Annotated in this window: 40 protein-coding genes and 2 pseudogenes (1 of these 42 running past the window's edge); 31 read left to right on the forward strand and 11 right to left on the reverse strand. The window is 69.3% G+C overall.

The window, feature by feature from the left end; translation table 11 throughout:
* From LBC97_11460 to LBC97_11470, 3 genes and pseudogenes are all read left to right on the forward strand, one after another.
* Positions 1–788 carry the 3' portion of an SPFH/Band 7/PHB domain protein gene (locus LBC97_11460; protein MDR2566645.1) on the forward strand. Its footprint begins 415 nt before the window's first position, so the window shows 788 of its 1,203 coding nt (coding positions 416–1,203); the start codon falls outside the window, past its left edge; it ends in the stop codon at positions 786–788.
* 141 nt (positions 789–929) lie between these two features.
* Positions 930–2,426: pseudogene (locus LBC97_11465) on the forward strand (ABC transporter ATP-binding protein/permease).
* Positions 2,427–3,037: 611 nt separating this feature from the next.
* Positions 3,038–4,798 (forward strand): ABC transporter ATP-binding protein/permease, encoded by a 1,761-nt coding sequence (locus tag LBC97_11470; protein MDR2566646.1) that lies wholly within the window; start codon positions 3,038–3,040, stop codon positions 4,796–4,798.
* Here LBC97_11470 and LBC97_11475 read toward each other — a convergent pair.
* From LBC97_11475 to LBC97_11485, 3 genes are all read right to left on the reverse strand, one after another.
* Positions 4,771–6,795: a response regulator gene (locus tag LBC97_11475; protein ID MDR2566647.1), complete on the reverse strand. Its 2,025-nt coding sequence runs from the start codon at positions 6,793–6,795 to the stop codon at positions 4,771–4,773. The two genes, LBC97_11470 and LBC97_11475, sit on opposite strands and share 28 nt — an antisense overlap.
* Positions 6,796–7,048: 253 nt before the next feature.
* Positions 7,049–8,677, reverse strand: coding sequence for a hypothetical protein (locus tag LBC97_11480; protein ID MDR2566648.1), 1,629 nt, complete (start codon positions 8,675–8,677; stop codon positions 7,049–7,051).
* 44 nt (positions 8,678–8,721) lie between these two features.
* Positions 8,722–12,330 carry a hypothetical protein gene (locus LBC97_11485; GenBank protein MDR2566649.1) on the reverse strand — a complete coding sequence of 1,203 codons (3,609 nt, stop codon included), beginning with the start codon at positions 12,328–12,330 and terminating at the stop codon, positions 8,722–8,724.
* 126 nt (positions 12,331–12,456) lie between these two features.
* Here LBC97_11485 and LBC97_11490 point away from each other — a divergent pair, with 126 nt between their 5' ends.
* Positions 12,457–13,275: an SDR family NAD(P)-dependent oxidoreductase gene (locus LBC97_11490; GenBank protein ID MDR2566650.1), complete on the forward strand. Its 819-nt coding sequence runs from the start codon at positions 12,457–12,459 to the stop codon at positions 13,273–13,275.
* 16 nt (positions 13,276–13,291) lie between these two features.
* Here LBC97_11490 and LBC97_11495 read toward each other — a convergent pair whose 3' ends face one another.
* Positions 13,292–14,383: a hypothetical protein gene (locus LBC97_11495; GenBank protein MDR2566651.1), complete on the reverse strand. Its 1,092-nt coding sequence runs from the start codon at positions 14,381–14,383 to the stop codon at positions 13,292–13,294.
* 157 nt (positions 14,384–14,540) lie between these two features.
* On the opposite strand from LBC97_11495, the gene LBC97_11500 reads away from it, so the two are divergent.
* From LBC97_11500 to coaBC, 8 genes are all read left to right on the forward strand, one after another.
* Positions 14,541–14,789 (forward strand): type II toxin-antitoxin system Phd/YefM family antitoxin, encoded by a 249-nt coding sequence (locus LBC97_11500; GenBank protein ID MDR2566652.1) that lies wholly within the window; start codon positions 14,541–14,543, stop codon positions 14,787–14,789.
* On the forward strand, positions 14,786–15,223 hold the full coding sequence (locus LBC97_11505) for a PIN domain-containing protein (protein MDR2566653.1): 438 nt from the start codon (positions 14,786–14,788) through the stop codon (positions 15,221–15,223). The genes LBC97_11500 and LBC97_11505 overlap by 4 nt, the downstream gene beginning before the upstream one ends.
* A 92-nt stretch (positions 15,224–15,315) precedes the next feature.
* The gene (carB, locus tag LBC97_11510; protein ID MDR2566654.1) at positions 15,316–18,585 is read left to right on the forward strand and encodes a carbamoyl-phosphate synthase large subunit; all 3,270 of its coding nucleotides are present in this window, start codon (positions 15,316–15,318) and stop codon (positions 18,583–18,585) included.
* Positions 18,582–19,427, forward strand: coding sequence for an orotidine-5'-phosphate decarboxylase (pyrF, locus tag LBC97_11515; protein ID MDR2566655.1), 846 nt, complete (start codon positions 18,582–18,584; stop codon positions 19,425–19,427). The genes carB and pyrF overlap by 4 nt, the downstream gene beginning before the upstream one ends.
* Before the next feature lie 85 nt (positions 19,428–19,512).
* Positions 19,513–19,824 carry a helix-hairpin-helix domain-containing protein gene (locus LBC97_11520; protein ID MDR2566656.1) on the forward strand — a complete coding sequence of 104 codons (312 nt, stop codon included), beginning with the start codon at positions 19,513–19,515 and terminating at the stop codon, positions 19,822–19,824.
* A gap of 9 nt (positions 19,825–19,833) precedes the next feature.
* The gene (gene gmk, locus LBC97_11525; GenBank protein MDR2566657.1) at positions 19,834–20,391 is read left to right on the forward strand and encodes a guanylate kinase; all 558 of its coding nucleotides are present in this window, start codon (positions 19,834–19,836) and stop codon (positions 20,389–20,391) included.
* A 31-nt stretch (positions 20,392–20,422) separates the two neighbouring features.
* On the forward strand, positions 20,423–20,686 hold the full coding sequence (rpoZ, locus tag LBC97_11530; protein ID MDR2566658.1) for a DNA-directed RNA polymerase subunit omega: 264 nt from the start codon (positions 20,423–20,425) through the stop codon (positions 20,684–20,686).
* 7 nt (positions 20,687–20,693) lie between these two features.
* Entirely contained in the window at positions 20,694–21,875 is a 1,182-nt protein-coding gene (gene coaBC / locus LBC97_11535; GenBank protein ID MDR2566659.1) for a bifunctional phosphopantothenoylcysteine decarboxylase/phosphopantothenate--cysteine ligase CoaBC, read from the forward strand.
* Between the two features lie 30 nt (positions 21,876–21,905).
* On the opposite strand, the gene LBC97_11540 is transcribed toward coaBC, so the two are convergent.
* Together LBC97_11540 and LBC97_11545 are read right to left on the reverse strand one after the other, a co-directional pair.
* On the reverse strand, positions 21,906–22,322 hold the full coding sequence (locus LBC97_11540; GenBank protein ID MDR2566660.1) for a hypothetical protein: 417 nt from the start codon (positions 22,320–22,322) through the stop codon (positions 21,906–21,908).
* Positions 22,319–22,549, reverse strand: a complete 231-nt coding sequence (locus LBC97_11545; protein MDR2566661.1) for a hypothetical protein — start codon at positions 22,547–22,549, stop codon at positions 22,319–22,321. The genes LBC97_11540 and LBC97_11545 overlap by 4 nt, the downstream gene beginning before the upstream one ends.
* 130 nt (positions 22,550–22,679) lie before the next feature.
* Between LBC97_11545 and metK the strand changes: the two genes are divergently transcribed.
* The 13 genes from metK to LBC97_11610 all read left to right on the forward strand — a co-directional run bounded on the left by metK (position 22,680) and on the right by LBC97_11610 (position 39,097).
* The gene (gene metK, locus LBC97_11550) at positions 22,680–23,864 is read left to right on the forward strand and encodes a methionine adenosyltransferase (protein ID MDR2566662.1); all 1,185 of its coding nucleotides are present in this window, start codon (positions 22,680–22,682) and stop codon (positions 23,862–23,864) included.
* A 76-nt stretch (positions 23,865–23,940) separates the two neighbouring features.
* Complete coding sequence (locus LBC97_11555; GenBank protein ID MDR2566663.1) at positions 23,941–25,971, forward strand: hypothetical protein; 2,031 nt, start codon at positions 23,941–23,943, stop codon at positions 25,969–25,971.
* A 10-nt stretch (positions 25,972–25,981) separates the two neighbouring features.
* On the forward strand, positions 25,982–26,947 hold the full coding sequence (fmt, locus tag LBC97_11560) for a methionyl-tRNA formyltransferase (protein ID MDR2566664.1): 966 nt from the start codon (positions 25,982–25,984) through the stop codon (positions 26,945–26,947).
* A 45-nt stretch (positions 26,948–26,992) separates the two neighbouring features.
* On the forward strand, positions 26,993–28,309 hold the full coding sequence (locus LBC97_11565; protein MDR2566665.1) for a hypothetical protein: 1,317 nt from the start codon (positions 26,993–26,995) through the stop codon (positions 28,307–28,309).
* Complete coding sequence (locus tag LBC97_11570) at positions 28,285–29,835, forward strand: 16S rRNA methyltransferase (GenBank protein MDR2566666.1); 1,551 nt, start codon at positions 28,285–28,287, stop codon at positions 29,833–29,835. The genes LBC97_11565 and LBC97_11570 overlap by 25 nt, the downstream gene beginning before the upstream one ends.
* 174 nt (positions 29,836–30,009) lie before the next feature.
* Positions 30,010–30,414, forward strand: coding sequence for a hypothetical protein (locus LBC97_11575; GenBank protein MDR2566667.1), 405 nt, complete (start codon positions 30,010–30,012; stop codon positions 30,412–30,414).
* Positions 30,342–31,874 carry a proteasome ATPase gene (gene arc, locus LBC97_11580; protein ID MDR2566668.1) on the forward strand — a complete coding sequence of 511 codons (1,533 nt, stop codon included), beginning with the start codon at positions 30,342–30,344 and terminating at the stop codon, positions 31,872–31,874. Before LBC97_11575 ends, arc begins: the two co-directional genes overlap by 73 nt.
* The gene (locus LBC97_11585) at positions 31,871–33,463 is read left to right on the forward strand and encodes a proteasome accessory factor PafA2 (GenBank protein ID MDR2566669.1); all 1,593 of its coding nucleotides are present in this window, start codon (positions 31,871–31,873) and stop codon (positions 33,461–33,463) included. The genes arc and LBC97_11585 overlap by 4 nt, the downstream gene beginning before the upstream one ends.
* The gene (locus LBC97_11590; protein MDR2566670.1) at positions 33,460–34,320 is read left to right on the forward strand and encodes a DUF3097 domain-containing protein; all 861 of its coding nucleotides are present in this window, start codon (positions 33,460–33,462) and stop codon (positions 34,318–34,320) included. The genes LBC97_11585 and LBC97_11590 overlap by 4 nt, the downstream gene beginning before the upstream one ends.
* A gap of 29 nt (positions 34,321–34,349) precedes the next feature.
* The gene (locus tag LBC97_11595) at positions 34,350–34,973 is read left to right on the forward strand and encodes a hypothetical protein (protein ID MDR2566671.1); all 624 of its coding nucleotides are present in this window, start codon (positions 34,350–34,352) and stop codon (positions 34,971–34,973) included.
* A 201-nt stretch (positions 34,974–35,174) separates the two neighbouring features.
* Positions 35,175–36,710: an anion permease gene (locus LBC97_11600; GenBank protein ID MDR2566672.1), complete on the forward strand. Its 1,536-nt coding sequence runs from the start codon at positions 35,175–35,177 to the stop codon at positions 36,708–36,710.
* A gap of 125 nt (positions 36,711–36,835) precedes the next feature.
* Positions 36,836–37,918 carry a 3-phosphoserine/phosphohydroxythreonine transaminase gene (serC, locus tag LBC97_11605; protein ID MDR2566673.1) on the forward strand — a complete coding sequence of 361 codons (1,083 nt, stop codon included), beginning with the start codon at positions 36,836–36,838 and terminating at the stop codon, positions 37,916–37,918.
* 9 nt (positions 37,919–37,927) lie between these two features.
* Positions 37,928–39,097: a phosphoglycerate dehydrogenase gene (locus LBC97_11610; GenBank protein MDR2566674.1), complete on the forward strand. Its 1,170-nt coding sequence runs from the start codon at positions 37,928–37,930 to the stop codon at positions 39,095–39,097.
* 90 nt (positions 39,098–39,187) lie between these two features.
* Here LBC97_11610 and LBC97_11615 read toward each other — a convergent pair whose 3' ends face one another.
* Positions 39,188–40,822 (reverse strand): WG repeat-containing protein, encoded by a 1,635-nt coding sequence (locus LBC97_11615; GenBank protein MDR2566675.1) that lies wholly within the window; start codon positions 40,820–40,822, stop codon positions 39,188–39,190.
* Between the two features lie 371 nt (positions 40,823–41,193).
* On the opposite strand from LBC97_11615, the gene LBC97_11620 reads away from it, so the two are divergent.
* The gene (locus LBC97_11620) at positions 41,194–43,440 is read left to right on the forward strand and encodes an HNH endonuclease (protein ID MDR2566676.1); all 2,247 of its coding nucleotides are present in this window, start codon (positions 41,194–41,196) and stop codon (positions 43,438–43,440) included.
* 63 nt (positions 43,441–43,503) lie between these two features.
* On the opposite strand, the gene LBC97_11625 is transcribed toward LBC97_11620, so the two are convergent.
* Together LBC97_11625 and LBC97_11630 are read right to left on the reverse strand one after the other, a co-directional pair.
* On the reverse strand, positions 43,504–43,878 hold the full coding sequence (locus LBC97_11625; GenBank protein ID MDR2566677.1) for a DUF5615 family PIN-like protein: 375 nt from the start codon (positions 43,876–43,878) through the stop codon (positions 43,504–43,506).
* Entirely contained in the window at positions 43,871–44,293 is a 423-nt protein-coding gene (locus LBC97_11630) for a hypothetical protein (protein MDR2566678.1), read from the reverse strand. The genes LBC97_11625 and LBC97_11630 overlap by 8 nt, the downstream gene beginning before the upstream one ends.
* Positions 44,294–44,555: 262 nt before the next feature.
* Here LBC97_11630 and LBC97_11635 point away from each other — a divergent pair, with 262 nt between their 5' ends.
* Positions 44,556–45,920 carry a DUF4407 domain-containing protein gene (locus tag LBC97_11635; GenBank protein MDR2566679.1) on the forward strand — a complete coding sequence of 455 codons (1,365 nt, stop codon included), beginning with the start codon at positions 44,556–44,558 and terminating at the stop codon, positions 45,918–45,920.
* A gap of 121 nt (positions 45,921–46,041) precedes the next feature.
* On the opposite strand, the gene LBC97_11640 is transcribed toward LBC97_11635, so the two are convergent.
* The gene (locus tag LBC97_11640) at positions 46,042–48,855 is read right to left on the reverse strand and encodes a sulfide/dihydroorotate dehydrogenase-like FAD/NAD-binding protein (protein MDR2566680.1); all 2,814 of its coding nucleotides are present in this window, start codon (positions 48,853–48,855) and stop codon (positions 46,042–46,044) included.
* Positions 48,852–53,882, reverse strand: coding sequence for a 2-oxoacid:acceptor oxidoreductase family protein (locus tag LBC97_11645; protein ID MDR2566681.1), 5,031 nt, complete (start codon positions 53,880–53,882; stop codon positions 48,852–48,854). The genes LBC97_11640 and LBC97_11645 overlap by 4 nt, the downstream gene beginning before the upstream one ends.
* Positions 53,883–54,229: 347 nt before the next feature.
* Between LBC97_11645 and LBC97_11650 the strand changes: the two are divergent.
* The 4 genes and pseudogenes from LBC97_11650 to LBC97_11665 form a co-directional block, all read left to right on the forward strand.
* Positions 54,230–54,334, forward strand: a pseudogene (locus tag LBC97_11650) (ubiquitin-like protein Pup).
* On the forward strand, positions 54,331–55,137 hold the full coding sequence (gene prcB / locus LBC97_11655) for a proteasome subunit beta (GenBank protein MDR2566682.1): 807 nt from the start codon (positions 54,331–54,333) through the stop codon (positions 55,135–55,137). Before LBC97_11650 ends, prcB begins: the two are co-directional and overlap by 4 nt.
* Positions 55,134–55,787 carry a proteasome subunit alpha gene (gene prcA / locus LBC97_11660; protein MDR2566683.1) on the forward strand — a complete coding sequence of 218 codons (654 nt, stop codon included), beginning with the start codon at positions 55,134–55,136 and terminating at the stop codon, positions 55,785–55,787. The genes prcB and prcA overlap by 4 nt, the downstream gene beginning before the upstream one ends.
* Positions 55,784–56,038, forward strand: a 255-nt coding sequence (locus LBC97_11665) for a proteasome accessory factor PafA2 family protein (GenBank protein MDR2566684.1), incomplete at its 3' end; no start/stop codon positions are given. The genes prcA and LBC97_11665, both read left to right, overlap by 4 nt.

Genomic DNA, 56,038 nt, shown 5'->3' on the forward strand with positions numbered 1-56,038 from the left:
AGCAGACGCTGACCAGCCGCGACCAGATCAACGGGCAGTTGCGCGGCGTGCTGGACGAGGCGACGGGACGCTGGGGCATCCGCGTGCAGCGGGTGGAGCTCAAGGCGATCGACCCGCCCGCCTCCGTCCAGGACTCGATGGAGAAGCAAATGCGGGCGGAGCGGGACCGCCGCGCCGCCATCCTGACTGCGGAGGGCATCAAGCAGTCGCAGATTCTGAAGGCGGAGGGCGAGAAGCAGGCGGCCATCCTGACCGCCGAGGGCCAGGCTCAGGCTTCGATCCTCAAGGCCCAAGGTGATTCGCGGGCCATCCTGCAGGTGTTCGAGGCGATCCATGAGGGGGACGCGGACCCGAAGCTGCTGGCCTACCAGTATTTGCAGATGCTGCCGCAGCTTGCCCAGGGCGCCAGTTCGAAGCTGTGGATCATCCCGGCGGAGTTCACGGACGCGCTGGCGGGTATGGGGAAGGCGTTCGCCCCGGGCGGGGACGGGCCGGGCCCGCGCCAGCCGACCGCTGCCAGCCGGGCGCTGGCGAAGCTGGCCTTCCAGGACATCGCGCTGGAGGACCCCGCGGAGGCGTTGCGCCGGGCGCAAGGGGCGGCCAACGCCGCGACCTCGGACGCCAGCCAGGCGGGCACCGGCTCCGGCGTGCCCTTCAATCCGGCTTATGAGGCGGGCCAGGCGCCGAGCGTGCCCCCGCCCCTGGACCAACCGATCGTCCCGCCGCGCCCCGCGCCGGGCGAAGGCGACCCCTACCAGGGCCGCCACGAGGGACCGTACGCCTTCTGACACCGGGAAATAGGTACCGTCCCCATTTTCTTGGCAAGACGGAATGGCGCTTGACGTTACGTTGCCTTGGTACTGTTACACGGCATCGTCCACCGCTTAGGTGCCGTTGTCCTGCTGATCAGCCCCAAGCCCAGGAGTGCCATGCTGACAAGTCTGTTGCGCGAATACTTGAAGCCCTATCGCGGCGCGGTCGCGGTGATTGTGGTGTTGCAAGCGCTGCAGGCGGGCGCGAACCTCTACCTGCCGTCGCTGAACGCCGACATCATTGACGACGGCGTGGCCGTGGGTGACACCGGCTACATTGTCGCGACGGGCGGATGGATGCTCGGCGTCTCGTTCGCGCAGGTGATCGCCGTGGTGGTGGCGGTGTTCCTGGGGTCGCGGACCGCCATGCGGCTGGGCCGGGACCTGCGCCAAGCGTTGTTCGACAAGGTCATGGGGTTCTCCGCGAGGGAACTGGCCCGCTACGGGCCGCCATCGCTCATCACCAGGACCACCAACGACGTCCAACAGGTCCAAATGCTGGTGCTGATGACGCTTGTCATCCTGATTTCGGCGCCCATGACCATGATTGGCGGGGCCGCCATGGCGGTGCGCCACGACGCGGTGCTGTCCAGTCTGATCCTGGTCATCCTGCCGCTGGTGATCGTGTTTGTGGCCCTGCTGCTGAGGCACATGAATCCGCTGTTCAGGGCCATGCAGAAGGCCATCGACTCGGTCAACCAGGTGCTCCGCGAGCAGATCGACGGGAGCCGCGTCATCCGGGCCTTTGTGCGGGAGCCCTACGAGGAGGAGCGGTTCGACGGCGTCAACAAGCGCCTCACCAAACTGCAGATGTCCGTCGGGTACACGTTCGCGCTGATGTTCCCGTTCGTCATGCTGTTGATGAACCTGACCTCCGTCGCGGTGATCTGGTTCGGCGGCCACCGGGTCGAATCGGGCGCCATGGAGGTGGGCGGGCTGACGGCCTTCATCACCTACCTGATGCTGATCCTGATGAGCGTGATGATGGCCTCCATGATGTTCTTCTTCGTGCCACGGGCGCAGGCGTGCGCGGAGCGCATCCAAGAGGTGTTGAAGACCCGCAGCACGGTGGTGGAGGCGGCGGAGCCTGTGCGCGAGTTCAGCAAACCGGGGCACTTGAGGATGGAGGCGGCCTCCTTCCGCTATCAGGGCGCGGAGGCGCCCGTCCTGACCGACATCTCCTTCGACGCGGCGCCCGGCCAGGTCACGGCGGTAATCGGTTCGACCGGGGCGGGCAAGACCAGCCTGGTCAACTTGATCCCGCGCCTGTTCGACGCGACGTCCGGCCGGGTCCAGGTGGGCGGGGTGGACGTGAAAGACCTCGACTTGGACATGCTGTGGGGCTCGATCGGCTTTGTGCCGCAACAGGCCTACCTGTTCTCCGGCACGGTGCGGACCAACTTGGAGTACGGGCGGCCAGGCGCCACCGAAGAGGAGCTGTGGGAGGCGCTGGAGATCGCCCAGGCCGCCGAATTCGTCCGCGAGTCGCCCGACGGGCTGGAGATGGAGATCGTCCAGGGCGGCACCAACCTTTCCGGCGGACAGCGCCAACGCCTGTCGATCGCCCGCGCCGTCATCCGCAAACCCTTGATTTACGTGTTCGATGACGCGTTCTCGGCCTTGGATTTCGCCACCGACGCGCGGCTGCGGGCCGCGCTGGCACCCATCACGAGGCAATCCACCGTGGTGCTGGTCGCCCAACGGGTCGGCACCATCATGGAGGCCGACCAAATCCTGGTGTTGGACGCCGGGCGGGTGGTCGGGATCGGGAAACACCGCGACCTGCTGAAGACCTGCCCAACGTACCGGGAGATCGTGGAGTCCCAAATGAGCTTGGCGGAGGCGGCATGAGCGGCGACGGCGGCGGGGACCGCGGGATCAAAGGCGGCGGGCCCGGTTCGGTCGGGGCGAGCGCCGGGGCCAAGGCGGGCGCCAAGGCCGGGGCGAAAGGCCTGCCGCCCGCGCCCGTCCGGCCGCCCCAGCGTCCGCCCGGACCTGGTGGACCCGGTGGGCCGGGCGGCCCCGGCGGCAGGGTCATGCCCGGCGCGAAGGCGCTGCACTTCCGCGAGTCGGGGATCCGGTTCCTAGGCCTGCTGCGGCCCGAGCGGCTCAGGATCGCCCTGGCCGTCGCGTTGACCATCGTCTCGGTGGGCATGGGCGTGGTGGGGCCGAAGATCCTCGGCCAAGCGACCAACCGCGTGTTCGAGGGCTTCATCGGCAAGATGATGGGCGACCAGTTGGTGGGCGCGGGCGTGCTCAAAGAGGGCCAGACCCTGCCGAAGGCGGATGTCATGAAGCTGCTGGAGCAATTCAGCCAGCAGCCGCCGCCCGGCGCGCCGAAGATCAACCAGAATCTGTTGGACATGCTCGGGGCGATGGATTTCACCGCCGGGGTGGGGGTGGACTTCCACGCCTTGGGCATGATCCTGATCGGCGTGATCGTGATCTACCTGGGTTCGGCGCTGCTGGGCTACGTCCAGGGCATTTTGACGGCCCAGATCATCCAGAACTCCATGTACCGGCTGCGCCGGGAAGTGGAGGCGAAGCTTGGCCGGCTGCCGCTGAAGTACTTCGACGACCAGCCGAAGGGCGAGGTGCTCTCCAGGGTCACGAACGACATCGACAACGTTGGCCAGACCCTGCAGCAGACCATGACCCAGCTGATGTTCGCGGTGTTCAACCTGATCGGGATCCTGGTCATGATGCTGACCATCTCGTTCTGGCTGACCCTGATCGCCCTGGTCTCCATCCCGCTGGCCGGCATCATCACGGCGGTGATCGCGAAGCGCGCGCAGCCGCAGTTCGTCAAACAGTGGGCCTCCACGGGGGAGTTGAACACCCACATCGAGGAGATGTACACGGGCCACGCCGTCGTCAAGCTGTTCGGCCACCGCGCCGCCGCCGAACAGGAGCTGCGGGACCGCAACCGGGAGCTTTACGAGGCGTCCTTCAAGGCGCAGGCCATCTCGATGGCGATCCAACCGGTCATGATGTTCGTCTCCAACCTGATGTACGTGGTCATCGCGGTCCTGGGCGGCCTCCGCGTCGCGTCCGGGTCCATGTCCTTGGGCGACGTGCAGGCTTTCATCCAGTACTCGCGGCAGTTCGGCCAGCCCGTGGGCCAAATCGCGTCGATGATGAACCTTCTGCAGTCCGGGGTCGCGTCGGTGGAGCGCGTCTTCGAGTTGCTCGATGCCGAGGAGCTCAGCCCCGATCCCGCGTCGCCGGAGCGTTTGGACCGGTTTGGGGGACGGGTCGACTTCAACGACGTCGAGTTCTCCTACGACCCGGACAAGCCGCTGATCGAGGGGCTGCGGCTGTGGGCCAAACCCGGCCAGACGGTCGCGATCGTGGGTCCGACTGGCGCCGGGAAGACCACGCTGGTCAACCTGCTGGAGCGGTTCTATGAGATCGAGGGCGGATCGATCACGTTGGACGGCGTGGACATCCGGGACCTGGCGCGGTCCGATTTGCGGTCTCTGATGGGTATGGTGCTGCAGGACGCGTGGCTGTTCTCCGGGACCATCTACGACAACATCCGCTATGGGCGGCTGGACGCCACCGAGGAGGAGGTGCTGGCGGCGGCCAAGGCCGCCTACGTGGACCGGTTTGTGCACGGCCTGCCGGACGGCTACCAGACGGTGATCGAGGACGAGGCGTCCAACATCTCGGCCGGCGAACGCCAGTTGCTGACCATCGCGCGCGCGTTCTTGGCCGACCCGGCCATCTTGATTCTGGACGAGGCCACGTCCTCGGTCGACACCCGCACGGAGGTCCTGGTGCAGCAGGCCATGAACAAGCTGCGCCACGGGAGAACCTCATTCGTGATAGCCCACCGCTTGTCGACCATCCGCGACGCGGACGTGATCGTGGTCATGGAGCACGGCGCGGTCGTGGAAAAGGGCGACCACGAGGAGCTCCTGGCGGCCAAGGGCGCCTACTGGCGCCTCTATCAGTCTCAATTCGCGGGCGGAGTCGAGGGCTGAAGGCCTGAGCCGGCTCGCGCGACCGGCGGCGAACCGCCGTTGGCCGGCTCGGGCCGCCGCGCCGCCACGCGCCGGACGGCCTCCGCGAAAACGGTTGGCGGGCTCGCCTTGATGAGGTATTCGGCGGCGCCGGCGCGCATGGCCTCGCCCAGGCGGCCGTCCGTCTCAAACACGGTCACCACCAGCACCTCGGTCTTGCGGCCGGCGCGGACCGCGTCGGCCAGGACCTGCCCGGTGGCCCACACGCCGCCCCGCCCCGGCATCTCCAGATCCATCATGACCACGTCCGGGGCGGTCTCAATGGCGAGGCGGACCGCCTCCTCGCCGGTCCCGGCCTCGCCGATCACGGCGATGTCCGGGTTGGAGTTGAGCAGTTCGACCAGGCCGCGCCGGACTATGGGGTGATCGTCCACCACCAACACTTTCACCGCCGAGAGCAGTTTCTCCTGGCCTGGCGGGGCCACCGCCGGGACGGTCTGGCGCACGTCCCCGACGGTGACCCGCAACAGCGAGCCCCGCCCGTCGGGCCGGGGGCCGAACTCGACGGCCCCGCCCAGAACGGCCACGCGGTCGCGCAGGCCGGAAAGCCCGAACCCCCCGTCCTTGGGGGCGCGGCCGCTGGGCCCAACGCCATCGTCCGCCACCTCGATCCGAAGAGCGGTGCCGAACATGGTCATCGTGGCGAGGACGTGGGCGGCCCGGGCGTGTTTGCGGACGTTCGCCAGGCCCTCCTGCAACGACCGGATGGCGAGCATGCGCAACGGCAGCCCCAAGTCGTCCGGGATGTCGATGTGGGTTCTGACCGAGATGCCGGTTTCGCGCGAAAACCGGCGCGCCAAGCTGGTGAGGGCCTGATCGAGCGGTCCCTCCACGTCCAGCCGGGCGCCTTCCGCGACCAGGGCGCGGGCGGCGGCCAGGGCCTCGTGGGCGGAGTCCGTGATGACCGCCAAGTCGAACGCCAGCCGGGCGCCCTTGACCCCGCGGTCCAGCCGGCTGTAGGGGGCGGTCGGCTGCGGGGCCGGCTCTCGGCCTCCAACGCGGGGCCCGCCCCGCAGGTCGGCGGGCGCGGGAAATCGAGTGGGGCCTTTGAGCTGGCGCGTGCGCAGGCGGTCCGCCGTCATGATGATCCCGACCAGCGACTGCGCAATGGTGTCGTGGATCTCGCGGGCGATCCGTTGGCGCTCATGCAGCGCCCCGGCGTCCCTCTCCGCCGCAGCGAGCTGCGTCTGGATTCGCTTCAGCGCGACCTCGGCGTTCCGCCGCTCCGCCTCCCAACGCCACGAGCTGTTCAGCCAAGTGGCCGTGAGGAGCGCGAAGATGGCGGCGCAGACCTCGGCCATGATCGCGGACAACACGCCCCGCGTGAGGCCCAGGCTCACGCCGAGGAGGACCAAGACCGCGCCCAGGCCCGCCACCAGCGCGCGGGCGGAGGGGCCTCGCCCGGCGGCGGTGAGCAGGACTGACATCAGCGGCACTTGCAGCAAAGCCGCCATGGGCGTGAGCGCCGTCATCGCGGCGAGCATCACGGCGCCGCCCAAGGTCATGGTCCACCAGCGGGCGGACGAGCCGACGGGCGCCCACGGAATCTGCTGGCGCACCGTCACGGTGTAAAGGAGGATGAGCGCCAAGGCCAGCGCGGCGAGGGCGCACGCCTTTTGAACGGTGCGCCCCTCAACCGGGCCGTCGAGGAAGCCCAAGACGACCACTCCGACCAGGATCCCGGCCATGGCCCAGTGAAACGCGGGCTTTGCCCCCGCCAACCAGTTCCGGTAGGACGTTTCCGCGTCGCGGGGTCTGGGCGCGTACGCCGCCAACGTGGCGACCATGGCGGCGATGATCATCAGGAACGCGGGCCAGGGCGGGTTCCACAGGCGATGCGCGAACAGGTCGAAGCCGGCCGCCATGCCCAGCATGGCGGCGACCAGCACGTCCCACAGCCGTGCTTGCGCCAGCGGCAAGTCAATCACAGGTTCGGACGGGGGGTCCGTTCTCGACATGGGGGCCTTTCGATCTGGGGCTTGAAGAATTGGCCGGCGCGGCCTGGCCGTGTCGCCGTGCCAAGACGTCCGGTTTTCAGCTCTTCAATTCGACCAGCTTAGTCTGGCGTTCGGTGATGCGGCCGTGTTCGGCGCGGGGGTCGTCCGGCCCGGCGCCTTCGGTCTGGATGCACACCAAGACCCTGGGGCCGGACCCCAACAGTGAAAGATGATGGTCGGCCGCCTCCGGCAAGACGGCGGGGATGTCGACGCTTCAGAGTTCCCTCAGGCCATCGGTCAAGCTCAGACCGGTGACGGTTCCCTGGTCGTCCGCCACGTAGGCGACGGTCTCGCCGAGGCTCAGCAGCGAACCGTTCTCCCCCAAGTCGTGGTTGGCCGTTTCCGCGCCGGACTTCCAGTCACGCAGGATCAAGGCGTCGCGATCATTGGCCTTGGTGACGATCAAGCCCTGGGGGCCGCGCTGGAGGGTCTCATTCGCCGTTGACCACAGTTCCTCGCCGGTGCGCACGTCAACGAAACCCGCCTTGGCCAGGACCCACCATGCGCCGGTGACGGAGTTGTGAAGGGAGAAGCTGGTCTCGGCCCCGGCCGCGCGCCAGAGCGGCTGATTCAGCTGAAGCGGGTCGTAAGCGACCAACTCTTTGCCGCGGCCTTGGAACAACGCGACGCCGTCGCTGAAACTGAGCCACTCCGAACCTTGGGCGTTCTCCTGGAGGGAGACGATCTCGCCCGCGCCGTTGACGGTGGCGAGGACAATGGCTGCGTCGGCGTAGTCGGAGTCCTGGCGGGCCTGGATCAAGGCCAAACCGCCGGACGCCCTGATGTTCGCGAAGATCCGCACGGCCGGGTCCCAGCCGAACGCGTCGGCCAAGGTGACGCGCCATTTCTCGGCCGCTGTCGTCAGATCGAGCGCCACCAGCGCGTACAGGGGTTGGGCGGGCTCGCCGGACGCGGAATCCGGCCGCTCTAATTCCCCTATGTCGATCACGAACGACGAATACAGGTCGTCCGTGCCGCTGATCAGGGCGGTGTCGTCATCCATGAAGCCGACGAATTCGGATCTGGCGAATCCGGCGCCCATCACGTCCGTGGTGGAGATGGCCTGGCCCAACGTGGGCTGCTCGGTGATGCTGCGCACCCGCTCTGCGGCCGCGGTAGACACCCCGCCGGCGCCTCCGCCCGGCGCCGGCGCCTGGTCGCGCGAGCCGGCGAACCACACCACGCCGCCTCCCGCCAGCGCCAACACCGCGACCACGCCGATCGCCAGATGCAGCCTCTTTTTCCGGCGCCGCCCGCCCAAAGTCGCGCCAGGCGCCGCCGGTTCGCCTCCGGAAGGGTATTGCCCAGCCCACCCCGCCGATGCCGCCGGGCCGCCAGCCGCCGCGCCCCCGGTTCCGTACGGGCCCGCCCAGCCGGACGATGCCGCCGAGACGCCAGCGGCCGCGCCGGCGCTTCCGTACGGGCCCGCCCAGCCCCCGTGCGCAGCTGGGCCGCCTGTTTGAGCGCCCGCGCTTCCGTATGGGCCACCCAACCCCGCCGAAGTTGTGGGACTCCGAGCCCAGCCCGCCGGCGTTGTGGGCGGCGCCATCCCCGGAGGCGCGAATTGGCTGGCCGCCGGGGGCGGCCCCGGCGTTGGCGTGGCGTGTGGTGCCCAAGCGGCCGGGCTGGGTCCGGCCGCGCGGGCGGCGAGCGCCCAGGCGACATCGGGCCTGCCAAGGCTGTGCAGCCAAGCGGCCAATTCGGGGGACAGGTTCGGATGAGAGGCGACGGCTGGCGCCAAGGCGGGGTAGGCCGTGGCGATGCGGGCCAATTCGGCGGCGTCAAGAGAGCGATCGGCCAACCGCAGCGCCGCGGCGTCTTGGCCTTGTGCGGGGTAAGACACGAGACCTCCTGTGAGACTCGTTGAGTTGAGGGCTCTACGCGACTCTAGCAGCCGTCTGCGGCCGCCGCGTCGCGGCGGGAGCGCAACTCGAAGTAGATCGCCAGCGCCAGGAGGCAGCCGCCCGTGGCCAGCAGGGACGCGAGCCACGGCACGGCGGAGACTTCTCCGCTGCGGGCGAAGACCTCGAAGACGGTCACCCCGATGGATCCGGCGGCCACAAAGGTGGGCGGGCGCCAGCGCCGCAAGGCCCCGAGGACCATGAAGGCGAGCGCCAGGACCAGCACCATGATGGCCCGCCAGGTCAGCGGGTCGGTGCCGACGGCCAACGTGGACGGGCCCAAAGTCGCGGCCACGCCTGGGGTGACCGCCCAGGCGCGCGAGCCGAGCCACCCCCTGACCGCCCAGCCGGCCGCGAACAGCGCCAAACCGAGCGGCAACGCGAAAACCTCGACCCGCAGTTGGCGGGTGGACCAGCCGGCTATCCCGACCGCCAGGGCGACCAGCCAGATGCTCCAGAACGGCGGGAGGGCCAGCCGGCCGCCGCTCCCCGGCAGCGCGCGCGGGGCGCCGTCGGCGTCCGGCAAGCCGCCATCCGCCAACCCGGACGGGCGGCCCGGCCGCGCGGACCAGAAGGTCAGCCCCAAGAAGACGGTCATGGCCAGCCACATGGCGGCCACCACGAACCAGGTGAAGCGCATTGAGCAGACCGGCACTGCGGCGGCCAGGGCGAACGCGCCGAACACCCACAACCGGGTGTCAGCGGTCCGGCGGGCGAACAGGCCGCCCGTCAGGGCCAGTCCGGCCGCCGCCGCCACGCCGATCAGTGCGGCTATGGCGAACAGCGCGCTGGGATAGGGCTGCAACGGCCGAAAGACGGCCAGTTCGTCCGGGAAGGGCGGCACGCGGCCCACCATCAGGGCCAGATTGACCAGTCCCGCCACCGGCGCCAACGCCACCAATCCGAACGCGCGGCGCAGGTGTTCAAAGGACGCCGCCAGCGCCAACGCCAGCACGCCGAGGGCCGCCAGTTCAAGGCCCCGCAGCAGCGGGTCCGTGCCCACGAACTCGAGGATCAGGCTGGGGGCGACGGCCAGCCAGGCGCCCGGCACGGCCAACGCGAGCATGGACCGGTGCCGGTGCGCCAACGCGCCGCCAATGCCCGCCGCAGCCAGAGCCGGCGGCAGGGTGTACGCCTCGACCAGACCCACGTCCCCCAGCACCAGGGCGCTCCACAGGACCACGCAGGCCATGGCGCCGGAGTACCACCAGGCGTGGGCGCTGCCGGCGCGCGCGGCGGCCACCCCGGCGGAAGCGGCGCAGGCGAGGGCGGCGGTGGCCAACACGGTGGTAGCGCCCGTGACGGGCCACCCGACCGCCATCAGGACGGCGATCAAGCCGACCGCGCCGCCGCTGACTATCAGGGCGGCGCCGACGCCTCGGCGCTCCGCGACCCCGGCGGGGACGGGTGTGGGGGCTGGCGGCCTGCGCAGCCAGAGGCCGCCCATCGCGGCTGCGGCGCTCACCACCGCCACCAGCGGGAACAGCCACACCGACCCGGAACCAGGGGTGAGGAGCGCGAGCGTGGTGACCATGGTCAGCGCCAAACTGCCCACCGCGACGGCCGTAGCCAGCACCTTGACCGCCAAGGGCAACGCGCGGCGGCGAACCAGCGCCGCCGTCAGCGCCAGCACGGTCATGCTCAAGGCCCCGCCCATGCCCGTCCAGGTGCGGTCAAACAGCAAGTCAACGGCCGTGACGCCGAAGAGCGCGGCCGCGAACACCGCCAGCACGGACCAGGTCCGGGGCGCCGGGCGCGGGAAGGTGGTCAGGACCGCGACGGCCAGGCACACAATGATTGTGAGGAGGCTGAAAGGCGCCGGTCCGTCGGTGTAGCGCTCCAAGGCCGCCATGGCGAGTGTGGCGAAGGGCACGCACGCGACCGCGGTCAAGACGGGCCAGGCGGTGGGCCTGAGGGAGAAGCCGGTGGCCAAGACCGCCGCCGGCACAACCAGCGCGCCCACCGCCAGAAGCGGGTCGGTGTCCACGCACACCAGGGCGAGCGGCAGCGCGAGCGCGAAGGCCGCGGCCCTGGCGCTGACGGCCACATAGCGGTTGAAGCGCGGCCGCCTCCCCGGCGCCAGAACGGCACCGGCCGCTATCCCGCTGAGGCCCAGGGAAGCCAACGCCAGGGTGGCGAAAGCCCAACCGGGCGGCACGTCAGGCAACGCGACCCAACAAGCCAAGCACGCGGCCCCAGCCGGGAGGAAGGCCCAGCCGGCGGCGCGTCGCAGCCAGAGGGGGGAGCGGACCAGGGCGGTCAGAGCCGCCGCCGCCGCCGGCACGGACCAGCCCATGATCTCCGGCGTGGACGGCGTGGCGAAGGAGGCAGGCACGCCGAGCAGCGCCTGGAAGCTCTGAAATGCCAAAGTGGGCAAGCTGATGGCCAACAGCCCCAGGAACGCGCCGGCTGCGAGCGGCCCCGTGACTTGCGGGGCCGGCGCGAGGCGCGCCGCGACGGCGCACAACAACCAGACCGCCAGGGCGCCGAACAAGCCGAGCGACCAGGCCTCCTCCACCGGCAACTCGAAGGCGCTGAAGACCAATTCCGCGCCGGCCAACACCAGCGCCACGCCGGACGCGGGCAGCCAGCGGGCCCGCCGCTCCTGGCCGAGCGCCAAGGCCGTCGGCGCCACGAGCAGCCAAATGAGGGCGGCCAGGGGATCGGCCCAGGTGCCCACGGCGGCCAAGCCTGCGACGGCCAGGGCGCCCGCGCCCATGACCGCGAGCAGCGCCCGCTCCAGCCGGCCGTCCTCGATCTTCCGGCCCAGGGCCGCGATCAAGGCGAAGACGATTGCGGCGATCGCCGCGACAAGCAGGTTCTCCGCCCCGTAGTGTGGGCGGTCACCCAGCGCCCAGGCCGGCAGGAAGACCGCCGCGAACGGGGCCGCGAGCAGCCCGGTCATCCGCCAGGCCCGCAACCCCAGCCGCCCGGCTAGGTAGATCAAAGCGGCCAGGACAAACAGCGAGACGCCCGAGGATCCCGCTTGCAGCGCTCGGCCTTGGATGTCGCCAATCGCGAGCGTCCAGGTGAGCAGGGCGAGGGCGGCCGCCACGCCCGCCACCGCCTCAGCCGTGGAGGTCATCTGCCGCAGCTTTAGGAACAGCGCGCCGGCGCCGGCCGCCACCGCCCCCACCGCCAAGGAGATGACGCGGGCGGACCAGCCGAGGTCGGGAATGAAGAACGCGAAGCCGACCGCCGAGGCCGCCACCAGCAAAGCGCCCACCAAAGCCAAGGCCGTGGTGGGCGTCCACTGCGAGGCTGGTTTGGCCGCTGCGGGCGGCCAGGGCGCGGGGCCGGGGTACGGTACTGGCGGGACTTGGGGAAAGGGCTGGGCGAACGGCATCGGCGGCGGGGCCGGGGCTCCCAGGAGCGTGGCGATGAGCGCCGACCGTTCGTTCAAAAGCTGCGTGGCGGCGGAAGAGCCGGCCTTGAGGGCGGCGTCTGCGGCGACGGAGAGGTTGGCCAGTTTGAGCCCGGACGCGCCGGACGCCTGCAGCCCGCAGGTGGCGCAACGACTGGTCGTCAACGGCGACCTGCAATTGGGGCACTTGGACCAGTCCGTCAGGCGGACCGGGGAGTCCGGGAGGGCCATGGGGCAAGTCTAGGCTCGGGCCTGACGCGAGGCGTAGCCCTCAAGGCGGGGGTGGACAGACCAGGCGGTGCCGCCACCTGGTGGTAGAGTCGGGCTTTCTGCCGTCCCGAAGCCCAGGAGCCCGCCATGCGCACGGTTGTGATCACAGGAGCGAGCGACGGAATTGGCGCGGCCGCGAGCGAACAGCTGGCGGGCGGCGACCTGAGGTTGGTGCTGGTCGGCCGTTCGGCGGCGAAGACGAAGGCCGTCGCGGCCAGAACGGGCGCGGAATGGCATGTCGCGGACTTTGAGCAATTGGAGCAGGTGCGCGGCCTGGCCGACGCGCTGAGGGCGTCCTGCGACCGGATCGACGTGCTGGCCAACAACGCGGGCGGGATCTTTTCGGGTCCCGCCAAGACGGCGGACGGATTCGAGAAGACGTTCCAGGTCAACCACCTGGCGCCGTTCCTGCTGACCCACCTGCTGCTGGACCGGATCCTGGAGGCGGGCGGGGCGGTGGTCAACACGGCGTCCATCGCCGCGCGGCTCTACAGCCGCCTCGATTTTGACGACCTGCAAGGCTTTGGCGATTTCCGGCCGACCAGGGCGTACGGCGACTCGAAACTGGCGAACATCTTGTTCGCCAAGGGGCTGCACAGCCGCTATGCCGATCAGGGCCTCTCGGCGGTCGCGTTCCACCCGGGGGACGTCGCCACCAACTTCGCCTCTGACACGGACAGCTTCTTCCGGCGGGTCTACCACAGCCCGCTGAAGGCGACCCTGATTCCCGCCCGCAAGGGCGGGGCCAACCTCGCGCATTTCATCACGGGCCAGCCGGGCAGGGACTGGACCTCCGGCGAGTACTACGGCTCCCGCCGAACCGTGAGCCGAACCAACCGGAAGGCTTATGACCCGGCGGTCGTGGACCGGCACTGGCAGGTCAGCTGCGAACTCCTGGGGATCTGAGAAGGCGAGGGAGCCGCTACAACTCGCCTCTCAGGTACTCGGCCAAGTAGGGCAGCTCGAAGGCCAGTTCACCCCGACGCGGCGAGGCGATCACCTTGGCAGCGAGCAGCCGGGACCGGGTCTGCTGGACGCTGTCGCGCGAGTAGCCCAGGCGCTGGGCGATTGCGTCGACCGCGCTCGGGCCGGTATCCACCGACATGGCGCGAAGAAACTCGACGTCGCGGGCGGACAGCGGGGCGAGGCTCGGCTCGAAGACGGTGCTCGCCAGGGCTTTCCTGGAATTGGCGATGGCCAGTTCCACGATTGGGGCGTCGATCGACTCCGCCTCTCCGGCGAAGTCAAGCAGGTAGTAGCCGATGAGTTGCAGCAGATACGGATAGCCGAGTGTGGCCTCCGCCGCTCGTTGGAAATCCTCTGCCGACATCGACTTGCCCAGGCTTCGGAACTCTTTGACGTAGAGGCTGACTATCTCGTGAACCGGGATGGGCTCAAGACGGAACTTGCTGGCGCGGTTCAGGAAAGTCAACACCTGGTCGTTCAAGAGTCGCGAAACCGCAGTCGGCAGCCCCGCCATGGCGATCGCGATGTTCTTGCCCTCGCCAACCAACTCCTGATAGGTCGTGACCAGCTTCCGCAATTCAGGCGACGATGCGGTGACTTCGTCAACCAGGAGCACCACGCCAAGGCCGCGCTCGGCCAAGGCGTCGCAGAGCAGTCCCAGTTTCACTCGGAAGCCGTAGCTGTTTTGCGTGTGGTCGTTGAACGTAAGGCCCACGGAGAAGCCGAGCGCGCCGACGTTGAAACCCTTCAGCGGCTTACCTTTCGGCACACGCTTCATCCCGTTGGCCTGAATGACTTCCAAGAGCTCGTCGAGCAGTCCGTCGTCGGCGGTCGCCTTGGCGGCGACGAACCCGAATTGTTCTGCCTGCGCGGCCAACTCGAGCAGGAGGGCGGTCTTGCCCATCCCCCGCTGCCCGGTGAAGAGCAAGGCCCGGTTCGGGTGTCCGCCCGGCCCCTGGAGGCCCTTGGCGAAGGCCGCGATTTCCCGCTCCCGATCGACGAACCGGCTCGGCCGGTTGCCGAATGCTGGCGCAAAAGGCTCGGTCATGGTTCTCCCTTTGGTGGACTCGTCACCGCACAGGCTACAACATGGCGCATCGGTTCGTATCGGTTCGCGACACTTCGCATCAGTTCGTGACATTCGAGCCAGCACCTCGGCGTGGGGTAGTATGTGTACACGCATTCACACAACCTAGGGAGACCTTATGCGCGCTCTTGGCGTCCGCGAGTTCAGAACGCAGATAGCCAGCCTGATCGACGCGGGAGAAGCCGTGGAGGTGACCCGCCACGGGGACGCCGTGGCCGTCTTCCTCCCCACGGCCAGCTCTGGTCCCCGGTCCCCCGAGCGGTTTCTGCTCGCGGCTCAGGCGCTGGACGGGCAACTCGCCGACCTGGGGATTGACCCCGACGACTTGGTGGCGGAATTCGAGCAAGCCAGGCGGCCCGGCCGGTGACAACGGCCAGAGCGCTTGTTCTGGACTCCAACATCCTGATTCGGGCGGTCTTGGGGAAACGGGTGCGGGACATCATCGCCGGCCACTCGGAGCAAGTCGTCCTGTTGGCCCCCGCGGAGGCGTTTGAGGAGGCTGGGCGCCACCTGCCCGCCCTGCTCGCGAAACGGGGCGTTGACCCCGGCGTGGCGGCAGCGGCTGTGGCCGAATTGCCCGAACTGGTTCAACTCGTGGAACTGAAACACTACGAGCACCTGCGGGAGGAGGCGCTGGAGCGGATAGCCGTCCGGGACCCGGACGATTGGCCGGTGGTCGCGCTGGCGTTGGCGACCGGCGCGGCCGTCTGGACGGAGGACCAAGACTTCTTCGGATCCGGCGTGGCGACCTGGACCACCGACCGAGTCGAGTTGTGCCTGCGCAACGCCGGCGGATCCTGACAAGGGGCGGATTCGGGTGGCGGCGGCCACGGTAGGCTGGGCGGGAACAATCCTTTAAGGCCCGTCCAGTGAGGCGGGAAAGGAGGCCAGCCATGCCAAAGCGCCAAGACCTCAAGTCGGTCATGGTGATCGGGTCCGGGCCGATCGTGATCGGCCAGGCCTGCGAGTTCGACTACTCCGGCACGCAAGCGTGCCGGGTCCTCAAGGACGAGGGCCTGAGAGTGGTCCTGGTGAACTCGAACCCCGCGACCATCATGACGGATCCGGAGTTCGCGGACGCCACCTACATCGAGCCGATCGAACTAGCCGCGCTGACGGCCATCATTGAACGGGAACGACCCGACGCGCTGCTGCCCACCCTGGGCGGCCAGACGGCGCTGAACGCCGCCGTGGCGCTCGCGGAGGCGGGCGTCCTAGAGAGGTTCGACGTCGAGTTGATCGGCGCGAAAATCGACTCCATCAGGGCGGGGGAGGACCGCCAGGAGTTCAAGGACGTGGTCGAGCGCTCCGGCGCGGAGGTGGCCAGCAGTCGCATAGCGCACTCCATGGGGGAATGCCTGGCGGCGGCCGAGGAACTGGGCTACCCCATCGTGGTGCGGCCCTCGTTCACCATGGGTGGGCTGGGCTCCGGGATCGCCTACAACCCGGCGGACCTGGAGCGGATCGCCGGCGGCGGTCTCCAATACAGCCCCACCGCGGAAGTCCTGCTGGAAGAGTCCGTCATCGGCTGGAAAGAGTTCGAACTGGAGATCATGCGGGACCGCGCGGACAACGTGGTGGTGGTCTGCTCGATCGAGAACCTGGACCCGATGGGCGTGCACACCGGCGACTCGGTGACCATCGCCCCGGCGCTGACCCTGACGGACCGCGAATACCAGCGGCTGCGGGACATCGGGATCGCGGTGATCCGGGAAGTGGGCGTGGACACCGGCGGCTGCAACATCCAATTCGCGGTCAACCCGGACGACGGCCGGATCATTGTCATCGAAATGAATCCGCGCGTTTCCCGGTCCTCCGCTTTAGCGTCCAAGGCGACGGGCTTCCCAATCGCGAAGATCGCCGCCCGCCTCGCCATCGGCTACACGCTTGATGAAATCCCGAACGACATCACCGGTTCCACCCCCGCGAGCTTCGAGCCCGCCATCGACTACATTGTGACCAAGGCGCCGCGCTTCGCATTCGAGAAATTCCCGGCGGCGGACGACACGCTCACCACCACCATGAAATCGGTCGGCGAGGCGATGGCGATTGGGCGCTGCTTCACGGAATCTCTCAACAAGGCGATGCGGTCCATCGACAAGAAGGGCACAAGGTTCCACTGGTCCGGCCCAAAGCCAACCGCAGAGGAATTGGAGCGGTTGGTGGAGTCGCTCGCGCGCCCCACGGAGCACCGCCTGATCGACCTCCAACAGGCCGCCCGGTGGGGCGTGCCGGGGAAGCGTTTGGCGGCCGTGACCGGGATAGACCCCTGGTTTGTCGACCAGGTCGAGTTGATCAACGAGGTGGCCGCGCGCCTCGCGGGAGCGGAGGCGCTGGACCGCCGGACGCTCAAACTCGCCAAGCGGCATGGCTTCTCGGATGTTCAGATCGGCGAAATCAGGAACCTTTCGGAAGAGGCGGTGCGGGAAATCCGGCACGCTTTTGGGCTCAGGCCGGTTTACAAAATGGTCGACACGTGCGCGGGCGAATTCGCCGCCCGCACGCCGTACCTGTATTCCACCTATGACGAGGAAACCGAGGTGCGGCCCCGCAGGCGCCCGGCCGTGCTGATTCTGGGATCCGGCCCCAACCGGATAGGCCAGGGCATCGAATTCGACTACTCCTGCGTCCACGCCGCCCTCGCCCTGGGCGAGGACTATGAGACGGTCATGATCAATTGCAACCCGGAGACCGTCTCCACGGACTACGACATTTCCGGGCGCCTCTACTTTGAGCCGCTCACGTTTGAGGACGTTATGGAGATCTACGATGCCGAGCGGGCGGCCGGGCCTGTAGCCGGCGTCATCGTGCAATTGGGCGGGCAAACCCCCTTGAGCCTGTCGTCGCGTCTGGCGGAGGCCGGGCTGCCGATGTGGGGCACGCCGCCGGAAGCCATCGACGCGGCCGAGAACCGGGGGCTGTTCGGGCAGGTGCTCGCGGAAGCCGGGCTGCCGGCGCCGCAGTACGGGACGGCGCTGAGCGTCCCGGAGGCGGAACGGGTCGCGGAGCGGATCGGGTATCCGGTCCTGGTGCGCCCCTCCTACGTGTTGGGCGGGCGCGGCATGGAGATCGTCTACGACGTGGACCACCTGCGCGAATACATGGCCAAGGCGATCCCCGAAGGGGGTCGGGCGGACGCGCCCGTGCTGATCGACCGGTTCTTGGACCAGGCCATCGAGATCGACGTGGATGCCCTCTACGACGGCGAGGAGCTGTTCCTGGGCGGAGTCATGGAGCACATCGAGGAGGCGGGCATCCACTCCGGGGACAGCGCGTGCGTGCTCCCGCCGGTCACGCTGTCCAGCCGCGACCTGGAGAGGATCGAGCGCTCCACGGAGGCCATCGCCAAAGGCGTGGGCGTGCGGGGCCTGATCAACATCCAGTTCGCGCTGATGAGCGACGTGCTCTACGTGCTGGAGGCGAACCCCAGGGCGTCCAGAACGGTGCCGTTCGTGTCCAAGGCGACCGGAGTGCCGCTGGCGAAGGCGGCCTGCCTGATCATGGCGGGCGCGTCCATTGCGGACCTGAAGGCGGCCGGCCACCTCCCGGCCGCCTCCGCCGCGCTGGCCCTGGAGGTGGACCAGATCGCGGTGAAAGAGGCGGTGCTTCCGTTCGCACGGTTCAGGACCGCGGAGGGCAAGATCGTGGACACGGTGCTGGGACCGGAGATGCGCTCGACGGGGGAGGTCATGGGCCGCGACCCGCAATTCCCCACGGCGTTCGCGAAGTCGCAGGTGGCCGCGTTTGGCGGGCTGCCCAGGCGGGGCCGGGTCTTCGTGTCGGTGGCGGACCGCGACAAGCGGTCCATTTTGTTCCCCATCAAACGGCTGACCGAACTCGGCTTCGAGATCCTGGCGACCGAGGGGACCGCGTCGGTGCTGCGCCGCAACTCGATTCCCTGCCGGGAGGTGCTGAAAGTCTCCGAAGGGGAGGGCCGGGAGACGGTCGTGGACCTAATCCACGCCGGGGAGGTGGACATGGTGGTCAACACCCCCTCCGGGGCCGGGTCGCGGGCGGACGGCTATGAGATCAGGGCCGCCATCACCGCGATGGACCGCCCGATCGTCACCACCACCCAGCAGTTGGCGGCGGCGGTGCAGGCGATCGAAGCCCAACTGGCGGGGCCTTTGAGCGTGGCGCCGCTGCAGGGGGCGGGAGCGTGAACGCCTTCGCGAACCGGCTGCACGCCCAAATGGCCGGGGGCAGCCACCTGTGCGTCGGCATCGACCCCCACCCGTCCCTGCTGGCCGACTGGGGTCTGGCCGACACCCCGGAGAACCTGACGTTCTTTGGGCGGTCGCTGATCGAGGCGGGGTTGGCGGGCGGCGCGGCGGCGGTCAAACCGCAGTCGGCGCTGTTCGAGCGGCATGGGTCCCAGGGGATCGGCGCCCTGGAAAAGGTCTTGGATTTCGCCCGTGACGTCGGGATGCTGACCATTCTGGACGTCAAACGGGGCGACATCGGCTCGACAATGCGCGGCTACGCGGAGGCGTATCTGGGGGACGGGTCGCCGCTGGCGGCGGACGCGATCACCCTCAGCCCGTACCTCGGCTTCGGGTCGCTGCGGCCAGCCCTGGAACTGGCCGCGCTAAACGGGCGGGGGATCTTCGTGTTGGCGTTCACCTCAAACCCGGAAGGCGCCAGCGTGCAGCGGGCGGTCACAGTTGGAGGCCTGCAGGTCGGCGAATCGGTCATTCAAGCGGTCAGCCAGGCCAACGCGGGCGCGGTCCCAATGGGCGGGCTCGGGGTGGTGATCGGGGCCACGATCGGCTCGTTGCCGCCAGCAGGAGCCCAGATGATTGCCCAGGTGGGAGGCCCTATTCTGGCCCCCGGACTGGGCGCCCAGGGCGGCGGCCCGGCGGACCTGGATCGGGTCTTCGGGCCAGCCCGGAAGCTGGTCCTGGGGACCGTCTCACGGGCGGTCGCAGGGGCCGGACCCGACCCCGAAAGGGTAGTGGCCCAAGTGCGCCAAAGTGTCGCAAATCTCAGTTTTCTCGGAATCTAGACCGGAAGCCGTTGCATCATCCCTGGTCAGTCGTTAGATTGTGACTGTCCAAGTCCAACAAACGCACCGAAGGTGGATAAAGGGAATGGCTCTACCTCCATTGACTCCGGAACAGCGGGCTGAGGCCCTCAAGAAGGCCGCCGAGGCCCGCCAAGCACGGGCTGAGGTGAAAAACCGGCTCAAAGCATCTCAGGGATCCCTTAGCGAAGTGCTCGCCATGGGGCAAGAAGATGAAGTGATCGGCAAGATCAAGGTGGCCGCTTTGCTAGAGGCCCTGCCCGGCGTGGGCAAGGTGAAGGCCAAGGCGATCATGACGGAGATCGGCATCTCCGAGTCGCGGCGCATCCGCGGCCTGGGGCCGCATCAGAGGGAACAGCTCATCGAGCGTTTCGGCTGAGCAGCGGAGGTGTGGGCGCCAACTCGCCTGACAGTATTGGCCGGCCCGTCGGGGGTCGGCAAAGGCACGGTTGCGGCCCTCATCGCCGAGCGCTACCCGAAGGTATACCTCTCGGTTTCGGCCACAACCCGGCAGCCCAGGCCTGGTGAGGTCGAGGGGATCAACTACTTCTTCACGTCCCGGACGGCCTTTGAGGCCGCAGTGGCGGCTGGGGACATGTTGGAGTGGGCCGAATACAACGGCAACCTCTACGGCACCCCCCGGCTGGCGGTAGAAGACGCGCTGGGCGCGGGTCGCCCGGCTCTGCTGGAGATCGACCTGGTTGGCGCGCGGCAGATCAGGCAGTCCATGCCTGGCGCGCTGCAAGTCTTCCTGATGCCTCCCACCTGGGAGGAGCTTGAGCGGCGTCTGGCGACCCGCGGGACCGAGGACCCTGGCGAACGGCGGCGGCGTCTGGCGACAGCCGAACGCGAGGTGATGGCACGGGGCGAGTTCGACTTCGTGCTGACAAACGACAGCCTTGAGGACACCGTGGGACGACTCGCCGCGATAATGGGGCTAAACTAGGGCGGCCAATTGACGCTGGAAGGAATGTTCATTGTCAGGTACCACAGCCAACCCCGAGGGCATCACCGATCCGCCGATCGACGATCTGCTTGAGGTGACCGATTCGAAATACGCGCTGGTGATCTACGCCGCCAAGCGCGCCCGCCAGATCAACGGCTACTACGCCCAGTTGAACGAGGGCCTGTTGGAGCACGTCGGCCCGCTGGTGGAGGCCGGGCCGCAGGAGAAGCCGCTGTCCATCGCCATGCGAGAGATCAACCAAGGTCTGTTGACCATCGAACCCTCCGGGGAGTGATGCCGGCGTGATAGTGGTGGGGGTTGCGGGCGGGATAGCCGCCTACAAGGCCCCCGCCCTAGTCCGGCTGTTGACGGAGGCCGGACACAAGGTCCGGGTTGTGCCCACCGAGGCGGCTTTGCGCTTTGTGGGCCGCGCCACCTTTGAAGCCCTGACCGGTTCGCCTGCCGTCACATCCGTGTTCGACCAGGCCGTCGGCGTTGACCATGTCGCGTTGGCCGGTCAGGCCCAGGCTGTGGTGGTGGCGCCGGCCACGGCGGACCTGTTGGCGCGCTACGCCGCCGGCCGGGCGGACGACCTGTTGACTGCCACTCTGCTGGCGACGCGCGCGCCGGTGGTGGTGGCGCCGGCCATGCACACCGGGATGCTGGAGCACCCGGCGACGGTCGCGAACCTGGCCACCTTGCGGTCGCGGGGCGTGACCGTGCTCGATTCGCCCGCCGGCCGGCTGACGGGCGCGGATTCGGGGCCGGGCCGCATGGCGGAGCCGGCCGAGATCGCCGCGGCCGTCGAGGGTTTGCTTGGGCCCGCCGATTTCGCGGGTCTGAAGGTTTTGGTCTCCGCGGGCGGCACGCGCGAGCCGCTCGACCCGGTTCGCTTCCTGGGGAACCGCTCATCCGGCAAACAGGGGTTCGCCATAGCCGCCGCCGCCGCGCGCCGGGGGGCCCAGGTGACGGTCGTGGCGGCCAACGTTTCGCTGCCGACCCCGTTTGGGGTCGAGGTGGTGCCGGTGGACACGGCGTTGTCGCTTCAGGCAGCCATGGCGGAGCGGGCCGCCGATGCCGACCTGCTGGTCATGGCGGCGGCCGTCGCGGATTTTCGCCCAGCTCAGTCGTCAGCCAGCAAAATCAAGCGGCACGGCCGGAGCGGCTTCGCGCTGGAACTGGTCGCCAATCCGGACATTTTGGCCGGCCTGGTGGCGGCCCGCCGTCCGGGCCAAGTGATTGTCGGCTTCGCCGCGGAGACCGGCGACCAGGCCGCGACCGCGTTGGAGCACGCGATCGCCAAGGCCAAACGCAAGGCGACCGATTTGACGGTGGTCAACGTGGTGGCTCAGGGCGCCGTTTTCGGTGAGGACGCCAACGACGTGGTTCTGCTGTCCGCTCAGGGTGAGCGCTTGGGCCAGGCATCGGGCTCGAAAGACCAAGTCGCGCAGGCGATCCTGGACGCGGTCCGCCCGTGGCTGTAGCGGACCGCTTGGACCCCGCCTGGTGCCCCGCTACAGGATGGTTTCCACGGCGACCGGCGCGCCGGCGAGCAGCAGGGCCAGGTCGGACGGGTCAGAGGTGAGCACCAGCGGTGGCCGGGGCAGCGTCAGCGCGGTGGCGGCGACCAAGGCGTCGACGGTCACGTCTCGGAGTTTGCGCCTGGCGCGAGCGGCTTTGGTCCGGAGCCTGCCGGCAGAGTAGCCGATGGCAGCCGTGACCGGTTCGACGCGCACGGCCTTGACCGCGAGACGGAGCCGCGCGTCGCGCGGGGTCCCGTCTGAGGTTTCCGCGAGCGTGACTGCTGAGGTGTGGAGTGTCGAGTCGGTGCGGCGGGCTACCACCAGCCAGGCCTGGATCCGGCGGTCGCCGGCCGCGAGCAGGGACAGCGCCTCGGCGTCAAGGAGGATCGAGTGCGGCCGGGCGATCACCGCGCGAGCCGCTCCATGATTTTGTCGACTTCGGACTGTTCCGCTGGGCCGTGTTCGGCGTTCATGGCCGCCAAAATGTCGTCCAGCGCGTCGCGCTCCAATTGCCTGGCCACCGCTGCGGCGACGTACCCGGAGAACCCGCGCGGCCCCACCCGTTCTTGCACGGCATCCACGGTCAAGACCGGCATGGACACGGACTTCTTCTCGATGTTCACGGAACCGGGCACATAGGCAATCCTACCGGAAGTAGGATAACGGGGACGGCGGCGAGCGCCCCGGCTTTGGTGAGCCAGCTCCCGGAGTGGGGTAAACGCGTCGGCTGGGTGAGTGTCATAGGTCGCGGCTAGGGTTGTGGCCGTGAGTGAGACCAAACTGTTCACGTCAGAGTCCGTCACCGGCGGCCACCCGGACAAGCTTTGCGACCAGATTTCCGATGCCGTCTTGGACGGCCTGTTGGCACAAGACCCGTTTGCGCGGGTGGCGGTCGAGTCGTTAATCTCGCACGGCCAGGTGGTAGTGGCCGGCGAGGTGACCACGAACGGCTACGTGCCGGTGGCCGAGGTGGCCCGTGAGGTGCTGCTGGACCAGGGCTACGACACGGCCGAGGCGGGGATCGACGGCGCCAGTTGCGGCGTGTCCGTGCTGATCGAAGGCCAAAGCCGGGAGATCGCCGCCGGGGTGGACAACTCGGTGGAGACGCGACATGGCGGGAGGCGAGACGCGCTCGAGCAGCAGGGGGCGGGCGACCAGGGCATGATGTTCGGCTACGCAGTGGATGAGACGCCGGAGTTGATGCCGTTGCCGATCCATCTGGCGCACAAGCTGGCGCAGCGCCTCGAGGAGGTGCGCCTGGACGGCACGCTCGAGTACCTGCGGCCGGACGGGAAAACGCAGGTGACGGTGGCGTACCGGGACGGGAAGCCGGTGGGGCTGGAGACCATTGTGGTGTCCGCGCAGCACGCGCCTAGGGTGGAGCAGGGGCAGTTGGAGGCCGACCTCCGCGCTGTCGTGATCGAGCCGGTCATCGGGGAGGCGGGCTGGGAGGATGTGGGCCGGGTGCTGGTCAATCCGTCCGGCAGTTTCGTGGTGGGGGGCCCGGCGGCTGACACGGGCGTGACTGGGCGCAAAATCATTGTCGACACGTACGGCGGGATGGCCAGGCACGGCGGGGGGGCGTTCAGCGGCAAGGACCCCTCGAAGGTGGACCGCTCGGCCAGCTACGCCATGCGCTGGGTGGCCAAGAACCTGGTTGCGTCCGGTCTGGCCAGGCGCTGCGAGGTGCAGGTCGCCTACGCGATCGGGAAAGCGGAGCCGATCAGCGTGGCTGTCGACAGCTTTGGGACCGGAGCGGTGTCAGACGCGGCCCTGGCCAGCGCCGTCACTGGGGTGTTCGATCTGCGTCCGGCCGCGATCATCGCGGCGCTTGACTTGCTGCGGCCCATCTACCGGACCACTGCCACCTTTGGCCACTTCGGCAGGACGGGATTCCCGTGGGAGGAAACGAACCGGGCCGAGGATCTGGCTGCGAGCCGGTTCGATTGAGAGCCCGTCACGGGACGGCCTGGGCGCTGGCGCGGCGTATTGTGCGCTGTGGAGCCCGGGTGCGGGGTTGGAGCCCATGAGCGACAGCGCACAAGGGACCACGCAGGGCGTTCTGCTTGGGCTGGGTGCCGTCGCGCGTCGCTCACGCAAGCGGGCCAAGCCCAAGCCCGAACCGGCCGCTCGCCAACCGGTGGCGGTGGTGACCATGGACCTTCCCAGCCCGGCGCTGGACCGAACGTTCGACTACTTGGTTCCGACGGCCCTGGACGCCGCGGCGCAACCGGGTGTGAGGGTGCGGGCGCCGTTCCACGGTCGCCGTGTGGACGGCTTCATTGTCGAGCGACGCGATCAGTCGGAGCACCCCGGTGCCTTGAGTTGGATCAGTCGTGTGCCATCCGGATTGCCCCTGCTTACGCCGGGGTTGTGGCGCCTCGCCAACGCCATCGCGGCGAGGCAGGCGGGCACGGTCGCGGACGTGCTCCGGTTGGCGATCCCAGCGGCACACGTTGCGACTGAGAAGCGACTGGCCCTTGAGGCGGTAGCGAATCGTCGGGGCGGCGGCGCGACACCTGGCGACGTTTCAGCGGGGGGCCCCTGGGGGTCGCCGGAGGGGCGTCTTTCCGGGATCGACGCCGGGGGCGGGGACGTGGAAGCCACCGCAGCCGGCGCGTCTTCGCCGGGCACGGTGCCCGAAAGGGGCCTTTTGAGGGAACGGCTGGGCGGCGCCCCCGCCGCCTGGGCGCCGCTCCCGCAGTCTCACCCACTCGCCGGGTTTGTGGACGGCATAGGGCGAGGCGATGCCAACAGGGTGGTTTGGAATTGCCTGCCGGGTTCCGATCTGCTAGTTGGTTTGGTGGCTGCGATCTTGGCGAATTGGCGCGTGGGCCGGCAAGCGTTGATCGTGGCGCCATCGGAACGACAAGTCGCCGAGGTCACGTGCGCGCTCTTTGAAGCGTGGCCGCAGCGGGAGGCTGGGATGGCCGGGCCGGCAGTCGCACGGCTGGTGGCCGGGGACGGGCCCGAGGCGAGGTTGGAGGGGTATTGGGGGGCGGCATCGGGCACGGTGGATGTGTTGGTGGGGACCAGGGCGGCCGCGTTCGCGCCTTTGGCCAGGCCAGGGCTGCTGGTGTTGGTGAACGACGGCGACCCGGCGCTGGCCGAACCGCGGGCCCCTTACCCGGGGGCGCGCGCGGTGCTGACCGTCAGGGCTGGCCAAGAGAGGGCGAACCTGCTGGTGGCGGGCCTGGCGCGGAGCGTCGAGGCGCAGGCTTTGGTGGACGGCGGATGGATGGGCTCGGCAGTCCCGGCGCGGGCGGCGGTGCGGGCGGCAACGCCGGTTGTGGGCGCGCCCACGGCTGACGACCTGGCCAGGGAGGGGGCGACGGCGGCCAGCCGATTGCCGGAGGCGGCGTTTCGGCTGATTCGGCGGGGGTTGGGCGCGGGACCTGTCTTGATTCAGGTCCCGAGCGCCGCTCACGAGGTGTTTGGGCTGGTCAGGACGGCGGATGAGTTGGGTCGGGCGTTTCCGGGGGTGGCTTTGCGGCGGTCGGGCGCCGGTTCCGGGCTGATCGAGTCAGTCGGCTCGGGGCCGGCCCTGGTCGTGGCCACTCCGAGCGCTGAGCCTGTCGCGGACGGCGGCTACGCGGCCGCCTGCTTGCTGGACGCCGGTGCTTGGGCCGGTCGACCGGAACTTGACGCGGCCGTGGAAGCGTTGCGGATTTGGATGGGCGCGGCGGGGCTGGTCAGGCCGCGTGGCGAAGTGCTGCTGCTCGGTTCGGACGGCGGCGCCGCGGCGCAGGCCCTGGTGCGGTGGGACCCGGTGGGCCTGGCGGAACGGGAGTTGGCTGAGCGCCGGGAGCTCGGTTTGCCTCCCGCCACCAAAGCAGTGGTGTTGACCGGGCCGGGGGAGGCCGTTGACGAGTTCACGGCGGCCCTTGAACTGCCCGGCGAGGTCAGGGTGCGCGCTGCGGCCGGGAAGACCGTCCTGCTGATTCCGCTGCCGGCGGCCAAGACGGTGATCGGGCGGATCCGCGAGACCATCCGGGGACGCTCAGCCGTGCGCCAAACTGGGGGAGTGCGGGTAAAGGTCGACGGCGAACTCGACTAAGGTTCCTTGGATGCGCATCCTTCTGGCCGGGACCCCCACGGTCGCCGTTCCCTCGCTCATGGCGCTCGCCGAGTCGGGCCATGAGTTGGTCGGCGCCATCACCCGGCCAGACCGGCCTGCGGGGCGGGGGCGGCACCTGGCCGCCTCGGCGGTGGGGCTGGCGGCGGCCGAGTTAAGCTTGCCGGTTCTCAAACCGGACCACCCGTGCGAACCGGAATTCCAGGAGGAGTTGCGGGCGCTGCGCCCTGACGCCGTGGCGGCGGTGGCGTACGGCGCTCTTCTACCCGAGTCGGCTTTGAGCATTCCCACCCACGGCTGGATCAATCTGCACTTTTCTCTGCTGCCCGCCTGGCGCGGGGCGGCGCCGGTCCAACGCGCCATTTGGGCGGGCGATGAGATCACCGGGGCCACGACCTTTCAGATTGTCAAAGAACTGGACGCCGGCCCGGTGTTCGGGCGGCTGACCTACGCGGTGCCGGGACGGGCGACCGCTGGCGAGGTTCTTGAGACCCTGGCCGCAGATGGAGCGAAATTGCTGGTCTCCACGCTGGACTTGATTGAGGCGGGCGAGGCTCGGCTGGAGCCGCAGGGCGTGGACGGGATCAGCTACGCGCCCAAGATGACGGCGGAGGACGCCCAAGTCAATTGGGCCGCCCCCGCGCAGGCGGTTGACCGCCAGATTCGGGCGTGCACGCCGGCACCCGGGGCCTGGACAACGTTCCGGGATCAGCGCGTCAAGATCGGGCCGATCAGCGATGCGGGGCCGCTGCCCGAAGTCCCGAAATGGGTGGCGACGCCGGATGCGGAACCGGGCACGCTGCTGAGGCTCAAACACGCGGTGCTCGTCAAGACGGGAAGCGCTTGGGCGGCTTTGGGCGAAGTGGCGCCGGCGGGGAAATCGTGGATGGCCGCTGCGGCGTGGGCCAGAGGTGTTCGGATCGACCAAGAGGTCGCAACCGAGAGGATGGGCGAATGAGCGATCAGGGGCAAGACTCCGGGACTGAAGGACTTCAGCCGCGGCGTGGCGGCGACGGTTATAGCGGTGCTGGCGGCGACCAGTCCGGCGGCAGGGGCCGTGATGGCGGCGACTATCGGGGCGCGAGTGGTGGCCGGTCCGGGTCTGATGGCGGGCGCGGCGGGTACCGCGACCGCGGAGATCGGTCGGGCAGCCGAGGCCGGTCTGAGGGCGGCTACCGAGGTCGCGGAGGCGAGCGGCCCGGATTTGACGGCGGCCGAGGCGGCTACGGCGGCGGATCGCGTTTTGGCGGTGGCGGGTACCGGGACCGCGAGGGCGGCAAGTCGAGCAATGAGCGGCCCAGCGGCAGGGGCCGGTCTGAAGGCGGTTACCGGGATCGTGGTGGCGACCGGCCCGGATTTGACGGCGGCCGAGGCGGGTACGGCGGTGGATCGCGCTCCGGCGGTGGGTACCGGGACCGCGATGGCGGCAAGTCGGGTGGTGAGCGGTCCGGCTACCGCCGTGACGAGGGCGGCTATCGGGGTCGTGGTGGCGAACGGACCGGGCTTGGCGGCGGGGGACCGCGTTCCGGCGGTAGCGGGTACCGGGATCGGGATGGCGGTGATCGGTCGGGTGGTCGGGGCCGCCCGGACGGCGGTTACGGGGATCGCGCTGGCCGGTCGGGCGGCGCTGGGTACCGCGACCGGGATGGCGGCAAGTCGGGTGGTGAGCGGTCCGGCTACCGCCCTGATGAGGGCGGTTATCGGGGTCGTGGGGGCGACCGGCACGGGTTTGGCGGCGGGGGACCGCATTCCGGCGGTGGCGGGTACCGGGATCGGGATGGCGGTGAGGCGCGCGGTGATCGGTCGGGTGGTCGGGGCCGCTCGGACGGCGGTTACGGGGATCGCGCTGGCCGGTCGGGCTTCGGCGGTGGCGGGTATCGCGACCGTGAGGGCGGCAAGTCGGGTGGTGAGCGGTCCGGCTACGGCCGTGATGAAGGCGGTTATCGCGGTCGTGGTGGCGACCGGCCAGGGTTTGGCGGCGGCAGCAGCGGCGGATCGCGTCTTGGCGGTGCCGGGTACCGCGACCGTGAGGGCGGCAAGTCCGGCGGTGAGCGGTCCGGCTACGGCCGTGATGAGGGCGGTTATCGGGGTCGTGGGGGCGACCGGTCCGGGTTTGGCGGCGGGTACCGCGACCGGGACGGCGGCAAATCGGGTGGTGACCGCTCCGGCTACGGTCGGGATGAGGGCGGTTATCGGGGTCGTGGCGGCGACCGGCCCGGTTTCCGCGGCGGACGCGATGGGCAAGCCCGCGACGGTGGTGAGGCGGGCGGCAATGACCGCGCCGATGGAGCTGACGTGGGCCACGACGGCAGCGGGGTAAGCGGTGATCGGTCAGGCGGCACGGACCGGACAGACGGTGGTTACCAAGGCCGAAGCGGTGACCGGGCCAGATTCGGTTCCGGGCACGGCCGGAATTCTGCCGGCGGCCCACAGCGGGGTTCGGGTCCACGCCGCAGTTGGTCCGCGCAGGCTCCCTCCGAGCGTCAGCGCTCGGCCGACGCTCCCCGTCTGGCCGCATACGACCTGCTCAGGGCAGTCCACCGGGGCGCTTATGCCAATCTGACACTGCCGTCCATGCTGACTGATCGGAGAATTACAGGCCGCGACGCGGCCTTTGCGACCGAGTTGGGCTATGGGGCCATCCGGATGCGAGGCCAGTACGACGCCGTGATCGCGAAGGTCGCAGGACGCGACGAAGTCGACGACGCGGTGATGGACGTCCTGCGTCTTGGCCTGCACCAAATCGCGGCCATGCGCGTGCCAGACCATGCGGCTGTGGCCGCTACCGTGGCGATTGCGCGTGAGGCACTCGGCATTGGGCCGAGCGGCTTCGTCAACGCGATCCTGCGGGCGGTCACCGAGGGAGGCTACGAAACTCTGCTCGAAGAAGTCGCGCCAGTCGGCGACGATTCGTTGGAGAACTTGGCCATCCGCCACTCCCACCCGGCCTGGGTGGTGCGCGCGCTGAGGCAAGCGCTGATCAGCTCGGGGCGCGACCCGGCGGACCTGCCAGCCGTGCTCGCGGCGGGCAACAGCCAGCCGCCGCTGACGCTAGCGGCCCGGCCGGGGCTGATCACCGTTGAGCAGTTGGCGGAACAGATCCAGTCCAGATCAGAACGCCCAGCCCAACCGGGCAGGTTCGTTCCCAGCGCCCTGATAATGGGGCGCGGGGCGCCTGGCGACCTGGTGGCCGTGCGCCGTGCTCAAGCGGGTGTTCAGGACGAGGGCTCCCAACTGGTCGCATGGGCTTTGGCGGAGGCCCCCTTGGTGGATGACCAGGGCAATTGGCTGGATCTCTGCGCCGGTCCGGGCGGTAAGGCGGCGCTGCTGGGCGGGATCGCCCAGGAAAGGGGCGGCCATCTGACCGCCAACGAGCCGCAACCGCACCGGGCGGAACTGGTGCGGGGCGCGATCAGGCGGCTGCCCAACGCCGTCACCGTCACGGAACTGGACGGCCGCGAGGTCGAGGGCCAATACGACCGTGTGTTGGTGGACGTGCCCTGCACCGGGTTGGGCGCGCTGAGGCGGCGGCCGGAAGCGCGCTGGCGGCATTCGCCCGCAGACCTGGGGAGCCTGGGTCCGCTGCAGCGCGACTTGTTGCGCGCGGCGATCAACGTGACGCGGCCGGGAGGGGTGATCGCGTACACCACCTGCTCGCCGCACTTGGCGGAAACCCGCCTGGTGGTCCAGGACGTTCTTGAGGGCCGGCCGGACGCCACGGTGATCGACGCCCGGCAAGTCGCCCTCATTCCAGAAGACGCTGTCGGCGAGGATGGATTCGCGCAACTCTGGACTGATCGGCACGGCACAGACGCCATGTTCCTGGCTCTAATCCGCCGGTCGTAGGAGTCTGCGGGCGGCGCGCCGGGCCGCGTTTGGCCCTCGCCGAACCGGTTTCCGGCCGCGAGTGCGACTTTGAAGCTCTTCCTGATCCGCTGGTGGATCAGGATCGTGGTTTGGGTCGCAGTTGGCCCCGGCTGAGCCTGGTTTCCGGCCGCGAGTGCGGCCTTGGAGCTCTTCGTGATCCGCTGGTGGATCAGGATCGTGGTTTGGGTTGCACTTCGGGGTCTGCGGGCGGTTCCGGAGCGGGCAAATGCGACCTTGAAGCTCTTCATGATCCGCTGGTGGATCAGGATCGTCGTTTGGGTTGCACTTCGGGGTCTGCGGGCGGTTCCGGGGCGGGCAAATGCGACTTTGGAGCTCTTCGTGATCCACTCGTGGATCAGGATCGTCGTTTGGGTTGCAGTAGGCACCCGCCGAGCCCACCCCTGCCCGGGCACCGTCGAACGGGTGACGGGCCCCTCCGGCGCGGCCGCCGCCGCAGACGCGGGCCTGGACATAGGGTTAACGGCGTGTCTGAGCAGAGCCCTTATGACCGCCAAGTCGCACGTGCCGCCTCGTTGGAGGAGAAGAACCGCCGCCTGACCCAGTCGTTGGTGTCCGCAAGGCAGCAGTTGGCGGAGGCCCGGCAGCAGGTGACGGACCTGTCACAGCCGCCTGGCACCTACGCACTGTTTTGGAGTTGGAATGACGACGGCTCGGCGGACGTGGTGCAGCAGGGCCGCCGCCTGCGGGTCGGAGTGGGCCCAGATGTCAACCGGGCCGCCCTGCTGCCAGGGCAAACGGTCGCATTGAGCCAAACGATGGCCCTGCTTAAGGGCGAGGCGTTTGAACGCACAGGCGAGGTCGCCGCCGTCAAAGAGGTGCTGAGCGAGGACCGCCTCCTGGTGCAAGGCCGAGCGGAAGAGGAAATGGTGCTCCGGCGGGCCGGGTCTCTCTTCGGCTTGAAGCTGCGGCCGGGCGACAGCCTGGCGATCGACCAGCGCAGCGGCTTCGCGTTCGAGGTGGTGGCGCGTTCGCACGCGGAGGACCTGGCGGCGGAGGACGTGGCGGATGTGGCGTACAGCGACATTGGCGGCCTAAAGGACCAAATCAGCCAACTGCGGGACGCGGTGGAGTTGCCGTTCCGGCATCCGGAGTTGTACCGGGAGCACCGCCTGAGGGCGCCAAAGGGGGTGCTCCTCTACGGTCCGCCCGGCTGCGGCAAGACCCTGATCGCCAAAGCGGTGGCGCGCTCCCTGGCGGGCGAGGACGCCAAGAGAGCGGTGTTCCTCAACATCAAGGGGCCGGAGTTGCTCAACAAGTACGTCGGAGAGACCGAGCGCCAGATCCGCGCCATCTTCGCGCGGGCTCGCGAAAAGGCGAGCCTGGGCGGCGCGGTCGTGGTCTTCTTCGATGAGATGGAGTCGCTCTTCCGGACTAGGGGCTCGGGGGTCTCCAGCGATGTGGAAACCACCGTGGTGCCGCAGTTGCTCGCGGAAATCGACGGGGTGGAGACGTTGGACAACGTGATCGTGATCGGCGCGTCGAACCGAGAGGACATGATCGACCCGGCCATCCTCAGGCCGGGCCGCTTGGACGTGAAGATCAAGATCGAGCGCCCGGACCGCCAAGGCGCGGCGGACATTTTCAGCAAGTACCTGGTGCAGGACCTGCCCTTTGGGGACGGCGAGGAAATCCCAACCATGATCGCGCGAACCGTGGAAATCATGTACGCGACAACGCCCGAGAACCGCTTCTTGGAGGTCACCTACGCGTCCGGCGACCAGGAAATACTGTTCTACAAGGATTTCGCCTCCGGCGCGATGATCCGCAACATTGTGGACCGCGCCAAGAGGGCCGCGATCAAAGAGCAACTCGAGTCTGGCCGCCGGGGCATCACCAGCGCGCATTTAGCGGCGGCCGTGGCCGCCGAGTTCGCCGAGAACGAGGACCTTCCCGGCACCACCAACGCCGACGATTGGGCCAGGGTCTCCGGACGCAAAGGCGAGCGGATCGTTTTCATGCGCACGCTGGCCGGCGGCGGGCGTCAGGTCGAGGCATGAGCCAACTCGCTTTCGGGATAGAGACCGAATATGGGGTCCTGTCGCCCGCCAGCCGCAACCCGGTCGAGCTGTCGAACTGGGTGGTCGCCGCCTACAAGGCCAGCCAGGAGGGGCGGGTGGCGCCGTGGGATTACCGCTCCGAGGACCCGCTCAACGACGCCCGCGGGTTCCATTTGGACCGCGCAGCCGCCCACCCCTCGCTGTTGACGGACCGCCCGTTGCCCGATGCCGTCCACGCAGCCACGGGGACGGCACCTTTCCCGCGGGGACCGGTTGGCCCGCCCGCCCGGGACCGGGGCGGCTCCGGCGCCGCCATGTTGACCAACGGCGCCCGGCTGTACGTGGACCACGCCCATCCCGAATACGCCAGCCCGGAAACGACGTCCGCGCGGGAGGCGGCGCTGTGGGACGCCGCCGGCCAGCGGATCATGGCGAGAGCCGCCCAGCTTCTGGCGGACGCGGGCACGCCGGTGGCCCTGTACAAGAACAACACTGATGGCCAAGGCGCGTCCTATGGGACGCATGAGAACTACCTGGTGGAGAGGTCGGTCGATTGGCAGCTGCTGGTCGATTTCATGACGCCGTTCCTGGTGACAAGGCAGATTTTCACGGGTTCGGGCCGGGTCGGCTTGGGGCCCCGGTCGGGGGAGGCGGGTTTCCAACTGTCGCAGCGGGCCGATTTCGTGGAGGCGGAGGTCGGCTTGGAGACCACGCTGAACCGCCCGATTGTCAACACCCGCGACGAGCCCCACGCCGATCCGGCGCGTTGGCGCCGGCTCCACGTGATTGTGGGCGACGCGACCATGATGGACGTTGCCACCTACGCCCGGTTGGGGATCACGGGCTTGGCGCTGCGGGCGTTGGCGATCAGCCCTCCCAGGGCGGCCGCCGAATTTGCCGACCGCGTGAGGTTGGCGGTGCCGGTCGCGGCCTTCCGCCAGGTCAGCCGGGACCTTTCGGTCTCGGAGCGGCTGGCGCTGCGCGCGGGCGGGGAGGCGACGGCGATCCAGGTGCAGCGCCGCTACCTAAGCTTCGTCCAGGCCGCGCTGAAACTGCCGGACGCGGAGGCTGTGGACTTGATCGACCGCTGGACGGCGCTGTTGGACGGGCTTGGCGACAATCCCTTGAGCGTGGCCCGCCAGGTCGAATGGGCGGCGAAGTTCCGGCTGCTGGAATCGCTGCGGGAACGGGGCGGCCTTGCCTGGGACCACCCGAAACTGCGGGCGGCGGACTTGAGATGGACGGACGTCGACCCGGCGCGTTGCCTGTTCGGCCGGGTCGCCCAGCGCGGCGAGGTCGAGTCGCTGTTCGAAAGTCCAGAAATCGACTGGGCGGTGCGGCACCCTCCCGCGTCCACCCGCGCCTACTTGAAGGGCCAGGCCCTCGCCCGGTATCCGGACGCGGTGGTCGCGGCCGGGTGGGATTCGCTGACGCTGGCTTGGTCCGGGGGCCAGGCGCGGTTGGCGCTGCCGAGCCCGCTGGCCGGCAGCTGCCTCCAGGTCGAGGCGGTGCTGGCGGAGGCCGCTTCGGCCAGGGACCTGGCGGAGCGGCTGGCGGGGGTCGACCTGGCGGGCGAGGCGGTCCGGTGAGCGGGTGGGACCGTTACGGCCGCGACGTGCTGACGCGGGATCCGCACGCTCCCAGGCGGACCCAGTCGAGAAAAGTCGAGGCTGAGATCGGGCTGGTGGTGGAGGACGCGGAAACCGGCTGGGTGGGCGCGATCGTCAAGGTGGAGAAGTCGGGCGGGATGCTGGTGGCGTCGCTCGAGGACCGGCACGGCCGCGTGCGGGGCTTCCGGCTGGGGCCGGGGTTTCTGATCGACGGCCAGCCGGTGGTCCTGACCCGAGCGGTCGGGTCGAATCCGGGGGTGCTGAAGCGGCGGACGGCGTCCGGGTCGCTGGCTGTCCAGGGTGCGAAAGCGCGGGTGGCGCGGGTCTCGCGCATCTGGGTGGAGGGGCGCCACGACGCGGAACTGGTCGCCAAGGTCTGGGGGGAGGACTTGGCGCTGGAGGGAGTGGTCGTGGAAATGCTGGACGGGATTGACCATCTGGCGGATCGGGCGGCGGACTTCGGCCCGGCGGCGCAAGGGGCCAGGCTCGGCGTGCTGGTGGACCACCTGGTCGAGGGATCGAAGGAGTGGCGGATCGCTGAGTCGGTGACGGCCAACTGCGAGCCGGGGTCGATCCTGATTTTGGGTCACCCGTACGTGGACATCTGGCAGGCGGTACGCCCCGAACGCTTGGGCCTTGCGGCCTGGCCGAGGATTGAGCGCGGGACGGACTGGAAGACGGGGGTTCTGAGCGAACTGGGCTGGCGCCACCGCGACCAGGGCGACCTGGCGAGGGCATGGCTACGCATCTTGGGATCGGTCAGCCACCTCTCCCACCTGGACCCGGCGCTGACCGGCCGGGTCGAGGAGCTAATCGACTTCGTAACGGCCCCGTGACGGATTCACGCGAAGGAGGTGCTAACGACGTGAGGGCAATTGAGGCGGCCAAGCGCGGGCCCGGCGGCAGCCCGATCGCCCGGCTGATCGCGCTGACAATGTGCGTGGGCGTTCTGGCCGGTGGCGGATGCGCCACCAGCTACTCCGAACTGGCGTCTACCGGGCCGTTGGACTTCGGCATGGCCGACGGCGGAGGGGCGCTGTACGGGATGTGCCACTCGGGCGACGGCACCAGCAACTCTTTGGGCGGTCTGAGGGGCTGGAACTCCTCGTCGAAGGACGCTCTGGTCCTGGACTCGGTCGCGGTGGGCGGCGGCGTTGGCGTGGAAGTGGCAGAGAGCTACATCGTGCCTCTGGCGGGTGTTGACAGCGAGTCATTCGGATCGGGCTTCACGTTGCCGTCTGAACAGGCCCCCGGCGCTGAGGACGCGCTGAGCGAAGAGCAGCTGGAACTGTGGCAAAAAAGGATCCCGCTGGAAGGAGCGCAAATCGGCCCCGGCGAAGCCTTCAACCTCCTTGTCGGGGTGGTGCCAACGGTTGATCGGGGTGCGACCTCCGAATGGCTGGAGGTTCGTTACCACGTCGGTGGCCGTAGACACATCAGCTATCCCGGTATTGGGGCGGAGTTCCTCGGGCCGGATGAATGCGCGTAGCGATCGATCCGGCGTGGGGGCGTTGGCAGAGGTTTGCGCGAACTGGACGCGCCTGACCAATAGGCGGCCCGCTGAGCGGACGGCGGTCATGAGAATTCGCCGCCCGCCGGAGAGCAACGGGGCCTGGTTCGCGTACCGTGCCGCAAAAGACCCGCCGGGCGCGGTGGCCCGGCGGGCACGGCCGCGAAAGGACGCCCGCTCGTGTTGACTGACACTGCCCCGCAGGAAACGCCCGATCAAGGCGCGGAGCGCGATGGGACCGCGCCCGGCACAAAGCAGCTGGTCAAGGGCCCGCCGCGGCCGGGCGGGATCCGCCCGGTCCGGCTGGTGCCGACGCTGATTCCCCTGGCGGTGGGGCTTCTGGTCTGGTTCTTGCCGGGCCCGGACGGGGTGAGCCCCAAGGGATGGCACATGCTGGCCATCTTCCTGGCCACGGTGATCGGCATCATCACGAAGCCGCTGCCGATGGGCGCGGTTTGCATTGTGGGCCTGGTGGCGTCCGTGTTGACGGGCACGGTGCCCATGAAAGCCGCCGAGCCGGGCGGCCCCTCGGCGCTGATGGGCTTCGCGGATCCGACCATTTGGCTGATCGTCACGGCGTTCTTGATCTCCAGAGGTTTCATCAAGACGGGGCTCGGCCGGCGCCTGGGCCTGGCCTTCGTGTCCCGGATGGGCGGGTCCACGCTGGGCGTGTCCTACTCGCTCGCGCTGGCGGACTTGGTGCTCGCCCCGGCCATTCCGTCCGCCACGGCCCGCGGCGGCGGCATGATGACGCCCATCATGCGCTCGGTCGCGGAGCTCTACGACTCGCGTCCGGGCCCCACCGCGCGGCGGGCGGGGGCGTTCCTCGCCATCAACGTGGGGCAGGTCAACGCCATCACCTGCGCCATGTTCCTCACCTCGATGGCCGGCAACCCGATGATCGCCTCCCTGGCCGCTGGCCAGGGCGTCACCATCTCCTGGACCAGTTGGGCGGTGGGCGCGCTGGTGCCGGGGCTGGCGGCGCTGGTGGTGGTCCCCTGGGTGGTCTACAAGGTTTACCCGCCGGAGTTGAAGCGGACCCCGGAGGCGCAGGCGATGGCCCGCCGCGAGTTGAAGGAGCAAGGCCCCATGACCCCGGGGGAATGGGTCATGGCCGGCACCTTCGCGCTGCTGTTGGCGCTCTGGACAGTCGGCGACATGGCGCTGGGCGTCAGCGCCACCACCACGGGGTTCGTCGGATTCGTGGTCCTCCTGGTGACGGGCGTGTTGACCTGGGAGGACGTGACCAAGGAGAAAGCGGCCTGGGACACCATGATCTGGTTCGCGGTCCTCATGACGATGGCCGCGGCGCTCAGCCACTACGGGTTGATCGACTACATCGCGAACCTGGCCGGCTCCTCGCTCGCCTCCTTCAGTTGGCCGGTGGCATTTGTGCTCCTGACCCTGGTGTACTTCTTCTCGCACTATCTTTTCGCCTCGGCGATCGCCCACATCTCCGCCATGTACCTCGCTTTCCTCGCGGCCGCCATCCAAGTGGGGACGCCGCCCATGTTCGCGGCCTTGGTGCTCGGCTACATTTCCAACCTGATCATGTCGCTGACCCAGTACGCGGGCGGCGCAAGCCCCGCCGTGTTCGGCACGGGCTACAACACGGTGGGGCAGTGGTGGCGCGTCAGCTTCGTCGCCGCACTCGCCTCGATCGCCGTGTGGATGAGCGTGGGTGGCGGCTGGCTCAAGCTCATCGGCTACTGGTAACCGGCCGACCGCCAACAGGTAGACGATGCCGTGTGGCCGGCCGGACGGCATCGGGCAAGTTTGGCGCGTCGGGGCGCCGCCGTGTCCCGTGAGCGCTATTGACTACCTCTGCCAGAATTGTCCCCATGCGTGTTTACAATTTCTCGGCCGGCCCAGCCATGCTGCCGCTCGCCGTCTTGGAGAGGGCCCAATCAGAGCTGACCGACTGGAAAGGCTCGGGTATGTCCGTGGTCGAGGTGTCACACCGCGGCAAGGACTTCGTCGCCTGCGCGGCGGACGCGGAGGCGTCGCTGCGCGAGGTCTTGGGGGTGCCGGACAACTACAAGGTCCTGTTCTTGCAGGGCGGGGCGAGCGCCCAGTTCGACGCGGTGCCGCTCAACCTGACGGCCCCCGGCGACGTGGTCAGCTTCTTCAAGACGGGTTCCTGGTCCGGGAAGGCGATCGCCGGGTCGTTGCGGCAGGGACTTCAGGTGGAGGTCATCGCGGACCAGAAGGAGTCCAACTACACCACGGTGCCGTCCCCGGAGGAATACCAGGTGGCGCCGGGCTCGGCGTACCTGCACTACACGCCGAACGAGACGATTGGCGGGGTCGAATTCGACCACATTCCGCAGACGGGGGATGTGCCGCTGGTGGCGGACGCCTCGTCGACCATCTTGTCCCGCCCGCTGGACGTTTCAAGCTATGGGCTGATCTACGCGGGGGCGCAGAAGAACATGGGCCCGGCCGGGCTTTGCGTGGCGATTGTGCGGGAGGACCTGATCGGGAAGGCGCGGCCGGGCACGCCATCGGTGTTTGAATACGCGGGCATGGCGGCCGCTGACTCCATGTTGAACACCCCGCCCACCTTCGCCATCTACCTGTTGGGCCTGGTGCTGGACTGGATCAAGGAGACCGGCGGGCTGGCGGCCATGGGGGAGCGGAACCAGAAGAAGGCCGCGGCGCTTTACGGCGCGATCGACGCCTCGGAGTTCTACTCCAACCCCGTCGCCCCGAACGCGCGGTCCTGGACCAACGTGCCGTTCCTGGTCGCGGACCCGTCGTTGGAGAAGCCGTTCGTGGCGGCGGCGGCGGCGGCGGGCCTGACCAACCTGGGCGGCCACCGCAGCGTTGGCGGCATGCGCGCCAGCATCTACAACGCCATGCCGCTGGAGGGCGTCCAAGCCCTGATCGACTTCATGGCCGACTTCGAACGCCGGAACGGCTAGGGGCTGACTGTGACGTTCCAAATTCGCACGCTGAACTCGATCAGCCCCGCGGCCATGACTCAACTGCCCGCCGAATCGTACGTTGTGGGACCCGACGTGGAGCGGCCGGACGCGGTCATCCTGCGCTCTTTCAACCTGCACGGCGCGGACATCCCGCCGTCCGTGCTGGCGGTGGCCCGCGCCGGCGCGGGCGTCAACAACATCCCCATCCCCGAATACACGGCGCGCGGGATCCCGGTCTTCAACACCCCCGGCTCGAACGCCAACGCGGTCAAAGAACTGGTGTTGGCAGCCATTTTCCTGGCGGCCCGCAACATTGTGCCGGCGGCGGCGTTCGCGCACCGGCTCCGCGGCACGGCCGAGGAGATGAGCAAGGCGGTCGAGGCGGGCAAGAAGCAGTTCGTGGGCTTCGAGCTGCCGGGCCGGCGCCTGGGCGTGATCGGGCTGGGCGCGATCGGCGTGGAGGTCGCGAACGCGGCCTCCAGCCTGGGCATGGAGGTCATGGGCTACGACCCGGCCATCACGGTGGAGCGGGCCTGGCGGCTCTCCAGCGACGTTGAGCGGGTCACCGACCTGAGCCAGTTGCTGCAGCGCGCCGACGTGGTGACGGTGCACGTGCCGCTGGTCGACGCGACCCGGAGCCTGGTGGGGTCCAGGGAGATCGAGTTGATGCGCCCGTCCGCCGTGCTGGTGAACTTCGCGCGCGGCCCCATTGTGGACCAGGACGCGGTGGTCGCGGCCCTGGAGAGCGGCCGCCTGCGCGGCTACGTCTGCGATTTCCCAACCCCCGAATTGAACCAACACGAGAACGTGGTGACGCTCCCGCACCTGGGCGCCTCGACAGGGGAGGCGGAGGAGAACTCGGCCCGCATGGCGGCCCGCGAACTGCGGGAGTACTTGGAGGAGGGCTCCATCACGAACTCCGTCAACTTCCCGGACGCCTCGCTGCCGCGCGCGGAGAACGCTTCGCGGATCGCGATCGCCAACTCGAACGTGCCGAACATGGTGGGCCAGATTTCCGCCCTGCTCGCGGCCGCCAACCTCAACATCACCGACCTGCTCAACAAGTCGCGCGGCGAGGTGGCGTACACGCTGGTGGACGTGGACGGCGGCCTGCCGGAGGGGTTGCTCCAGGAGATCAAGGCCATCGAGGGGGTTTTGGCCGCTCGCGTCATTTGACGCCCGATGCCGTCCGGCAGGCCGGGCGGGGCCGTCGCCTTAGTCCCACGGAGGCCGCAGTCGCGATGCCGTCCCGCGCCGTTCGCCTCGTCATCGGTCGTCCCGCAGGTGGATGATGAACTGGGCCTTGCCCAAAGTGACGAGGGTCCTAGGGCCCATGTCGCCGCTCAACCGGTGGAGGGCCAGTTTCAAGCCGTCGTCTGGGGAGAGGATCGTCTCGCCTTGGCGGTTGAAAAGCCATAACCTGTCAACGTCCAATCCGGCGTACAGGTTGTCTCCCCAGCAGGCGACCGGTTCGGGGAACAGCGTGCCCGGGGCAACCTGGTTCAGTCGTTCGTCCAACATCGCGTACCGGAATAGGGCACCTCCTTGGGGAAAGACGAAGATCCGCCCGCCGGGCTTGCGGATGGAGCCCCCGTAGGGCGGCGAGACTCGGTTCCCGGCGGTGTCGATGAAGAAGCAGGAGTTCTTGTCGACTCCGAAGTCGCGTGGATCCCCCTTGACGCAGGCGAAACCGCCGCTAAAGCCCCAAAGCACTTCGGTGAACCCATTCCAGCTGACCGGCCGGCCGTGGCGGTCTATCAGGATGTAGCAACCGTCGCCCGCATGCGGGTTGGACTCAATGGTGTTGTACCGCCGGGCGAATGCGAGCCCCTCCGAATGGGCCGTGATCTTCTCATCCATGGGGGCCCTCTCCAGCGGGTAGTCCATTTGCAGCTTGGCGCTGGCTCTGGTGATCACGATCTGGCCGCCGTCTTCGGCGAGGTAGCCGATCAGCAAGTCCCTGACCTTGCCTTGGAGCGGGTCCACGAATCTGGCGAAGCGGCGCAGGCCCTCTGCGGGCGGGGTCACCTCCATCCACGACCTGTCGTGGATGGTGTTGCCATCCAAGTCGGCCAGAGTGTAACGGAACACGGCCGCCTGGCCGGCGGCGGTGACCCAGCCGTACTTGATGCGCCCGTCCTCGATGATGACGTGTCCGTTCTCAGCCGGGACGACCACCCGGCCGCCAGCGTCCATGACGCCCCAGCGGACGCCGCCGCCCAGGCCGCGCCCCGTTTTGTCCGCGAACGCGAACCGGCCGTGCTTGCAGGGCTTGACGTCGATGAATGTGGGCGGGATGACGACGTTCCCGGCCTTGTCGATCACACCTTTCTTGCCGCCTTTGGCCGTGTAGACGGCATAGCCCTCGGAGTAGTCGTCAACCAGGTGGCCAGGCGCCTCGAACACCACCTGGCCCGTTTGGTCAACGCAGTAGAGCCGTTTGGCGGCGGTCACGAAGGCGCGCCCGTCGTGGAAATCGGACGCCTTGTCAAAGGCCGGCTCGATGGCGGTCGCGCCCTCGGCGTTGACGTAACCCCACCGGCCGCCCAGGAGGGCGGCGGCCAAACCCTCCGAGAACGGGTTGATCCGTTCGCATTGGCGCTCGGCGCCCGCGAGGAGCAGGCGTCCGTCCCTGGAGTACACGTCCCATGCGGATGAACTGCGCGAGAGCACTCGCCGCGCGCCAAGATGGTCCGGCGAGAGCGAGGAGAGTTCGGCGTAGCCGAAGGGGACGATCTCATTCCCGTAGTCGTCGACAACCCCGAAGGCGTCCCGGCCCACGGTGGCGATGTTCGCGGTCATCCACATGTCACCGGCGATCCATCCGCCGAGCTCGGCTTGACCGCCGACCGGCGACATGACCACACCGTGCGACGCGAGCCGCTGGATCAACTCGTTCATTCCAAGCTCCTTTGCTTTGCGCTGCCGGGCCACGAACCGCCGACGCTTGCCAACCTACCGGGGCGGACGGCATCGGCGGTCTGCTGCGAGCAGACAAACCTTTAGGGCCTCCGTGGGCAGGGGCGAGCCTTGGCCTCCGGTTCGGCGGGCGGAAGCAGAGCGGAAGCCCGCGCGGCGCACGATGCCGTCCACGGGGCCGCCGTTCGCCCGTCACGCCAGCGCCGTGGTGGCACGTCGGCGTTTCGGCTGGTGGGAACGGTGTCAGAGCGCACTTGTAGGTTGGTTGTCGTGGTCCTCAGGGTTGGTGATTCCGGGGGAAGATCGGGGCGGAAAGCCTTCCCAAAAGGGAGCCAATCCGCTAGGATATATGTATGAACGTAAGGGCCTGTGCCAGGGCTTCGGATGTGCCATCCGAAGAGCCCGAGGGGTGTCCCCAGGCCGTTGGCGCGCCACCCGGAGACCCGTCAGAGCCGACCTGCGGGACCAGCCCGGACGGGGGCGGGGAGCAGGGCCCCCCGCCCGACACGTCCGACCCGGACTGGGCGGATGGCCCGGGTTGGGCAGGCGAACCGGATGGGCCGGTTCGGACGGATGGCCCGGACGCGGCCGATCCGGCGGGCGGGGCGCCGGCTTTGGATGCGGGATGCGCGCATGAGGCTGGCCTCTGCGTGTGCGCCCTGGAGGGGTGGCGGGCGGATGAACTGTGCGACTTGGCCGAACAAGTCGGGCCTGGGCCCGCTGCGGGGCCAATCCTGGCCTTGGCGGGGGACATGGACGGGGCCACGCAACGGGACCGCGTCCGCATGGCCGCTTTGATGGCCGCGCAGGCGGACTGGTGGCGGGCTCATTCGGCGCTGGCGTTGGGCCGGGCGTGCGAAGAAGCGGACCTGGCGGAGGATGGCCCGGAGGCCTGCCCCGCCCGCTCGCTCATCGAGGAAGTGGCTCTGGCGACAGGGGAGAATTCGCGGAACGCGCACACTTGGGCCAGGGTTGGGCGTGCGGCGCTGGCCAATCCCCAAGTGGGCGGGCCGTTGGCGGCGGGCCGGTTCCCGGTGGCGAAAGCGGACGCTGCCCTGCGGGCCGCGAACAGGCTTGAGGATCCGGAAGGCCAGCGGCGTGTGATCGCGTTGGGCGTTAACCTCGCCGCGTCCGGGGCGCCGTTGGCCGCCTTGCGGGACGGATGCGAGAAGTTGGCGGCGAAGCTGGATCCGCGCGGCCATTCAAGAGCGCACCAGGAGGCGTACAAGGAGCGAAATGTGACGCTCCGGTGGCGGGCGGCCGGAATGGCGGCTCTGCAGGTGTTCGGCGCCCATGACGAACTGGCCCCGGTGTATGAGAGGCTCGACGCGGCCGCCAGGGCGAAGGCGCGGGCTGAACGCCAGCGCCAAGACGCCCAAGAGGCGGCGCCAGCCGGCTCGGGGCCGGCGGCGGCTGGTGCCGAGGGGATTGCGGCGGCTGACGCCGAGCCGGCGGCTGGCGCGGAATCGATGGCGCGCGCTGACGCCGAGTCGATGGGGCCCGCAGGCGGGAAGGCGGCGGCCACGGCAGGCGCCGAATGGACCCAAGCACGGGTCCCGCCCACTGAGGCGGGCCGGGAACTGGCGCAGGGTCGCTACGACATGCTGATCCGCGCACTGGCGGGCGCCGATTTCGGGGCGGCGGAAGCGGCTGGCGCAGCTGGCAGCCCGGCCGCGCCGAGATCCCCGCGCGGCCAGGTGCTGGTGCGCATGGACGCGACAACGCTGCTCGGCCTTGACAACACACCCGGCTTGATCCTGGGCGCCGGACCCATTCCGGCGGAAGTCGGCCGGGCCATCGCCAAGAACGCGACCTGGCGGGCTCTGTTCGTGGACCCGGCCACCGGCCGCCCGGTGTGGGTGTCGGAAAAGTCGTTCCAGGCCGGCCTGGTGTTCGGCCGGGTGGCCTCCAGGGCCTGCGAGCCGGGCGGGTTCGCGTCAGTGGACGGCCGCTGCCCCGCCTGCGGCGGCAGAGCCCCCGATGGTGAAGACCCGCCGGACGGCTGGCCACCCGGCGGCCGTCCGCCCGGAGGGGATTGGGGCGGCCCTCCCATGCGAAGCTGGGATGACGCCGAGGGAGGGCGAGACCCGGACCGTGCCGGAGGCGGTCCAGCGCCAGGCGAGTGGGGCGGCGGCCATTGTGGTGCCCTTGGGCCTGGCCAGGTAGGCGCGGGCGACACGCCTGAGGTCAGCGGCGCTGGCCAAGCGGTCGGGACGGAGCGGGGGCCGGAGAATGCCTCTGCGGCCAATCCCTGGGGACAAGACCCGGCGGGCTGGCCCACCGAAGCGGCGTTCAGCGACTCGTACCAGCCCAGCGCGCGGCTCCGCCTAGCCCTCGCGGTTCGCCAGCCCCGCTGCGCCAACCCCGCCTGCCGGCGGCAGGCCGCGGCCTGCGAGGTGGACCATGTGGATGAGTTCGACGCCGACCAGCCCGCCAAGGAGCAAACGGTCCTTGCCAACTTGCAGCACCTCAGTAAGGGCTGCCATCAGCTCAAGACGCGCTTCAATTGGCGCTATCAGCGCGACGCCGCCACTGGCGCCTCGACCATCACCACCCCGCTGGGGTTCACCCACACCATCCCGCCGTACCGGCTCTGCTGAGGGCTCTCCGGCACGGCAGAAGATGTCTTCGGAGGGAGCATTTGCCAAGCGGATTCGGTCCCGTCATCTATCTGGTGGGCGTTGGAACCACCAGACAAATCCCGGCAAGGCCGCGGACGGGGGCGGATCGGACGCGAAGCAAAACAGCGCGTCCGCCAGACGGGGCAGCGCGCTGATCGTGCGTGGAAAACGTCCGGAATCGCAGAAGACGACGCCTGTGCGGTCCGGCATCCTGGTCATTGCAGCTGGAAACGTCGTGACGTCCGCCGTTACCACCATACGTCCCTCCTGGCGAGCGGCCGATAGGACGGTCGCGTCAGCGGTTCCCCGAAGATCAGGCCGCGCCACCACGGCTTGAGTGTTGACTCCGCGATCCATCAACTGGTCAGCCAACGAGCGAGGGTAGTGCTCGTCAAGTAGCAAGAGGATCTCAAGCATTGAGGAGGGACTGCTGCCTTTCCCATGCCTCGCGCGCCTGGCGCTGCGCCGCGTGGACGCGGGCAATGTCGTCGTCGACTTCATGGCGGAAGTCGGCCCAGTACTTGAGCGCGCATTCCACTTCCGAGCGGGCGAGTCCCGTGGCGGCCACCACATTCTCAATGGAGCGGTCTGCTGGTTCGTGGGCCATCCACGACTCTGCGACCGTCCAGACCTCGGGCCCCCCAACCAATGCCGCGAGGCGGCCGCCGTAGGGGGTCGGCACAAAGCGGATGCCTGGATGGGCTTGCAGGCGCAGCCACTCGACCAGGGCGGTGTTGACCAGAGTGGACCTGCTCCAACCTGTCGCCGCCATGTACGCGTTCGCCAACTCCCCGGCTTCATCGCCCAGTCGCACGCTCACCGGTAGGCTCATGCGCACAATGTAGCACACCGCACACACCGTGACGGCCGCCGAGGTCGCGGCCGCCGGACCACTTGGCCGGGGTCGATCGGCGGGGACCGGGTGTCCGATGCCGTCCAAGGGCCCGCGCTGAGCGGTGAGATTTCGACGTCCCCGGGGTGCGCCCCAGGGGGTCCTGGGGTCGGATTGGTTTGCGCGGGCTGGACCGTAGAGTGGACTGGTCCGTGGCCCGGCGCCCGCCACAGGGCTAGCCGCACGTCGAGGAAGGACCGCCATGCGAACCGACAACCCGTCCACTTCCGCCAGGCCGCTGGTGCGCGCCCTTTGCCGCCTGGGCGGCATGCGCTCCGACCTGATCGACGACCTGCCGCAGTCGCGGGGCATGTTCATCAACACGGCTGCCGCCATGCTGGCGGTGGGCGTGCTGGCCACCGCGTCCATGGGATACGCGCTGCATTCGACGGGGGTGGTCCCGTCCGGCCTGGCGGCGGGCCTGATCGGAGCGTGCTGGGGCGCGATCATCGTGGTGATCGACCGCGTGCTGATCACGTCCATGAGCCGGCACCCGGCGGGCGGTTGGCGGAACGCCGCGGCGGCGACCGCGAACTTCGCCGTCCGGTTGTGCATGGCCCTGGTGATCGGCGCCGTGGTGTCTATGCCGTTGGTGCTGAGGGTCTATGAGCGGGAGATCGCCGCCCAGGTCCAGGTCGACATCGCGGCCAAACGGGCCGAGGGGGCGAAGCGGCTGGAAGCCGACTTCGCGGCCATCCCGGACTTGGAGGGGCAGGCGGCCAGCCTGGAAAAGGACCTGCGGGCGCTGCCGTTCTACGACCCGGCGAAGGTCAACCCGGCTTACGGGAAAGCCCTCGCCGCGCGGGACGGGGCCGTCGCCGCGTGCGATGCCGCCAACGCGGAGGCCGCCGCGGAGGCGGCCGGCAGCGGAGGCACTGGGCGCAGCGGCTACGGGGACGAATGGCGGCGTCTGGCGGGGATAGCGCAAGAAAGGTGCGCGGCGTCCGCTGAGGCCGAGCGCGCCTTCGATGAGATCGCCCTGGCGACCAAGACCCAGTATGAGGAGACGCAGGCGGGGGCCCGCGAGCGGGCCCAGGCCGAACTGGACCGGGTGAACGCCGAGTTGGCGGTCATGCGGGCGGACCGGCAGGCGCAAGAGGCCAAGCTTGACGCCGCCGCCGACAACTCGGACGGGCTGGCGGCCCGCATCCAGGGGCTCGACAATCTGGCGCGCGAGCAGCGCGGCGTGTGGTGGGCGCGGCTGGGGCTGATGGCAATCCTCATGCTGGTGGAGATCATGCCGGTGTTCTCCAAGTACATCCGCGTGCTTTCCGCTTCCGACCTGCCGGGGGAAATCGAACGCCGGCGGGACCGGGGCCGCCTTGACGAGGAGTACCTCTACGACGAGGGCCGGATGAAGGCGGTTGAGATCCGCGCCGGGATCCAGGAGGAGGCGGCCCGGGATTGGGCCTCCAAACACTTGGCGGCGGAAAAGGACGTCAACACCCAGGCGGCCGCAGTAGACAAGGACGTCCAATTGGAGCGCCTGGACGCGTGGGCTCAGGCCGAGCGCCGCAAGGGCGCCCGCCCGGTCGGCGCTGGCCGCCTAGACCCCTGGCGCCGCTAGCGGCCGCCAAACGATGATGGCGTTCACACCCAAGAATCATCGTGTTCCGGGAGGGGGCGCAGGTCTGCGTCCCCGAGCATCATGGGCCGAGTGCATATGAAATAGGTACCGTCCCCATTTCCTATGACCGGGCGCGGGCCGCCGCCTCCTGGGTCTTGAAGAGGTTGAAGCGGGGGAGGAACTTGTCCCAGTCGATGGTGTGGGAGTCGATCTCCGGGCCGTCAATGCAGGCGTGCTTGCGGACCAGCTTGCCCTCCAGCGTGACCGGGACCATGCAGGCGCCGCACATGCCGGTGGCGTCAACCATGATCGAGTTCAGCGAGGCGACCGTGGGCGTCCCGTACGGCTTGGTCAGGTCGGAGACCGCCCGCATCATCAGCGGCGGGCCGATCGTCACGACCTCCGCGATCGACCGGGCGGCGGACCCCGCCTTCTCCGCCTCCAGCAACTCGGCCAGCGGCGTGGTGACGAACCCCGCCACCCCGAACGAGCCGTCGTTGGTGGCGTAGATGACGTCCAACTGCGACCCGTACTCGGCCTGCAGCCGCCCCACCCGCTCGTCCGGCGCGTCCCAGAACATCAGGTCCTTGGACCGGAACCCGGAGATCAGCGTGACGTGGTTGCCCAGCCTGAGGTGCTCCCGCATGATCGGGTAGACGGGCGGCAGTCCCAGGCCGCCGGCCGTGAACACCACCGTCTGGTCGGCCCCGTAATGATGCAGGTCGGACGGGCGCCCCAACGGCCCCGCGATCCCCGCGAACACGTCGCCCACGCCCAACTCGTTGATCCGGTGCGAGGACGCGCCCACGTCCTGCACCACCAGTGTGATGGTGCCCGCCCTCTTGTCCCAGTCCGCCAGCGTCAGCGGGATCAGCTCGCCGCCGGTCCACGGCAGGACCCGCACAAACTGTCCCGCCTGCGCGCTCGCCGCGACCGCCGGCGCCCGCACCTCGAACTCCTCGATTCCGGGCGACAGGCTCCTCTTGCCGACGATGACGTGCGTCGCCGCCGCGGCCTCCGTGTACGCCAGGGCCGTGGTCACCATGGCGCGGGTCGAATCCGGCGTCCCGTTCTCGATCAGGCGCAGGATCTCCCTGGCCGCCGACTGCCCGTCGCCCGCCGCCATGATGGCCGTCGAGCCGCCCCGGGCCGCGTCGCCGCCCGTGAAGACCCCGGCCAGGGTGGTTTGCTGGGTGGATTCGCCGTCCAGGTTGATGGTGCCCCACCGGGACACGCCCAGCCGGGGCTCGGAGTCCTTGATGATCGGGTTGGCCGCGTTCCCCAACGCCATGATGACCAGGTCCACCGGCATGGACTCGCTCTGCCCGGTGCGCACGGGCCGGCGCCGGCCCGAATCGTCCGGCTCGCCCAGTTCCATGATGTCGACAATCGCGGAGGCGACGAACCCGGTCTCCGGGTCGCCCAGGAACTCGCTGGGGGAGCGCAGCACGGCCAGGCCGACCTGTTCCTCCAACGCGTGCTCAAGCTCTTCCACTCGGGCGGGCATCTCCGCCTGGGTGCGCCGGTAGACAATGCTGACGTTGCCGCCCAGCCGCTTGGCGGTGCGGGCCGCGTCCATGGCGGTGTTGCCGCCGCCGATCACTATCACGTTCTTGTCTCTGACCAGCGGCAGCGGCGTTTCCGCCCCTTCTTGGTGGGCCTGCATCAGGTTGACGCGGGTCAGGAACTCGTTGGCGGACATGACGCCCAGCAGATGCTCGCCGGGCACGCCCATGAACTTCGGCAGCCCCGCCCCGGTGCCCACGAAGATCTTCCAGAAGCCCGCGGCCTGAAGTTCGGCCAGCGTGGCGGTCTTGCCGACCACGAAGTTGGTGACGAAGCGCCCGCCCAACAGCCTGATCTTGGCGACCACGTCGTCGATTAACTGGTTCGGCAGCCGGAACTCGGGGATGCCGTAGCGCAGCACCCCGCCCAGTTCGTGGAACGCCTCGAAGACGGTGACCGGGAAGCCCTCCGCAGCCAGTAGATAGGCGCTGATCAGCCCGGAGGGGCCGGACCCCACAACGGCGACGGGCGGCCGGGTGGCGGCCCGCCACGGGTCGGGCTGGCCCGCGAACCGCCGCGCGGCGGCGTCCGGGTCCACCAGCTTGTCCCGTTCCGGCAGGAACCATTCCAGTTGGCCAATCGACATGGGGTGCTTGTGCAGGCAGACGCCCTGGCACTGGAGTTCTTGCGGGCACACCCGGCCCGTCACGTTGGGCAGCGGGTTGGCCTTCTCCAGCATGGCCAGCGCGTCGGTGAACTGGCCCCGGCCTATCAACTCGAACATCTCGGGGATGTGGATGCGGACCGGGCAGCCGCCAATGGGAGCGCGGTGCTCCGCCAGGAATTGGCCCAGTTCGCAGGGCGCGTCCGCGCACTGCTTGTCCCGGATCGCCTCCAGCCACACGAACAGGTCCACGTCGCGGCGGGTGAAGCCCAGGTCCATGTAACCCAGGTAGCCCTTGTTGACCAGTTCGAAGTCGGTCGAACGGGCCTCGGCGGGCCGGATGTAGGGGGGGATGCCGTTGCCGGCCGGCCAGTCCTCGGAGAGCCCCGCGAACATGGGATAGTCAGCGGACAAATGCGCGTCGAGCGCCCGAATGAACATGCGCTTCTTGCCTACCGGCAGGTTCCAGATGAACCGCATGACGAGGCGTGACGTGTCGTCCTCCCGCTGCAGCAGGCCCCAGAGCCGCCGGGTGAAAGAAGCAGAGAGCTCCTCGCCCCGGAACTCCTGCGCCACCGCCATGGCGCCGTCCGCTATGAACAAGTCCCGGAACATGCGCGGGCTGGCGGCCAGCCGCCGCTCCAGGACCTTCAACTGCCCGTTGAAAGTGGCGACCTCCGGGGTCGCCTCCAGCTCGCGCAGCTTCGAGGCGCTGGCGTCCAGCGTGGCCCTGGCGGCGGCCCACTCGGAGACGTTGGTGCTCACTGGATGATCTCCGCGTCGCAGTTGGCCTTGACCCGCGCCATTCGCTTGGTCAACTCGGGAGTGACCTCCAAGGCGTCCAACGCCCCGTCGATCATCCGCGCCACCACCCGGGCCTCGCCGTCCACCACCATTGTGGTCTTCTCGAACAGTTGCGGAAGTTCCTGGTAGCAGGTGCCGCAGTCGTTGCAGGTCGCCTCGTCGGCCGGGTCGAGCCAGATCGGCCGGCCCGCGCCGCCACCCCCGCCGCCGCCTGAGGCGCCAGTGGCCGCCCCTTCGCCAACGCCAGCGCCAACCCCAGCCGAAGCCCCGGCCCCGAAGCCCAACCCCAGGGCCGGCAACGCCGCCTGGGAGGATGACGCCAAATCCGCCATCGCCGCCGCGATCTGGTCCAGCGACTCCTCGCGCGCCTGCAACGCCTCCTCGTAGCGGGACGTCAACTGGGCGACCTCCGCCCGGTGCGCGGCCGTGAGCGCGGCGCCCTGCTGGCCGGCCAGGAACTGGAGCGTCTGCCAGTAGTGCTTGCGGTCCTCGACCAACCCGACAACGCCGGGGCGGCAGGCCACCCGCACCAGGCGCCGGTTCCGGTCGGTCGCCCAGATGAACGGGGTCTTCCCGGCCCTGGCCTCCAAAGGCAACTCGACGTACTCGGCGATCGGCACGGCATCGTCCACTTCTTCGGCGGCCAAGCGCCGGAACTGTTTGGCGAACCGGACCTCGCCGTACGCGAACTCGGCGGGCGTGATCGGGGTCTGCAACAGCGCGACCTGGCCGGCTTCATCCAGGTACTGCAACGCCCGCGAGGTCCAAAGAGCCGTGGGCTCCGGGTTCCCGTCCAGGCTGAACCGGTCCGGCAGCGACGGCCCGCGCCTCGGGTCGTGGACAAAGAGCGGCGCCATCCGCGACTCGACGGCCAGGCGGGAGCGCGCGTTGGACAGGTCCTCCGGGATGCCGTTCTCCGTGCTGCAGGGGGTGTAGACCTCCATCAGCGCGGTGCCGTCCTGGTAGTCCAGCATGGCGAGGGCCGTGCCCAGGAAGTGCGCGTGCAGGGCCGTCGACACGGAGCACGCGAAGACGCGCGGGTGGAAGGAGGCCAGCAGGCCAAGCTCCTTGCGGGACTCCTGTTTGCCCGCGTGGGACCGGCCGTAGCGCGACAGGTCCGCGTCCTGCCCGGTGTAGGAGGCGGTCGAGGCCTGGCCGCCCGTGTTCGAATAGGAGCCCGTGTTCAGCACCACGGCCTTGATGGGCGTGCCGCCCGCCAGCACGCGGGACATGGCGCCGAAGCCGATGTCGAAGGCGGCCCCGTCCCCGGACACCGTCATGACGGCGGGCAGCAGCCCCATTTCCTCCGGCGTGAAGTCCCGCCAGGAGATGGTCGCGAGCCGCGCCGGGTCCTTGTCCGGGTCGAATTCGCCCGCGAGTTCCGCCCGCGCCGCCCGCAGCGCCCGCACCTCCGGGACCAGTTGGGAGACCAGGCCCTCGTAGAGGCCCGCCGCCACCGGCTGCGCGTCCTGGAACAGCGAGTTCACCCACGGGTCGGTGTAGGGGGTGAACGGCATGGTGGAGGCGTAGACGGAGGAGCAGCCCGTCGAGTTCGCGATCACCGTGGTGGACGGCCCCCGCCCGGTCGGCCCGCCCTCGTACAGGTAGAGCCGCCCCTCCAGCAGGGCGATCAGGCCCGCGATCCGCTTGGCCTTGGCCTTGTCCGCGTCCGATGCCGTCTGGACCGCCTTCGCCGCCTCCTCCAGTTGGCCGATCAGGGACTCGAGTTCGCCGACGTGCTCGCGGCGACGGGCGTCGCCCACCGCGTGCGAGAGGGTGGTCAGCAGCCGCAAGGCCGTGACCTCGCCGCAGCCCCGGCAGGCGCCGTGGCCGCCGGTCATCGCGTAATAGGTCTCGTGGTCCAACAGCAGGCGCTTGATGTCGCCGTCCGGCTCGGCCGCCCCGGCCAGGAACCGCTTCGGGGTGGCCGGCAGTTCGGTCAGCCGCTCGAAGCGGGTCTCCAAGGTGTCGGCCGCCGCGGCCGTCTGGTCCACCGCCACCAGGGCGGATGGCCCGCACACGTCCACGCATTGGAGACAGCCGGTGCACTTCCACGGGTCCACCACCGCGCTGAAAAGGCCGCCCCGGCCCGGTTCGGAGTTCTCCACCGAGTCGAAGAACGGGCGCGTGCGGGCGACGGGGAAGGTGGCCAACGCCGCCGCGACCTGGTCCACGACCCGCGCGACCGCCTTGTCGTCCAGTTCGGCCGCCGCGCGCCGGGCCGCCTCCGGCAAGTCGCTGAGGTCCGAATCGGCGCGGAAGGCCTGGCGGATCGAGTCGGCCCAGGCATAAACCCTGGGGGCCACGGCTTCCGCCCTGCCCAAGGGGAGGTCGGCCGCCGCGATGGCGCCTTCCAAGAGGTCCAGTAGGTCGTGGACCTGGTTGGGGATGGCCGTGTCCGGGCAGGCCAGGGCGCATTCCAGGCAGCCTGTGCAGACTTCGGGGTTGAAGATCGGGGTGGTCCGCCTAAAGATGCCCTTGTCTTTGTTAGCGCCGGTGCCGACAGGCATGAACAGCCCCGCGCCGGGCAGTACCGGGGCCTCGGCGATCGTGCCGGCCCGGAAGGGCGCCGCCACCAGGTCCTCGTAGTAGGCCGGGTCGAACAGGGCCGTTGGCCTGGACGCGCTGGCGGCGGGGCACATGGCGGCGGACAGGGCCACGGACCGCGCGGAGGCGCCGGCCGGGGACTGTTCGGCCTCCACAAAGGCGGGCGAGTCGTACTCGACCGGCACGGTCGCGGTGATGCCGTCGTTGATCACGGCCATGTTGCCGTCCACGACCGCTTGGCCCTTGCGGCCGAACTTGTACTCGATCTGCTGGCGCACCCGGGCGGTGACGTCTTCCCCGGCGGCGCCTTGGGCCACGGCCTCCACGTGCCCGATCATCGCGCCGATGAACGCGATCCCCATCATGCGGGTCTCCAACTCCGGGCTGGGGGCGTGCTTCTTGGCCACCTCGAAGGCGTTGACCACCAAGAACTTGATGTGGCGCTGGCGGATGGTCCGCCGCGCGTACGCGGGCAGGGCCCGCCAAACCTCCAGCGGCGTCTTGTCGGACTGCATGATGAACGTGCCGCCCTCCGCCAACCCGGTCAGCGGGTTGGTGTGGATGAAGACCTGGTGGTCGGGCGAGATGACCACGTCCACGTCCTCAAGCTCCGCATTGGTCAGCAGCACCGGCTCCGGGGAGAGCGTGATGTAGAAGTTGGTGGCCGCGCCGGACTTCTCCGAGCCGTACTTGGGCGCGGACTTCGAGTTCATGGACAGCACCCCGGACAGGATGTCCGTCAGCAGCTTGCCGGTCGCGACCGTGCCGTAGCCGCCCACCGAGTGGAAGCGGATGCGGAGCGAGCCGGGCGGCAGCAACTGGGGATTGTCCTTGGTGGGAAGGGCCATCGCGACCGTCTCGGGATAGGCCGACTTGAGGCGGTCGTGGATGGCGGCCACGCCCTTCGGGGGGTTCTCCTCGAAGAAACGCGACCCCAGGTAGATCACGTCGCCGACCGATCCGGCGGCCATCGCCTCGAACGCGGCCACCAAATGCCGGGGCTGCACGTCGTGGCCGCCCAGGCCGAAGATCGCGGAGGTGACGCGGGGGGCGGCCGGTAGGCGCACGGCATCGGCGGCGGTGCCACGCGTCGGCACAACCTGGCCGGCCTGCGCGCGGAACAACGTCTGGGTGACCAGCCTGGTCAGGGCCGTGTCGTCGGAGCGCTCCAAGACCATGACGGCCTTGGCACCCGCGACCGCCTGGACGAACTCGGCCTCCGGGAACGGCTGGAGAAGCTTGACGGAGACCACGCCGGCCTTGATCCCATGCTGGCGGAGGTAGGGGATGACGGCGCGGACGTCGTCGGTGATGGAGCCCAGGCCCACCATTATGAAATCGGCGTCCTCGCAGTTGTACGCCATGACCGGGGTGTACTCGCGCCCGGTCAGCTCGGCGTATTCGGCCATCGCCTGGCGGGTCAGCCGGGGCACGTCGGCGGCGAAGTGGGCGCGGTGGTCGGCGGCGCCGGCCTGGAAGTCGGGCTGGTTCTGGACCGGGCCGGTCAGACCGGGGTTGTTGGGGTCAACCAGGGCGGGCACGGCCTGGCGGGTGCCCAGCCGGTGGGCGCCGCGCCACTGCCGGCGCCACTGCCCGCGCAAGTCCTCGGGGATCCAGACCAGGGTCTCCTCGGCCAACCGAGCGGCATCGTCCTCTTCGACGTCCGCCGCCATGGAGGCGAGGTGGGCTTTGAGGGCGGTCAGGTCGGCGGCCTCGAAATCGCCGGCGTGGCGGTCCAGGTACTGGCCCAACTGGAACATGCGGCCCTTGGCGCCGAAGAGGATCTCCTGGGCGACTGTGGGGCAGGCGATCCGGCCGGCCGGATCGGGGAGGTACTCGCGGAGCAGCGCGGGCTCGGGGAGCACGGCCTCCGTCATGACATGGGAGGTGGCGAACCCGTCCATGGCGTTGGCCACGGGGATCAGGCTGAGGCCGGCCACCCGGTAGGAGATCGCGGCCAGGTCCGCCGCCTCCTGCGGGGAGGAGCCGAAGAGGATGGTGTACCCGGAGGGCAGCAGCGCGTAGATGTCGTCGTGGCCGGCCATGACGTTGAGGGAGTGCTTGGAGACCACGCGCGCCGCGACGTGCAGCACAAAGCCGCCCACCTTCTTGCCGACCGTGACGTAATGCGACTCGATCCCGTACAGAATCCCCTGCGAACTGGACGCGTTGGAGATGTAGTTGCCACCGGTCAGCGCCGCCCCGAGTGCCCCCGACTGGCCCGAATGCTCGCCCTCCGCCTCCACGAAGAAGGGATGGGCGCCCCAAACGTTCAGCTGGCCCTCGGCTCTGGCCGCCTCGAACAATTCGGAGATTTCGGTTGACGGGGTGATCGGGTACCCGATCATGCCGCCGCAAACGTGCTTCATAACGTGTGCGACTGCGCCGTTGCCGTTGATTACTTCGGGAATACCTGGAAACTGAGGCTGCAAGATGGTCACGATGACCTTCCGTGGTCGGCTGATGGTGGGGGCGGCCTAAGCACGGCGTGGTGATCGGCGTCACGCTTTGGCCATTGCAACCTTAATGCGGCAGGCCAGGCGGGACAAAGGACCCTCGGCCGCCTGGGCGCGTCGAAACGGTTGCGGGCGTGCCGCTGGCCAGCGGCCTATCCGGGCTGACCGGGACCAATAGGACGTTTGGCGTCCAATCCCACGCCGTTACGCCACGTGAGAACACCCCTGAGCGGCTAGGATTCTCCCTCATGGAGCAAGTGCGCCGCAGTGACCTTCCCCCGCGCGACCGGGACGAGGAGCCGGCGCCCGCCGCGCCCGTGGTTTCCCGCCCAGCCCAGGTCCAGCCGATCGACGACCTGTTGGATGAGATCGACGCGGTCCTGGAGGATTCGGCGGAGGCCTTTGTGCGGGGGTTCGTCCAAAAGGGCGGCCAATGAGCGGGCTGCCGGCAAGCTACTTCGGGCCGGGCAACTCATTCGTCGATTTTGTGGGCAGGGCCGCCCCCGAGTTGCTGGGCCCGCTTTCGGCCGGCGACGGCCGGCTCGCCGAGGAGGCCCGGCCGCCGGCCGCGACCACCATCGTCGCCCTGACCTACCGGGACGGCCTGGTCATGGCGGGGGACCGCCGCGCCACCGTGGGCCATCAGATCGCCAGCCGGGAGATTGAAAAGGTCTATCCGGCGGACGCCTGGACCGCGATCGGGCTGGCGGGCGTGGCCGGCCTGTCGATCCAGCTGGTGCGGCTCTTCCAATTGGAATTGGAGCACTACGAGAAGATCGAAGGGGTGGCCCTCTCGCTCAGCGGCAAAGCCCACCGCCTCGCCACCATGGTCCGCTCCCAACTGGAGCTCGCCATGAAAGGCCTGGCCGTGGTCCCGCTGCTCGGCGGGTGGGACGGCCAGGCGCCGCGCATCTTCGCCTTCGACGTGACCGGCGGCAGCTACGAGGAGAGGGGCTACGCGGCGATCGGCTCGGGCGCCGTGTTCGCGAAGAGCTCCCTGAAGAAGCTGCACAAGCCGGCCGCCAGCGCCCGCACCGCGATCCGCACCGCGCTCAACGCGCTCAACGACGCCGCCGATGACGATTCGGCCACCGCCGGAGTGGATCGCGCCCGCGACATCTACCCGGTCGTGGCCCGCGTGGACGCCCGCGGCTACCACCGGATCGGGGACCAAGAACTGGCCCGGGCGCTCTTCGCCCAGGGCGTCGAGGCCCGCCAGGCGAGGGGAGGACGCGCATGACCATGCCGTTGTACGTGCCGCCCGAACAGATCATCAAGGACCGGGCCGACTTCGCCAAGCGGGGCGTGGCGCGGGGCCGCCCCGCCGTGGTCATCTCGGCAGCGGACGGCGTGCTGCTGGCGGCCGCCAACGCCTCGCGGGCGCTGAAGAAGCTGTCGGAGGTTTACGACCGGCTGGCCTTCGCCGCGGTCGGCAAGTGGTCCGAGTTCGAGGCGCTGCGCGTGGCCGGCATTCGCTACGCCGACCTGCGCGGATATTCCTACGACCGCACCGACGTCACCGCGCGGGGCCTGGCCGGCGCCTACGCGCAATCGATCGCGGCGGCGTTCACGGGGGACCCCAAGCCGTTGGAGGTCGAGTTGGCGGTCGCCGAGGTGGGGGCCGACCAGGCGTCCGATGCCGTGTTCCACGTCCGCTTCGACGGGTCCGTCAACGACGAGTTGCCGTGGGCGGTGTTGGGGGGCGCCAGCCCCGGGGGCCGGGCGGCCGTGGCCGAAGGCTGGCGGGCGGGGCTGAGCCTGGCGGAGGCGGGCGCCTTGGCGCGAGCCGCGCTGGGCCAGAGCGGCGGCCCCGAAGAAGGCTACGAGGCGGGGTTGCTGAGGCGAGACGTCCCCGGACGCGCCTTCGCCCGCCTCGAGGCGTTGCCGTGAGGGGCGTGTTCGGACTCGAGACCGAATACGGGATCGCCGCCCGGGGCCTCGCCCCGGAGGATGCCGCGCGCGAATTGTTCCGGCCGGTGGTGGCGTGGGGGAGGAGCACCAGCATCTTCACCCCGGCGGGGGCCAGGCTGTACTTGGACGTGGGCTCCCACCCGGAGTACGCGACGCCCGAATGCTCGCGGCTGGACGAGTTACTGGCCGCCGAACGGGCCGGGGACCGGTTGATGGCGGCCTTGGCGGCG

The sequence above is a fragment of the Bifidobacteriaceae bacterium genome, from assembly GCA_031281585.1.
GTDB lineage: Bacteria > Actinomycetota > Actinomycetes > Actinomycetales > WQXJ01 > JAIRTF01.

Coding starts and splice junctions, on each gene's coding strand:
- LBC97_11615 (MDR2566675.1), bottom strand. CDS start 40,822: ATGAACGAGTTGATCCAGCGGCTCGCGTCGCACGGTGTGGTCATGTCG.
- LBC97_11490 (MDR2566650.1), top strand. CDS start 12,457: ATGCGCACGGTTGTGATCACAGGAGCGAGCGACGGAATTGGCGCGGCC.
- LBC97_11625 (MDR2566677.1), bottom strand. CDS start 43,878: ATGCTTGAGATCCTCTTGCTACTTGACGAGCACTACCCTCGCTCGTTG.
- LBC97_11520 (MDR2566656.1), top strand. CDS start 19,513: ATGGCTCTACCTCCATTGACTCCGGAACAGCGGGCTGAGGCCCTCAAG.
- LBC97_11495 (MDR2566651.1), bottom strand. CDS start 14,383: ATGACCGAGCCTTTTGCGCCAGCATTCGGCAACCGGCCGAGCCGGTTC.
- LBC97_11475 (MDR2566647.1), bottom strand. CDS start 6,795: ATGTCGAGAACGGACCCCCCGTCCGAACCTGTGATTGACTTGCCGCTG.
- LBC97_11585 (MDR2566669.1), top strand. CDS start 31,871: ATGAGCCAACTCGCTTTCGGGATAGAGACCGAATATGGGGTCCTGTCG.
- LBC97_11500 (MDR2566652.1), top strand. CDS start 14,541: ATGCGCGCTCTTGGCGTCCGCGAGTTCAGAACGCAGATAGCCAGCCTG.
- prcA (MDR2566683.1), top strand. CDS start 55,134: ATGACCATGCCGTTGTACGTGCCGCCCGAACAGATCATCAAGGACCGG.
- LBC97_11555 (MDR2566663.1), top strand. CDS start 23,941: ATGAGCGACAGCGCACAAGGGACCACGCAGGGCGTTCTGCTTGGGCTG.
- LBC97_11620 (MDR2566676.1), top strand. CDS start 41,194: ATGAACGTAAGGGCCTGTGCCAGGGCTTCGGATGTGCCATCCGAAGAG.
- LBC97_11635 (MDR2566679.1), top strand. CDS start 44,556: ATGCGAACCGACAACCCGTCCACTTCCGCCAGGCCGCTGGTGCGCGCC.
- LBC97_11630 (MDR2566678.1), bottom strand. CDS start 44,293: ATGAGCCTACCGGTGAGCGTGCGACTGGGCGATGAAGCCGGGGAGTTG.
- LBC97_11470 (MDR2566646.1), top strand. CDS start 3,038: ATGGGCGACCAGTTGGTGGGCGCGGGCGTGCTCAAAGAGGGCCAGACC.
- LBC97_11485 (MDR2566649.1), bottom strand. CDS start 12,330: ATGGCCCTCCCGGACTCCCCGGTCCGCCTGACGGACTGGTCCAAGTGC.
- carB (MDR2566654.1), top strand. CDS start 15,316: ATGCCAAAGCGCCAAGACCTCAAGTCGGTCATGGTGATCGGGTCCGGG.
- prcB (MDR2566682.1), top strand. CDS start 54,331: ATGAGCGGGCTGCCGGCAAGCTACTTCGGGCCGGGCAACTCATTCGTC.
- serC (MDR2566673.1), top strand. CDS start 36,836: ATGCGTGTTTACAATTTCTCGGCCGGCCCAGCCATGCTGCCGCTCGCC.
- fmt (MDR2566664.1), top strand. CDS start 25,982: ATGCGCATCCTTCTGGCCGGGACCCCCACGGTCGCCGTTCCCTCGCTC.